Below are 57039 nucleotides of genomic sequence, written 5' to 3'. Positions count from 1 at the left end.
GGCCGACAAGAGCGGAAATATCGCCAAATACTCGGCCACGCCGGAGGGCATCGACGACCTCACCCCCTACCGCCTGATCGTGATGGAGGCCGACGAACTCGCCAGGGCCTGGATCGACCGTGGCGTGGACGGCAGCGGCGAGCCCATCCCGCCCACCGAGCAGGCCAGGGAGCACGCCGTGGCCACCGCCGACCGCGAGATCGGCACGCTGCTGGCCCGGCTGCCACCGAGCGCCTCGGTCCTCGTCGCGGGCATCTCCGACATCTCCACCGCCGCCCACCTGCACGTGGCCATCGCGCACGGCCCCGCGCCGGACGGCAAGCGGTACGCCGGGCGGCTCACCGCCTCCTCCACCCGCCAGCAGGGCCTGGTCACCATCACCGACCTGACCGCCACCGCGATGTACCTGGCCGGCCTGGAGCCCCCGGCCGGGGTGAGCGGCCGGCCCTGGCATGTCAACTCCCCCGGCGGCGCGACCGTGCGCGAACTCTCCGACGCCGACCTGGCCAGCCAGGTGCTGCGTACCGTCCGCACGCCCTTCTACATCGCCCTGGTCATCGTCCAGGTGCTCTTCTACCTGGCCGCCGCCATCGCCGTACGGCGGGGCAAGGGCGGCTCGCGGCTGCTGGCCGCCACGCAGGTCGTCGCCGTGGTCAGCGCGGCCGTCGCGGTGTCAAGCTTCCTGGCACAACTGGTGCCGTGGTGGAGCACCGGCAGCGCGATGGCCGGGCTGATCGCGACCATCCTCGGGTTCGCCTTCCTGATCACCGGCCTGGCCTTCGCCGGGCCCTGGCGGCACGCGGTGCTGGGGCCGCTGACGGTGGTCGCCGGGGTGACCTCGCTGGGCCTGATGCTCGACGTCGCCAACGGCTCCCAGCTCCAGATCAACGCGGTGACCGGCTACGAACCGGTCACCGGCGGGCGCTTCTACGGGTTCGGCAACATCGCGTTCGCGGTGTTCGCCACCGCCTCGATCATGCTGCTGGCCGGGCTCGCGCACCCCCTCGTCAGCCGGGGCAGACGCCGTCTGGCGCTCGTGGTGTGCGGGGGGTACGGCCTGCTGGCGGTGTTCGCCGACGGGTGGCCGTCGTGGGGGGCCGACTTCGGCGGGGTGCCCGCGTTCGTGATCGGCGTCGCGGTGTTCCTGACGCTGCTGTCCGGCCGCAAGCTGTCGGTGTCGCGCCTGGTGGTCGTCGGGGTGGCGGCGGCGGCGCTGCTCACGCTGTTCGCGTTCCTGGACTGGCGGCGGCCCGCCGACCGGCGCACCCACCTGGGGGCGTTCTTCCAGCAGGTGCTGGACGGCGAGGCGTGGCCGGTGCTCGGCCGCAAGCTGAGCGCGATGATCGGCACCCTGGGCAACGTGCCGCTGACGATCCTGTCGGTGGCCGCGCTGGCGTTCCTGTTCTTCGTCCTGGCCAGGCCGTCGAACTGGGGGGCCTCCGCGCTGGAACTCCTCTACCGGCGCGCGCCGAGCCTGCGCCCGGCGTTGTTCGGGATGCTGAGCTGCGCGCTCGCCGGGTTCCTGGTCAACGACTCCGGCGTGGCCATCCCGGCGATGGCGCTCACGTTCGCGGTGCCGCTGACACTGGCGGCGGCGGTACGGGCGCTGCAACTCGCCGGGCCCGCCACGCCCACACCGCCAGAGCCGCGGTCACGGCCAGCAGAATCCACGGCGCCGCCTGCTTCCTGACCACTTCGAGCAGCCATTCGGCCAGCTCGGGAGGCTGGTCCACCACCCGCGCGGGCAGGTACGCCAGCGACAGCGCCGCCAGCCGGGCCACCAGGAAACCGTCCAGCGCCCCGGCCGCCGGGATGATCGCGACCAGCGCGAACGCCAGCCCGTCGTACCACGGCAGCGCGTACGGCGCGGCGAACAGGTAGGCCACCACCACGGCCGCCGCCACCTGCGCGGCCGACACCTCCCCCGGCATGGCCCGCAGCAGCAGCGCGGCCAGGGCCGCGATCATCGCCAGCGAGGCGAGCTGGATCCAGATCGTGTAGCCGCCGGGGCCGAGCAGCCACTGCAACGCGCCCTGGAACAACTGCCACGGCGTGGCGTGCGACAGGGACCGGCTGGCCCGCGCGACCTGGTCCAGCGAGTACGGCCCGGCCAGCGTGTAGGTCCCGGCCACGGTCGCGGTCGCCACGGCGGCGACCACCGCCAGTTTCACGGGGGCGCGGCGCAGCGCCCAGGCGGGGCCGAGCGCGACCAGGCCCGCGTTGATCTTCACCGCCATCGCCAGGCCGATCAGCGCGCCGGTGCCCGCGCGGCGGCCGGCCGTACCGACCCCGGTGGCCAGCGCCGCGACGACGGCGAGCGCGGCGAAGGTGTCCACGTGCATCCCGGCGGCCAGGTGGTAGATGACCAGCGGGTTGGCCGCCCACAGCAGCGCGGCCCGCGCGTCGCCGCGGGTCAGCCGGTGGATCAGCAGCGCGGTCAGGATGAACGCGGCGGCGTTGGCGACCTCCAGCGCGAACACCGTCAGCCGCACGGACCCGCCGCCCGCCAGGCCCGCCAGCAGGTGGATCGCCGAGGCCACCGGACCGTAGACGCTCGGGGTGTTCTTCCACTCCTCGGGCCACCCGGCGACCTGCGGCAACTCGGCGGGGGTGGTCGTGTAGGGGTCGTGGCCGAGGGCGGCGATCCGGCCGTAGGCGGCGTAGTTGAGGTGGTCGGAGGAGCCCGAGGGGGGCAGCAGCGCGAGCACCCCGGCGGCGACGCACCCGGCCAGGGTGAGCCATCGGCCGAGCGCCGGCTGTGCCCACCGGCCCTGCCGTACCGCCCGCAGCGCCGCGCCCAGGCCGACGGCACCGAGCACGAGCGCCACCGCGGCCATCGCGATCACGAACGTCCCCGCGGGGCGCAGCCCCAGCGAGTACGGCGGCTGCCACGCGGGCCCGTCCAGCCCCGGGACCATCGCGGACGGCCCCAGCACCCCGATCACCACGATGAGCAGCACGCTCGCACCCATCAACGCCAGCGGCGACCTCACGAATGTCACTGGGGAATTCCAGCACAGATACCACCGCCGCCGCGAAGCCACTCAGTCCGAGGAGACCGGCAACGCCCCACGGACCAGGAATGTCCTGCACGAGATTCCAGGACAGACACCGCCAACACCGCGAAGCGCTCAGCACGAGGGCACTGGCAACGCCCCACGGGCCGGGAATGTCGCGGGGAGATTCCCGGACAGATACCGCCGATGCCGCGAAGCGCTCAGCCCCGAGGAGACCGGCAACGCCCAAGGACCAGGAATGTCACAGAGGAGACTCCAGCACCGAAACGGCCGATGCCGCGAAACCGCTCAGCACGACAAGGCCGGCAGTCCCCTGCGGGGCAGGAGCGTCGCGGGGACGGATATGGCGAAGTGCTCAGCGTGAAGGGAGGGGCAGTGCTCTGCGGGCCAGGAGGGCGCGGGTGACGTCGCGGAACTGGCGGGCGCGGTGGAGCTGGGCGTGCCAGTCGCCCCCGGTGGCCCGGTGGGCCATGTCCACCTCGACCTCGCGCACCCGGTAGCCGCGGCGCAGCAGGTCGATGGTGAGCCCGGTCTCGACGCCGAAGCCGTGCGCGAGCGGGCGGGCCGCCTCGAACGCGGCCCTGGTGAGGCAGCGCTGGCCGTTCAGCGGCTGGGCGGCGGTCCAGCCGGTGGCCTTCTTGATGCCGTCGCGGGACAGGCCGACCACCAGGCCATGACCGCCGAGCTTGACCCGAGTGGTGAAGACGGCGATGGTCATGTCGGCCTCACCGGCCCGCACCGGCTCGGTGAGCGGCGCGGCGGCACCGGCCGTCTCGCCCAGGTCGGCGTCCAAGAACAGCAGGTACCTGGCCTGCCCGGCCTCTTCGGGGTCGAGCAGGCGGACGGCCTCGGCGCCGGTCTCCATGGCGGCGGCCTTGCCGCGGTTGCGGCTGTGCCGGACCACGCGGGCCCCGGCCGCCCTGGCCACCCGGCCGGTGGTGTCGGCCGAGCCGTCGTCGACCACCACCACCAGGTCGACGCCCGGCAGTGCGCGGGCCGCCGTCACGGTGGCGCCGATCCGGTCGGCCTCGTCCTTGGCCGGAATGATCACCGCTGTGTCCATGGTGACCGATGCTAGCCGCGGGCGAGCGGTCAGGACTCGGAGATCGGCATCTCCCTCGGCACCGAATCGTGCACGGTGAAGACCGAGTCGAGCCCGGTGACCTGGAGGATCTTGCGTACCGCCGGGCGGGGTGCGGCGACCTCCAGCGCCCCGCCGTGCTCCTTGAGCCGTTTCAGCGCGGACAGCAGCACGTTCATGCCCGTCGAGTCGCAGAAGTCGACGCCGGACATGTCGATGACCACCCGCGAGGGCCCGCCTTCGAGCAGCTTGGTGAACTCCGCCTGGAGGCGGGGCGCGGTATACAGATCGATTTCACCGGCGACGGCCATCACGGCGTGACCGGCATGTGATCGAGTCGAGACCTTTAGCTCCACAGCGGGCACACTAGCGCCGCGAAGGCTCCGGGTCACGCTCTCCGGCAGATCCGGCCTGCCGGGGAGTCGTCCGGCCTTTGTCCCCGATTCACGCCCCACGGAAACTCTGGGTGCGCAAAGATTGACGCAGAGCGACATCGGCTTGGCCGGCAGCAGGAGTCTACGGGGCTTCGCGTCCTGTCGTGCCTTCGCAACTGAAGGGCAGGCGTCGGGCGGTGTTTCGGCCGTCAACAAAAGATGAAAACAGATCAACCGGAAGATCCACAATGTCTCCGGCTCAAGGAGTCGCTTCAGGCGACCCTTGAGCGCACCGAGAAGGCCACCTCGTGGCGCGAACGCGCCATGCCATCGTGCCCGCCACCCGGCCAGGAGGGGGCGGCGACGATCAGCACCCCGCTCTCCGCGCACGACCTGGTCTTCCTTGAGGTCGCCCGCGAGGAGGTGCGCTGTTTCGCCGGGCTCGTCATGCGTCTGCTCGACCTGCACCGGCCGCGCGACGCGGGCGGCATCACCAGCGACGCCGCCAACCCGATCATGCGCTGCCGCAGTTGCATGTGGCGCTGGCCGTGCCCGACCTTCCGCGCGGTCGCCGAAACCCTCGACGCCCCCTGGTGGAACCGCCGCGCCCGGCCCATCGATCAGGGCCCGCCGGAAGACCACGGCAAAGAGCACGCCAAAGAGCACGCCAAAGGCCACACCGAAGGCCATGCCGAAGACCACGCTGAAGGCTGCGGCGAACACCGCGGCCCCGGCGGTGTGCTCTCGGCCCGCAAGCCCGCCTGAGCGTTATCCACAGATAACTTGTGGATAACAAGACGGCGGAAATTAGGGGACTTTGTCCCATTACTGCTGGTTTATAAGCCCAACCGCCCCGTGACCGGGATGGCAACTCCGCGCAGCCCACAGGGTTATCCACAATGCCTCTGTGGATAACTTTCAAGGGGTCCAGAGCGGGATCTCGATGTCGAAGCGGCAGCCGGGTCCGTCGTTGGCGACGGTGATGACCCCGTCGTGAGCCTCCACGATGCCGCGGGCGATGGCCAGGCCGAGCCCGGCCCCGCCGCCGTCCGGGGTAGGGGTGCGGGCCGTCTCGCCGCGGAAGGCGATGTCGAAGACGCGGGGCAGGTCGCCCGGGGGGATGCCGCCGCAGGCGTCGGCGACCGACAGACGGGCGCGCTCGCCCCGCGCGGCGGCACTGACGCGCACCTCACCGCCCGGGGGCGTGTGCCTGATCGCGTTGGCGACCAGGTTGCGCAGCGCGCGGCCGAGGGCGTTCGGGTCGGCGCGTACGGCGATCGGCGGGCCGGGGTCGGCGCTCAGGCGTACACCCTGGACACGGGCCGGCGGCTCGGCCCCCGCGAGGGCGTCGGCGACCAGGTCGCGCAGGTCGATCCGGGAGGGGGCGAGGCGCAGCGCGCCGGCGTGGATGCGGGACAGCTCGAACAGGTCGTCCACCATCGCCGACAGCCGATCGACCTCCAGGCCGATCTGCCTGTGGTAGCGGCCGATCGTCTCAGGGTCGCCCGCCACGCCGTCCTCCAGGGCCTCGGCCATGGCCCGGATGCCGGCGAGCGGGGTGCGCAGGTCGTGGCTCACCCAGGCGACGAGTTCGCGGCGGGCCGACTCCAGGGAGCGCTCGCGTTCGCGGGCGGCGCGCAGCCGGGCGTACGCCTCGTCCAGGGCGCCGGCGATCGTGTCCAGCTCGGCGGGCAGTCCCTCGGGCGGGGCGAAGCCGCCGCCGTCGGCCGACACCTCGCGAACCGCGCCGACCAGCCGCCGGCTGGCCAGCACCACCCGTCTGGCCATCACCAGCGCCACCCCGACCCCCACGATCCCGCCCACCGCGACCACGGTCAGCACGACGTCGCGCGAGTCGCCCTGGAGCAGCATCCGCAGCGTGACCGCCAGCACGCCGCCGAGCGTGGCCACCACCGTGATCACCGCGACCACGGCGAACATCACGCCGATGGACCGGCCGCGCAGCAGCCGCAGCACGGCCACGCCCGCCCCGGCGAGCAGCAGCGCGAACCCGGCCGCCGCGGCGAGGGTCTGCCAGATCACCCGCCGTCCAGTGGTTCGTACCGGTAGCCGACGCCCCACACGGTGACGATGCGGCGCGGGGCGGCCGGGTCGGGCTCGATCTTCTCGCGCAGCCGCCGTACATGGACGGTGACGGTGGAGGAGTCGCCGAACGACCAGCCCCACACCTGGTCCAGCAGCGCCGCGCGGCCGAACGCCTGCCTGGGGTTGCGCATCAGGTAGACGAGCAGGTCGAACTCGCGGGCGGTGAGCGTGACCGGGCGGCCGGCCAGCCGTACCTCGTGGGCGCCCACATCGACCCGCAGGTCGCCGTCGGCCAGCACGCCGGTGCCGGCCGGGACGGTGGCCCCGCGCGCCCTGCGCAGCACCGAGCGCACCCGAAGGGCCAGCTCACGGGGGCTGAACGGCTTGGTCACGTAGTCGTCGGCGCCGGTCTCCAGGCCGACCACGCGGTCCATCTCGTCGCCGAGCGCGGTCAGCATGATCACCGGGATGGGCCGGCGCTCGCGCAGCTTCCTGCACACCGTCAGGCCGTCCATCTTGGGCAGCATCAGGTCGAGCACCAGCAGGTCGGGCGGGTCGGCGACGGCCCGGCGCAGCGCCTCCGCGCCGTCGCCCACGCAGTCCACCGTGTGGCCGTCGCGCTCCAGGTACTTCGCCACCACCTCGGCGACGGTGGGATCGTCCTCCACCACGAGGATGCGGGCCGCTGCGCCGTTCATGCCTCAACGGTACGGTGATCGCCACCTGATCGTTACCCGATGCGGCCGGTAACCGCGTCGCGGGGCGCCTGGCCGCGACGTACCGTGGAGCGCATGGGTCGAATCGTGCTGAGCATTCTTGGCGTGCTGCTCGCAATCTATGTGGTTTTCGGGCTGGTCGTCCCGATGGTCGCGGGTCTGCTGAAGCTGCTGCTGGTCGTCGGTGTGATCGCGGTCGTCGTGGTCGGGGTCGTCATGATCCTCGGCAAGTCCCGGTGATCTGAGCGTGTTCGACGGGTTGATCGCGTTGACGTCCGGCCTGCTGGCCGGGCTCACCGACTTCGTCGCCCCGATCGCGGGGCCCAATGCGGCGGCGCTGGCGATCGTGCTGTTCACGCTGGCCGTACGGCTGGCGCTGGTGCCGCTCACGCTGCGCGCGGCCCGTGGTGAGCGGATCAGGCAACGGCTGACCCCGCAGGTGAACAAACTGCGCACCCGGTTCAAGAGCCGCCCGGAGCGGATGGCGAAGGAGATCCGGGAGCTGTACGCCAAGGAGGGCGGTTCGCCCTTCTCCGGAGTGCTGCCGTCGCTGGCCCAGGCGCCGTTCTTCATGCTGCTGTTCCAGACCGCCTCCGCGCCCAGCACGCACACGTTGTTCGGGGCTCCGCTGGGGGCGCAGGTGGCGTCGGTGATCGGCGCGTACGGGCCGTTCGGCGTGCCGGTCCTGGTGTTCGCGGCGGTGATCGGGCTGATCGCCGGGGTGGCGTACATCTCCTCGCGGCGGGCGCGGCTGACGGCCGTGGCGGTGGAGGGGCAGCCGGAGATCATGCGCAAGATCGTGCCGCTGCTGCCGTACGGCACCGTGCTCGCGGCACTGGTGCTGCCGCTCGCGGTGGCGCTCTACCTGCTCGCCAGCACGGCCTGGACGGCCGCGGAGCGGGCGCTCTTCTACCCCAAGCCCGTCGCGGCCTGACGGCCTTTTCGCACGGGTGGGCTACTCTGGAGGGCGGGCACGTCGCTGCTTGCGCGGTCGCCGTTCATCGACTGCGGGCAGGCGACGACCGCCCACACCGTGGTCACCTCGCCTTCGTACCTGACCCCCCAGCGCTCGGCGAGGAACTCGACGATGCCCAGCCCGCGCCCGCCGAGGGAGGACAGCGCGGGAACCGCGGCCCGCGGCTCCGTGGTCGCGCCGCCGTCACTCACCGCGACCTCGACATGGCCGTCCACCCGGTGCCAGGCGACCTCCACCTGACCGGACGGCAGCGGGTGCGCGTGCCGCAGCGCGTTGCTCAGCAACTCGCTGACCACCAGCACGGCATCGTCGACGGCGGTGCCGTAGACCCCCCATTCACGCAGGTCGGAATAGATGCGCTGACGAGCGACGGCGACGCTGGACAGCGCATAGGGCAGCAGCACGGCGCTCGACGAACTCACCTCCCCCATTCCCTGATGTCCCCCCCGGGGAGCACACCCCAGTACGACCGAAATGCCCCGTTAGACCGCCCGAGAAACCGAACGGCGATTACAGCTTGTGCTCATTGGAGGATAGACCGGGCCATCGCTTACCCGCTCGTTACCCCTCCCGTATGTCTGTGCTGGTAGTGGCACACGGCAGGAACAAGCGCATCCGGGTGCCGCCGCCCGGGCGCGGATGGGCGCTCACATCGCCGTCCTGGGCGCGCGCCAGCTTGCGCACGATGTAGAGCCCGAGACCCACGCCACCGAACCTGCGCCGGTCGCCGGTGTCGATCTGGACGAACCGCTCGAAGATCCGCTCGCGGTCCGCGGCGGCGATGCCGACCCCCTCATCGTCCACCACCACGACCACGCCGTCCTGCCCGCCGGACGCCTCCCGCCACGCCTCGACCCGGATCAGCCCGCCGTCCGGGGAGTACTTGAAGGCGTTCTCCAGCAGTTGCGACAGCACGATGTCGGTGGCCGCCGGGTCGCCGAGCACCGGCGGCAGCCCACCGGGCACCTCCACCACCATCTTGTGCTTGGCCGACAGCTCCGGCAGCCCCAGCGTCGCCCGGCGCACCACCGCCGCCAGGTCGAACGGCTCGGCCCGCACGGCCAGCTCCTCGGCCCCGGCCCGCGCGCCGAGCAGCAGGTGGTCCATGAGCTGCGCCAGCGAACGCGACCGCTCGGCGATCGTGCGCACGGCCGCCCGCCGCTCGGTGTCGCTCATCTTGTCCCAGCGGGCGTCGAGCGTGCCGGCGAACCCGCGCACCACGGTGATCGGCGTGCGCAACTCGTGGCTGGTGGTGGCCAGGAAGAGATCCTTGGCCTCCTCCAGCTCCTTGGCGCTGGTGACGTCGCGGAAATCGACCACGGTCTCGCCGGTCTCGGGGATGGCCGCGCTGACCACGTCCAGCCACACGCCGCTCGGGAGCTGGAAGGTGTCCTTCTCACCGGGCGCGGGCAGCGGGAAGGGCGGCGGCCCGCCGAGCACGTCGTCGGCGTGGTGCCCGGTCAGCTCGCCCGCCGCCGGGTTCCACTGGATGACCACGCCGCCCCGGTCGAGCACCGCGATGCCGTCGGCGCTGGCGTCGAACACCGCCCGCTCGTGCGCGCGCTGGCGGAGTACGTCCTGGTAGGCCATCGCGTTGCCGACCGCGATCCCGGCGTGCCCGGCCAGCAGCTCCAGCAGTTCCAGCTCCACGTGCCCGGCCTTGCGCTTGGCGAACAGCGCGTACAGCGCCCCGTACGGCCGGCCGCCGACGGCCGCGATGCCGAGCGCGATCGAGTGCAGCCCCGGCAGCTCCGCCCAGATCAGGTCGCCGACCTCCTGGGTCTCCAGCAGCACGGTCTTGCCGGTGCGCAGCAGCTTGCCGACCAGGCTGGTACGCAGGTCGGCGGTGGCCCCGCGCAGCGAGGGCGGCAGCTTGTGCGCGCTGACCAGCCGCAGCCGCTCGCCCTCGATGAGCACGAACCCCCCGGCGTCGGCCCCGGTCAGCTCGGTCAGGCTGGCCGCGATGCGGTCGAGCACGGCGGGCAGCTCCAGCTCGGCGTTGATGTCGCCGACGACGTCGGTGAGCCGGCGGACCAGCCGTTCGCGCTGCTCACCGCGGTGCCGGGCGGTCTGGTCGTCGCGTACCGAGTGGTGTACGCACACATAGCCCACCATCGCCGCCGAGTCGTGGCGCAACGCGCTGATGTCCACCCGGACGTCGATCATCCGGCCGTCCTTGTGCAGCCGCTTGGTGCGCAGCGAGACGACGTCGCCGGTGCGGACGCGTTCGAGCACCGCGTTGTGCTCGGCGCTCAGCTCGGGCGGCACGATCGGCGCGCGCCTGCCCAGCAGTTCGTCCGCCGTCCAGCCGAACAGCCGCTCGGCGGCGCTGTTCCACTGCACCACGGTCTGGTCGCGGTCCAGGGCGACGATGGCATTGGGCGAGCTGGCCAGCACCGCCCGCGCGATGCCGTCATCACTCTCGACCTTCTCGTCACCCACAATCCCATAGTGCCCGTTTCCGTAGCCCGATCTTGGCCTTTTCGTCCGGTCCGCCGTGTGAGGTGCGGGTGTCGCCGCGTCCGTTGTGCCGATCCGTCCGATACGCTGCGCTCAGCGGTGTCTAGTGCGTCTTCTGTTCGGCGGCCGGCTCACGGCCGACGGCGGGCGCGAGAGGGTGAGGGCCAGTGTCCGGCGACCTCGACGCCCTGCTGCGCGTCACCTCGCCCGGCTACCGCGGCCACGGGCCGCCCGACATCGCGTTCGGCACGACCGAGAGCCCGGCCGGCACGCTGGTGATCGCGGTCACCGCGCGCGGGGTGGCGGTGTGCAGCTACGACGACGAGCACGCCGTGTACGAGCGGGTCAGCCGGGCGATCGGCACGTTCATCGGCCCCGACCCACGCCGGCTCGACCCGGTCCGGCGCGAGCTGGACGCCTACTTCTCCGGCCGGCTGCGCACCTTCACCGCGAAGGTGGACCTCCAGCTCGCCACGTCGTTCGCGCGCAGCGTGCTGTCCCTGGTGAGCGGCGTACCGTACGGCACGACCACGACCTACCGCGCGATGGCCGAGCGGATCGGCCGGCCGCGGGCGCTGCGCGCGGTGGGCAACGCGCTGACGGCCAATCCGGTCTGCGTGATCTCGCCCTGCCACCGGGTGGTGGACGACGACGGCCCCGGCGCGTACGCGGGCGGGACCGCCGCCAAGGAACTGCTGCTCAACCTGGAGGCCCGCCCCTAACCGGCCGGGCGCAGCCTGCGGTCCAGCGGGGCCACCACGAGCGTGACCACGGCCGCGACCAGGAACGCCGCGAGCGCGGCGCTCATCCACGGCTGCGGCGCGAAGCCGAGCGCGGCGCGCGCCGACCTCCACAGCGACCGCCACCACGGCACCTCGGGCAGCGCCGCCACCAGCCACCACGTCACGAACCCGAGCACCCACGGCAGGAGCATCAGCCACCGGGAGGGGGCCCGTTCGCGGGTGTCCCAGCGGGCCATCCCGCGCAGCACAAAGTAGTCCACCGTGAGGACCGCGAACATCGGCACGAACACCGCGCCGATCAGCGCCAGGAACGCGGTGTAGGCGGTGACGTCGGCGACCAGCGCCAATGCGCTGATCACCACGCCGACCGTCACGGAGATGATCCGGCGATCGACCCTCGGCATCAGGTTCTGGAGCGACATGGTGGTCGAGTAGGTGTTGGCGAACGACTGGTCGGTCTCGCGCAGCACCAGAATCCCGAAGAACAGCGCGCCCAGCGGGGCCGCCACGAACGCCCCCCACACCTTGGTGTCGTCATTGCCGACCAGCGCCAGCGCGATGACGCCGAGGCCCAGGCAGGCCACCTGGGCGATCGAGTAGCCGACGAACACCCCGCCGAACGCGGCCCGGGGCGAACGCGAGTGCCTGGTGAAGTCGGCGGCCATCGGCACCCATGACACCGACAGCGCGATCACGTAGTCCACGGCGGGCACGAACCCCGCCCACGACCCGCCGCCCAGCGACGGCCCCTGCCGGATCAGCGCCACCGTCAGCCAGATCATCGCCACCACCACCCCGGCGGTGACGAACCGGCGCAGCAGCCGGATCGAGCCGAGCGGCCAGATGGTCAGCGCGACCGTGATCACCCCGCCGAGCAGGACCCAGACGGGGTACGGCACCGCCGTACCGAAGATCGCCTGAGCGCCGTTCGCGATCACCCACAGCTCGAACGCCCCCCAGCCGATCATCTGGACGGTGTTGAGCAGCGACGGCACGTACGAAAGCCGCGCGCCGAACAGCCCGCGCAGCAACACCATGGAGGGCCGCCCGGTCTGCGCCCCGGGCACCGCCGCGAGCCCCACCATCGCGGTGCCGATCAGGCTCCCCACCACAGTGGCCAGGATCGCGGCGGCGAAGGTCAGCGTCACCCCGGAACCGGTCGGATCGAGCAGGGTCAGGGCCCCGGAGAAACCGAGCAGGCTGACGCCCAAATTGGCCCAGAACGCGCTCTGGTCGAGCATGCCGAGGGTCTTGGGCGGGGCCTGATCGAGGGTGAGGGGCGCCTCGTTGGAATCGGACGGAGGATTGATGTGCGGATCAATGACGTCAGACGCCATCACACGCTCCCTACGCCGGCATTACCCGGACAGGTTCATGCGGTCGGCAGCGGCGATTACTGCCCTCTCAGCCCGGTTCGGCCCCGAGCTCCCGCGAGGTCTGAATTGCGCCCTCATCATGCCGTACCGGTCGCGTCTTGACCACAAGGGGTGGTTCACTCCACGGAGCCGGGCTCCCGGCGCATCAGCAGGCGGCCGTGGCGGAACCGCTCCCCCTCGTGCGGCTCGCGCAGTATCCGGCCGATCTCGGCGAAGCCGGCGGCGCGGGCCAGCGCGGCCAGTTCGTCGATCGGCCACCGGTACGCCTGCGTCACCTTGTGGTCGAACGGCGTCACCGGGTCTCCTTCGGACTCGAAGAAGCCGAGCAGCAGATGGCCGCCCGGGGCCAGGACGCGGCCGAACTCCCCGAAGTACACGGGCAGCTCCCGCGGGGGCGTGTGGATGACGGAGTACCAGGACACGATCCCGCGCAGTCCGCCGTCGGCCAGGTCGAGCGCGTCCATCGAGCCGACCTCGAAGCGCAGGTCGGGAAACGCCTCGCGGGCAAGGTCGATCATCACCGGCGACAGGTCGAGACCGAAGATGTCCAGGCCCAGCTTCCGCAGGTACGCCGTCGTGTGCCCAGGGCCGCATCCCAGCTCGGCGACCGGACCGCCCCCGGCAGTCCGTACGACCTCGGCGAACACGCCCAGCGCCGCGCGGTCCAGCGGCTGGTCGTCGAGCGCGTTGCGGAAGAGGTCGGCGTAGAGGGCGGCGATGGAGTCGTAGGCGTCCGCCGTGACGGTGAGGTGGGAGGGGTCTTGGATCACGACGGGCCACCCTAACCGATTCGCCGCAAGGCTCCATGAAAGGCGTGAAGAGCCCGCTTTCAGGCGACGAAAGGGTCCTGGCCGCTCTCGCTGGACATCGCACGCCCGGCCGCCGCCCAGGACTGCATGCCGCCGCCCACGTTGACCGCCTGCCGGCCGATGTGGTTGAGCCAGGCCGTGGCCTGGGCCGAGCGCCCGCCGACCCGGCACACCACATAAACGGTGGCCTCCGCCGGAACCTCCTCGACCCGTCCTTGCAGCTCACCCAGCGGGATGTGGGTGGCCGTCGGCGCGTGCCCCGCGCGCCATTCGTCGTGTTCGCGGACGTCGAGCAGGTAGGCGTCGTCGGGCACCGCGTTCGCGTCGATCTCGGGAACGTTCATGACCTCAATTGTCCCAGGTCACTTCAGCAACCGGGACAACCTCCGGTCGGCCAGCGGCTTGCCGCCGGTCTGGCAGGTCGGGCAGTACTGGAGGCTGGAATCGGCGAACGAGACCTCACGGACGGTGTCCCCACAGACTTCGCACTTCTGCCCGGTCCGCCCATGCACCCGCAAGCCGGACTTCTTCTCCGTCTTCAGGTCCTTGGCGGCCAGCCCGCGCGAGCGGGCCACCGCGTCGCGCAAGGTCGTGATGATCGCCTCGTACAGGTCGGCGACCTGCGCGTCGGTGAGCGATGAGGCGATCTTGAACGGCGACATCCTGGCGACGTGCAGCACCTCGTCGGAGTAGGCGTTGCCGATCCCGGCGATCACCTTCTGGTCCCGCAGCAGGCCCTTGATCTGCATCCGGCTCCCGCCCACGATGCCCTTGAGCGTGTCGGCCGTGAACGAAGGAGAGAGCGGATCGGGCCCCAGCGCCGCGACGCCCGGCACGCTCGCCGGGTCTTCTGTGACGTAGACGGCGAGCCGTTTCTGGGTGCCCGCCTCGGTCAGCTCGAAGCCGGGGGCGCGGCCGTCGTCGTCGGGCGTCAGCCGTACCCGTACGGCCAGTGGCCCCTTGCCCGGCCGTACCGGCCTGGCCCCGGTGAGGTCGTCGCGCCAGCGCAGCCACCCGGCCCTGGCCAGGTGGAAGATGAGGTGCAGCCCGTCGCAGTCGAGGTCGAGGAACTTGCCGTACCGCCCCGCACCGGTCACGATCAGCCCGCCGAGGGCGGTGACCGGCGGATCGACCGTCTTCAACGCCTGGAAGGCCACCACGTCGACACCAGCGATCGCGCGGCCCACGGCGTGCTCGCGAAGGAATTCCGCGAGCGATTCCACTTCGGGCAGCTCCGGCATGCCACCACAGTACGTCAGGGACTTTGTGCCCCGGCGTCCCATTCCCCGGGAAACCTCCAGACGCCCTGTCGCCCGGGAAAAGTCGGCGTACGCTCGAAGGATGCCCGTCACCATCGCCGAAGAGCTCGTCCTGCTCGCCCACCGGGAATCGGACGGCAGGCCACTGATCGGCTCCACCGAACTCGACGCCGGGATCGCCGGCACGCTACTCGCCGAACTCGCCCTCGCCGACCGCATCGACCTGGGCGACAAGACCATCACCGCCCGCCGTCCGGCCCTTCCCGGCGACTCCGACGCGGACCTGGAGCTGGACCCGGAGCTGGACACCGTGCTCGCCCAGATCGCCGCGCACTCCCGGCCGCGCAAGCCCGAGTGGTGGGTGCGCAAACTGCACTCCGCCGAGCGGCGCAAGCGGCTGCTGCGCCGGCTGACCGTGCGCGGGGCACTGCGCGAGGAGCGGGTGAAGGTATTGGGGCTGTTCCCGGTCACCCGCTACCCCGAGCGCGACCCGGGGCCGGAGGCGGCGGTGCGTGATCGGGTGTGGAGCGTGCTGACCGGGGCCGACCCGGATGAGCGGACGGCGGTGCTGATCGGCGTGCTGCGCGCGTGCCGCCTGGACCGCAAGGTCTTCCCCGGCGCGGACCGCAAGCGGGTCAAGGAGATCGCCGAGGGCGACTGGGCGAGTACGGCCGTGGCCCGCACGATCGCCTCCATCAACGCCGCCGTGATCGCGGGGGCCGTCGCCGCGTCCACCGCCGCCACCGTGGCGGGCGCGAGCTGACGATCATCTGCCGCGACGATCACCTGCCGCACAGGGCGGCGTCGAAGGCGGCGAAGATGTGCCGGTCGTCCTTCGGGTTGCCGGTGACGTAGACGGTCGCGGCCCGGCCCGCGCGGTCGCGTCCGCTGAGCACCCGCACACCTGGCAGGCCGCCGTCGTGCATCAGCGCGGGGCCGCAGCTCAGCGGGTAGGTGTAGAGGCCGAGCCCGTACTCGCTGCCCGCCGGCTCGGTGGCAGGCACCCGGCCCGCGAGCATGGTGTTCAGCGTCGAGCGCGGGATGGCCTGCCAGAAGCGGTTCAGGTCGGCGGGCGTCGCGACCAGCCCGCCCCCGGCCCCGAAGGCGTGGCCGGGCAGTCGGGTCACGTCGGCCTCACCGGCGTCCGGATCGACCGGGTTCACGCCGTAGGTGTGGGCGTGTTCGCCGCGGATGTCCAGCTCGCCGGGCTTGGGCCAGTAGGTACCGCGCAGGCCGCGCAGTACGCCCTCACGGGTGACCTCGCGGAAGTCCTTACCGGTGATCTTCTCGATGATCATGCCGGCGACCAGGTAGTTCGTGTTGGAGTAGGACCACTTCCGGCCCGGCTCGCCGACGGGGTCGCGGGCCATGGCGAGCTTGAGGTGGTCCGCCGGGGTGGCGGGCCTGGTCCAGTCCACCAGGTCGAAGTACTCCGGCAGGCCGCTGGTGTGCCGCAGCAACTGGGCGACGGTGATCGCCCGGCCGTCCAGCGCGCCGGGCAGGTAGTGCTCGGCCCGCCGGTCCAGGTCGATCTTGCCTTCGGCGGCGAGCCGCATCACCTGCGCCCCGATCACCGCCTTGGTGACGCTGGCCGCGCGGAAGTGCGCGTCCGCGCCGACCATCGGCCGGCCGGTGCCGCGCTCGGCGGTGCCGGAGGTCCAACTGGTGCTGCGGCCGTTCCGCTCGCGTACCGAGACCACCGCGCCGGCCAGGCCGTCCTGCGTGGTCAGCCGGTCGATCTGGCGCTGGACGGCGTCCTTGCCACCCTGGTGGGCGACCGCGGCGGCGGCCGGGGCGGCGAGCGCCGCGGTGAGAACGGTCGCGGCTGCGGCAGCGGCGAGAATCCTGCGCATGTGGTGCGCCTCCTTCGGTGCGGACTGACGCAATGATTCTTCGGCCTCGCCCCCTGCGAGATCAGTCATGCGCTCCGGCTTGTTGGTGGTGGGGCATACCCCCTATGCGTCCTGCGGCTGGGCCGCATGGGAACGGCACGGCGAGCGACTTCGCAAGGACATCGACCGCATCTATCCGGGCCTTCTCGGCGTGATATGCGCAATTCTTTCCAGCGGCCCCTCGCATCCCGATCGCCTTTCCCCGATTATGGACGAATGACAGAGTCCCCCTCTGTACCACCGGGAACCGGCCCACTCGCCCCGCAGTACTCCGGAATCGATCCGACGCTGATGAGCGGATTCATCAGTGAATTGGAACGGGCGGGGCAGGTGATCGCCGAGCAGGCCGAGAACATCCGCAGGGAACTGGCCGCCGTGGACCTGTCCGCCGCCGGGCTCGCCCCGATCCGGGAGATCGGCGGCTGGACCGAACAGGAACTGCCCAAGCTGCGGCAGCGACTGGCGACCATCAAGGCGCCGATGCCCACGCTGCCGGGAATGTCCGACCCGGGGCACCTGATGCCCTATCAGGAAGCGTCGCTACTCGCCCCGGCCGAGGCACAGCGTCAGGGCACAGCACTCGGCAAGCGGTTCGCCGCCATCGACCTCGACGAATTCAACCTCACCGGCCCGTACGCATCGGACAAGATGGCCGCCGTGTTCAAGGAATTGGGCGCGCACCGGCAGGACGCTGTCTACAGCGCCGCCTTCTTCGCCGCGATCGGCCCGTCCGCCCCTCGGAAGATAGATGCTGCGGTGCGCCGACTGGCCCATGAGGCACAGGCGGACGCACAACTCGCGTTCAGAACCGCCTTCGGCGTCGCGGTCAACGGTGGAGCGAGCGTGCCCGGATTCGCGGCGGTGATGAAGTCGATGGGAAAATCGGTCAAGTCCCGAAGCCCCGAGGACGATGAGGATTTGAAGGTCATCAGCACCCTGCTGAGCGAGGGAGACTTCCCGGACGTTTGGCTGGCCGAACTCGTGGAGCCGGCGCTGCTGCCCGACAGCCGGGTCTCCGGCCCCGCCCTTGCAAGACTGCTCACCGCGCTCGCGAACAATCCTGCCGCTGCCCGCCTAGCCATCGGCTCGGCAAGCCGCTTCGGCCCCCACCCGCCGATGCCCACCCTCAGCGTTCCTTTCGGGCCGCTTCCCAAGACCCCTGAACAGTGGGACTACCGACCGGAGTTGGCCGCGTTCCTGAAAGCTCTCAACGAGCGAGTGTCGAAGTCACCTGAGATCTCGGACGTTTTCGGCAGGCTCCTGGCCGTCACTTCCGGTGCCTACAACGAGCCGGACGGTCAACATAGCAGGGAAGCGGCGCTGTTCGCGTACACCGTGATGACATCGGCGGACGAATGGGAGCTGAACGACGCGACCCGCATTCACCTGTCGAAGATCGCGGGCGCGTACGCCTCGGAGATCACCATGGGCGCGGACCTGGGTGATGCCGACATGACCAAGGACAGTGCCATGCGGACCACTCCGGGTGCGTTCGACCCGATCCTGATCCCGGGTTTGCGCGGCGCATTCCGGCTGAGCCCGGAGGACACCTTCCGCTTCATGACCACCTTCGCCGGATCCCCGCAGACCCGCCAGCCTTTCGAGGACGGCATGGACGCGCTTATGCATCGCCTGCTTCCGCGTGCCGCTGACCTGGTCAAAAACAACCAAAGGACGCTCCCGATAGACCGTATGTTCAGGGCTATGGGCAACGTGCGAGGCTTTGAGCTGGCCGCTGCCATACGAGTCCTGAAAGCCAAGCAGGAAGCCTTCGAGAACGCCGAGGCGGCCGAGGGCTTCATCTCCGGTACCATCCTCGGAGCCGCTAGTCTGATCCCGCCCTTCTCCCTCATTCCGAGGACCTGGACCGCGCTCTCCACCGGGGTCTCCGCGTACTACACCTATAAAGACGACCCCAAGAAGCCGATGGAAGAGCTTGAGGAACTGGACGGAAAAGAGACAGTTGCCCGCCAGTACTTAGCGGCGCAGCTTCTCATTTCGCAGGGAATCACCCCGAAGGTCCCGCCATCGAAGGCCATAACCGGGCCGGACGGGGCCCTGCGACCGTTCGCAGAGATCATCAAGCATGGCGAGCCCGGCCTGAAGGCGCTTGATCAATGGTTCCTCGACAACGGCATGGGCACGCCCTACCCCTACACCTTCGGACAGTTGACCCGCGATCTGGCGAGAGACTTCGAGGGGGAGAAGCAGATGGCCTGGAAGAGAAGCCGAAGTTACACGCGCAAGCTCACGACGGACTGAGGCAGGATGTTTGCCCGCGCACCGAATATCTGCCATCGTCCGATGAGTTCAGATGGAGTGAGGTCTTCGTGCCGTCACTGGCCATGCTGAAATCGGGGCCTTCCGGGTCGGTGATGTCGTAGTTGGCGAACTCGTTCACGGCAGCGACCATTTGGATGTTGAGCGTCCGGGCGTCCCTTTGCCTGGTGTTGTCCAAGGCGCTCGCGGCGAAGGTCCGCTTGACCTTGCCTTCTCCACACGGAATGTCCTTGCCGCCGGGATCGGTGATGCGGACGTCCTGGCCGCTCACCTCGTCGAGCAGCCTCAGGATGTGCGCCTTAAGGGTCGCGCCCGCCTCCGCCGCCGTAGGTTGGCGCTTTGCGCCCACGGCGCTGCAGGACGTGGCCAGAGCGGCCACGGCGAGCACTGCGCCTAACCGTACAGGAAGACTTCGGTTGGAACGGGGCATTCGATACCCTCCTAGGAGTCAGCCGTCTGAACGCACGATCTCATATCGCCCGGCAGGGCGGGAGTGGTGGCCCAGGTGCAGGCCATCTGCGCGAAGCTCAAGACCGACTGAGGCAGTCCGTTTGGCCGCTAACCGCGTATCCGTGCTCCGACGACTTCAGATAGAGCGAAGTTCGATAGCTTTCACTGGCGAGGTTGTATTCCAGTCCGCCGGGATCGGTCATATCGTAGTCGGCAAACCCGCTCAAGGTGCCCAGCATCATCGCGTTGAGCGTGTGAGGACTCCTCTCTCCGCTGTTGTCTGCGGCGGTCGCGGCGAAAGTCCGCATGACATTGCCATCCCCGCATGGGATGTCCCTACCGCCGGGGTCCGTTATCCGGGCGGGCTCGCTGCTCACCTTGTCAAGCAGCTTCAAGATGTGTTCCCTAAGGGTCGTGCCGGCCTCGGCCGCTGTCGGTGGGCGCTTCGGGGGAGCAGGCGTGGCTATGGCACCCACGGTCACCACACCGGCCAGGACGATGAGCACGAGCACCGCGCCTAATCGCACGTAGGCGCTTCGGTTGGAGCGGCGCATTCGATCCCTCCTGAGAGTCGGTCGCGAGGCAGGCCGTTTCGCCGCTCACCGAGTATTCCCCATGCTTCGATGATTTTAGATGGAGGGACGTCTTCGTGCCCTCACTGACTACGCGGAAATCTGGTCCGCCTGGATCGGCCAGGTGATAGTCGGCGAGCCCGCTCAAGGTGCCGAGCATCATCTCGTTGAGTGAGCGAGGTGTGGTCTGCTCGGCGTTGTCCAGGGCAGTCGCCGCGAAGGTGCGCTTGGCCTGGCCTTCTCCGCATGGAATGTCCCTGCCGCCGGGATCGGCGATATGAGGGGGCCGGGCGCTCACCTCATCCAGCAGTCTCAGGATGTGCGACCTAAGGGTTGCTCCGGCCTCGGCCGCGGTGAGTTCACTCTCCGTGCCGCAGGAAGCGGCCAAAGAGACCAGCACGAGTACCGAGCTTAAGCGTATCTGGATGCTTCGGTTGGAACGGGGCATTCGATACCCTTCTAAGAGTCAGCCGCCAGCCCTGTCGTGAGCGAGAGAAAGGGAAGCGTTTGACCCTTGAAGCAAAGGATATGGCCCACCGCAAGGCCGAACTGCTACAGGCGCTGACCAAGGTACGAGCACATGCGGCGCGACTGGAAGCCGCGCTTGATCCGGCGCATGCCACGGTCATTGGGAAGGCCGTGTGGGTGGGGCCGGCGGCGCGGGAGTTCGTTGGGGAGTTGGCCGGTCGGAGGAGTCGGTTGCGGGTGCTCACTCAGCGGATCGTGGAGGAGTTGGAGGCTCAGGTGCAGGCCATCCCGTGAGATCCGTGGAACGGGGCTCAGTGTTCGGAGGGCATGAAGCCGCCACGGGCCCCTTCTTCGGCCAGTAGGGCCGCCCAGTCGCGGGCGTCACCGAGCGTGTTGACGACCACCACGACGGCTCCGCCGACGCGGTCCACCGTGCTCAGCCATGCCTGGCGTTCTTCGGCCTCGCCCGGGTTGGAAATGCCTTCCACCAGGTAACCGGAATCGCCCGGGCCGTTCACGATGGTCATCGTGAGGCTGGGCCGGATTGCCCAGCCAGGACACGGGGTCGGCTTTCCCGCGTCGAGGCGGAGTATCGGCAGGTGTTCGGCCTGATCCGGGGCAGCGATGAGCAAGGTCGGCAGCGCGCCGCCGAAACAACGAGCGTTCTCACGTGCGATGCGAGAGGGCATTTCGCGAGTATCCCACCGTCCTGGTACTCGCATTGTGAATAGTGGAAAACCCGCTGGTCAGGCCGCCCCCATCCGCACCAGGATGCCGAGTTGCGCGGTCAATGCGTCCGCCAGCTCAATGGGACCCCACCGCGCGAGCTGATGGCACAGTCCAGCCGCTTTCTGCGCGTCGGTCGGCGCAGCGTGTCTGGTCGCCCACCATACGCCACCACGCACCGATATCCGCCAGCCGGGAAACGTCACTTCCAGTGCGCCCAGATGCGCCCGCTCCCGAATGGTGAGTTCGTCCACCGGTCTCCTTTCACGCCCCGTCGCGGGTACGGCGGGCGGGACACTCTGTGGGGAAGACGTGTCCCTCGCCCGCCGTACGCTCAGGAATCGCGCGGCCGGACGGAGGCCGGCCACCGAGGCCGCCCGGCCGCGCGCGTCGCGGGCCGCTACCTCGGCCCGCGCCCGGACGGCATGGCGGCCCTGCCCCGCCACGCCGCCACGCCGGTTTCTTATAAGGGCGCGTCCCACGCGTCGCAGGCGTTCCACATGTCTCCGGTGAGCGTGATCGCTCCCCCGCCGGTACGCCGGGCCGTCACCACGGTCTCGCCGTACACGTAGACACCGAACGCCGACAATCGCGCTTCCCGCACCCGGCCCCGCCCATCCGGGAATCCCTCCAGGGCGTGGACCATTTGTTTCTCGGCTCGTCCCGCGTCGTCCGTGACGCCGCCCGCGCCACCGGTCCCCGCGTCCACTTCCCAAACGACGAACACGTCACGCGGCCTGCCATCGCTCACGGCCCCGGCTCCTTCCGTGAAGAAGACTGCAAAAGGTCACGCAAGGTGAAGATGTCCGCCGCCCGGACGACGCTTTCGGTGTTCCGGTGGCGGGCCACCCAGTCACCGTGGCGGTCGTCAAGTACTTCGCGCTCGATGTCCCAGTCGATGAACGTGGCTTGTACTTCTTCCGCGACACTCGGCCAAGGCCCACCTTCCTCGCCCTGGCGTGGTTCTGTGGACACATCCCCACACCCCTTCCTGACGCGAGAAATGTAATCGGGCGATCACTGAGTGCAACAGCAACGAGGCGCGGCCATCCGGCCGCGCCTCGTTGAACGGGACTACGTAGCGTAGTTGTCTGGTCTCTGCTACTCCTTGACGCCGAGGAAGTCGGCGATCTCGCGCTGTGCGGCAGTGGGGATGCGAGTACGGGCCTTCAGGATGCCCTCCGCCGCATCCTTAGCCCGTTGCTGGTACCGCAACCACTGCGGGCTTTGGGCCTTCAACTCCTGCAAGACCTCGGTGGCCCGGTCAGTATCCCCCATTTCCAGGTGCATGTACGATTTTTCGACCTGCCCTCGGTTCCAGACGGGGGCGGGCGGACGGCCGTCGTCAGGGGTGATCCTCTCCATCTCCTCCAAGCCCTGCGCAGGCTCGCCGGCCATCGTCGCAACCTCGGCGGCTATCAATGCCACGCTAACCGGACCGAAAGCCTTATATCCCGGCAATCCCTGCTGTTCCCTACCGAACCTCGTCGCGGCCGTGCGGGCGATCGATACGTAGTCCTCCGCTTCCCTTGTGCGGTTGTTCCGGACGGCGGCGGTGGCCGCGCTCAACAGCATCCAGCCCCAGGCGGCCAGCTCTCCCTTGCTGGCGACCGACACGCGAGGCTCCATCTCATGAGCCGCAGCCGCCGCCAGCCGCTCCACCTCGTCGAACCTGCCCTGCCGCAGCATGGCCCAGTCCTGCATGGAAATCGCCGCCGCAGCCAGGGGTATGTTCCCAATGGCTCGGGCGTCACGCAGGGACTGCTGGATGGCGGGCAGGGCGAGATCCATGGCGCGGATCTGGATCAGGTAGCGGCCCGCCAGGCTGAGCGCGTCGGCACGCAGGCGGATCGCCTCCCGGCCCTCGGCGCTGGTTTCATCGAAACGGCTGACGTGATACTGCGCGGATTTGATCAGTTCAGGAAGGACCTGGGCGAGATGGTCGTAGTTGTCGCCGTGATAGGCCAGCGCACTGGCATCCACGGCCTCGCGGAGACGGGGCAGCGAGACATCTTCCGCGTCGGCCGCCTCATAGAGAACATTGCCATCCATGCCGACCGGCGGAATGATCGCCCCGCGTATATCGGCCAGCAGCGCGACATTCTCGGTCTCAGCCACCGGTTCAGGCGAACCGGGCGCGACGAACCATACGGTTCGCACGCCGAGCGCCTTGGCGATTCGGTGATATGTCTCCATACGGGCGCTACCGCCCTGCTCGATCTTCTTTATGCATTGAACGCTCAGGCCCGCCGCCTCGGCCAGCCCTTCCTGCGTGAACCCGCGCCGAAACCGCAGCTCCCGCAGCCGCGCACCTGGCTCGCGCGTCCTGTCATCCGGCATCGCTTTGCCGCCTCTCCCGGGGAGACCTATTCCATCCCAGGTTAGGCACGCGCCACTCATTCAGACCAGCGATCTAATCGAAACCGAATTCCCAAGGCGCTCAATACACCAAAAACTCCCCGCATTTCCCACCTGTCCGGGAGGTGGGCCATTTCAGTCCTGTACGCCGAGGAAGTCGGCGATCTCGCGCTGGGCGGCGGTGGGGATGCGAGTACGGGCCTTCAGGATGCCCTCCGCCGTGTCCATCGCTCGCTGCTGGTACCGCAACCACTGCGGACTCCGGGCCTTCAACTCCTGCAAGATCTCCGTGGCCCGGTCCGTGTTTCCCGTTTCGAGGCAGGCCCACGACCGCTCGATCTGGCTGCGATTCCAGGTGGAGGAGTGGGGACGTCCGGCGACGGGCGAGATGCCGTCCATGATGCTCAGCCCGCGTTCGGGCTCGCCGGCCACCATGGCGACCTCGGCGCGCATCAGGGCGACGGTCACCGGCCCGAACGCCCGGTGCCCCGGGAAGCCCTTCTCCTCCCTGCCCAGCCGCGCCCCGGCCATCTCCGCGATCGACAGATACTCCTCGGCTTCCTTGGCCCGGGTGTTGCGCACCGCCGCACTCGCGGCGCGCAGCAGCAGCCATCCCCACGCGGCGAGTTCTTCCTTGGTGGCGACCGATACGCGTGGCTCCAGCTCTCCGGCCGTGGCGGCGCAGAACCGTTCCACCTCCGCCAGCCGGCCCTGCCGCAGCATCGCCCACGCCTGCGAGCACAGCGCGGACGCGGCGAGCGGCGTGTTCCCGATCGCGGAGGCGTCGCGCAGGGATTGCTGAAGAGCGGTCAGGGCCAGGTCGTGGGCGCGTACCTGGAGCAGGTAGCGGCCCGCGAGACCGAGTACGTCGGCGCGCAGCCGTAGCGCCTCGCGTCCGTCGGCGTTGGAGCCGTCGAAGCGGGCGACGTGATACTGAGCCGACTTGATCAGCTCGGGGAAGACCTGGGCGAGGTGGTCGTACCGATCCCCGTGATAGGCGGCGGCCGTGGCATCGACCGCGTCCCGCAGGCGGGCCAGCGAGGGCTCGTCCTCGTCGGCCGTGTCGTACAGGGCGGTGCCGTCCAGCCCGACCGGTGGAATGATCGCGCCGCGTATGTCGGCCAGGAGAGCGACATTCTCACTTTCGGCAATAGGTTCCGGCGAACCGGGTACGACAAACCATACCGTCGTCACGCCGAGCGCCTTGGCGATTTGGTGATATGTCTCCATACGGGCGCTACCGCCCTGCTCGATCTTCTTTATACATTGCACGCTCAGCCCGGCCGCCTCGGCCAGCCCTTCCTGGGTGAACCCTCGCCGAGAACGCAACTGCCGCAGTCGCGCGCCCGGCTCACGAGCCGCGCCATCTCGCATCGCCCTGCCGCCTCTCCGGGGAGACCCAAATCCCTTCCCAGAATAATTCCCAGCCCGGCGGGCGTTCACTAATCCGTACAAGAAGACGGTGGCCCACTCAGGTGGCCACCGCCTTCTTCGATCACACCCGTCCGGCTGCGGAGGGTGTCAGGTCCTTGATCTCTAAGCCTCGTCCACCTCTCGGACCTCGGTCTTCACCACGTAGTCGCGGTGATCGAGCCCGATCCGCTCGCGCTCCGGCGATACCCAGTACCGCTCATTGATCTCGGCGAAATTCTCTGCTCCCGCATACGACAAGATCCAGAAGAACTGGTTTCGATCCCGATCCATCCAGGCACCTTGTATCTCGAAACCGAACTGCTGTCGCAGCGGCACGACAAGTCTTCGCCATTTGTCAGCCCACTCGTCCAGCAGCCCCGCACGCACAGTGTATACGCGGAGCTGCGTCGTCCTGGTCATCCACAATCACCCTTCTCTCGACCGGGGTGGGTCGCGACGTTCGCGGTATTGCGGAAGTGCATAGGCAATGATCCGGACAGGGAGCAGCACACGGGTAAGATCTCTGCTTCCCGCCGTAGGCAAGCCTAAACGAACGGTCCGCCGCAATTCCAAGGGGGGTGATTGAGAAATTCAAGTACTCCCGTGGTGCGCCGCCGGGGTCAGGGGTGCGTGTGCCGGTCGAGGCCGAGTGTGGCGATGAGGTCTTCGTGGAGCTCGAACCAGACGCGATGGCAGGAGTCGATGTCGGTGTGGTCCACCCAGGCGTTCTCCCCGGCTCGGGCGCGCGCGAGGGCGTCCGCGAAGCGGGTGTCGTATCCACGAAACCGGGCCAGGACGCTTCCGAGCCGGGTGGACAGGGGCGTGAGGGCGCGTGAGATGCCGGTCAGTTCGTCGAGGATCTTGGCGTCCCAGGCGGGGTCGGAGTGGTCGTTGGGGGCGAGCCTGTCGCCGGCGGCGGGCCGGAGCTGCCAGTCGGTGCAGGCCCGCAGGAGGCGGGCGTTGAGCGGTAGGAACTCCCGGTAGACGTCACGGACCGTTGTGGCTCCATCGCTGCCGACTCCGCCGGTGCCGGTGCCGGTGAGGCCGGTCCCATCGGTTCCGATGCCGGTTCCGGTGCCGCCGGAGTCGCTTCCGTGGGTGCCGGGGCCGGTGCTGGCGAGGCCGGTTCCGTCGGTTCCGGTACCAGCGCCGCCGGAGTCGCTTCCGTGGGTGCCGGGGCCGGTGCTGGCGAGGCCGGTTCCGTCGGTTCCGGTACCAGCGCCGCCGGAGTCGCTTCCGTCGGTTCCGGTTTCGATGCCGCCGGAGTCGGTTCTGTGGGTGCCGGTGCCGCCGAGGCCAGTTCCATCGGTTCCGATGCCGGTGCCGGTTTCGGTGCCGCCGCAGTCGGTTCCGGTGGTACCGGCGGCGGCGAGTTCGGCGGCGAGCAGGCGTTCGTTCTCGGCGCGGCCCCGTTCGGTGAGCGACCAGCCGCCCGACCCGGCGAAGGCGGAGTACGAGACCCAGCCGTAGGCTTCGGCGTCCCGCAGCAGTTCCTCCGCCTCGGCCGCGTCGAGCCCGTACCGGGCGGCGACCGCCGGGGCCTCCGCGAACCCGAGGATGCGCACCCCGTGCAGGACCAGCAGGAGGGTCTGCGAGTCCCGGGTCACGATGTGGCGTCCTGCCGCGCGGTCAGCCGGTTGTAGTGCTGCTGGCACGCCTGCGGCGAGTTGAACCCCATCGCCTGCGCGATCTGTGCCCAGGTCAGGCCCGCGCCGCGCGCCGTGAACAGCAGGGCGGACTCCAGCCCTTCTACCTCGGCGCGGGCGGCGGGCATGAGGGTGAGTGCGGCCAGGACGTCCTCGGGGCTCAGCCCGGCGTTACGCCAGACGGCGAACTGCACGAGGTCGAGCGCCGAAGGCGGGGCCGGTGCGGGTCGCCACGGGCGGGGGCTGAGCTGGTCCGCGCCCAGGGCCAGGAGCCGCTTGCTCGCGTCGTGCTCACGACCGGCCTGGGCCCGATCCTCGTGCCCGGCGTGAGAAATGTCCGGCTTGCTTGCCATGCGCCTATAATCCAGAATCAAGGAAATGTTGTCAATATTTTGTTGATGAGAGGAGGGTGAGGTGTTCGTATCACTGATCTCGGCCGTCGCCGGGGAGTGCGGGGGCAAGGCCGGCGCGCTCGGCGCGTTGCTGCGGGCGGGGGTGCCGGTTCCGGACGGCTTCGTGGTGCCGTTCGCCGCCTACCGCGCCGTCGTACGGGAGCTGAATGATCCCGATGCGGCTCGGCGGGCCATCGAGAGCCGACCCCTCGACCCTGCCGTGGTCAAGGAACTGGCACGGGCGCTGGATGGGCTTGGCGATCCGCCTGTCGCCGTACGGTCGTCCGCGTCGGACGAGGACACCGGCCAGGTCTCGGCGGCCGGTCAGCACGAGAGCATCCTCGCCGTACGCGGGGCCGCCGACGTCGCCGACGCCGTGCGCGCCTGCTGGGCCTCGCTGCTCGCGCCTCGCGCCCTCGCCTACCGGGACGCCTCCGGCCACGGCCGGCCGTCCGGCGAGTTCGCGATGGCCGTGATCGTGCAACGCCAGGTGGACGCCGACGTGTCCGGCGTCATGTTCACCCCCGCCGGTCCGGACGACGGGACCATGATCGAGGCGTCCTGGGGCCTCGGGCCCAGCGTCGTCGGCGGCACGGTGACCCCTGACGCCTACCGGGTCGCCGGAGACGGGTCGGTCGAGCAGACGATCGCGCCCAAACGAACCCGGCTCGACCGGCACGGCGGGCGGCTCGTCACTCGTGACGTGCCCGTCCCCGACCGGGACCGGCCGGCGCTGGACACCGCGACCGCCGTACGGCTCGCCGAACTGGGCAGGGAGATCGCCACTGTACGCGGCGGGCCGCAGGACATCGAGTGGGCGATCGCCGACGGGCGCGTCTGGATCCTGCAAGCCCGCCCGATCACCGCCGTACTCCCGCCCCGCGCGCCCGGCGAGGCCCAGGCCGCACCGACAGGGTCACCCGGCAGCCACGGCACCGGAACCGCGCCGATCACCCACGACCCCGGCGAAACTCACGCCGCGCTGACAGGGACGCCGGGCAGCTACGGAACCGGCACTGAGGTCATCGCCCGCAGCCCCGGCGAGGCTCAGGCCACACTGACAGAAACGCCAAGCAGCCACGGAACCGCCACCGGAACCGCGCCGATCATCCGCAGCCCCGGCGAGACTCAGGCCACACTGACAGAAACGCCGGGCAGTCGCGGAACCGGCAGCGCGCCGATCATCCGCAGCCCCGGCGAGGGTCAGGCCACACTGACAGAAACGCCGGGCAGTCGCGGAACCGGCAGCGCGCCGATCATCCGCAGCCCCGGCGAGGCTCAGGCCGCGCTGACAGGGACGCCGGGCAGTCGCGGAACCGTTGCCGGTACCGCGCGGATCGTGCGTGGTCCCGGTGACTTCGGCCGTGTACGGCCGGGGGACATTCTCGTCTGCCCCTTCACCGATCCCGCCTGGACGCCGCTGCTGCGCGTCGCCGCAGGTGTCGTCACCGAGGTCGGCGGCGTGCTCTCGCATGCCGCGATCGTCGCCCGCGAGCTGGGCATTCCCGCCGTCCTGGGTGTCGAAGGGGCCACGAGCAGGCTCCACGACGGCGTCGCCGTCACCCTCGATGGCACCAGCGGCACCATCACCGTCATCCGGGAGGAGCAGGGCGGCGGGGCCGCACCGCCGCACCGCCCGAACCGCTCATGACCACGCGACACCTCTACCTGGCCCGCCACGGCGCCGCCGACGCCTTCGGAAACCTCACCGACCTCGGTCACCGGCAGGCGGCCCTGCTGGGCGAACGCCTCGCCGGCATGCCGATCGACGCCGTCTGGCACTCCCCGCTGCCGCGCGCCGTGGCGAGCGCGCACGAACTCGCCCGGCACCTCCCGCAGGTGTTCGTGGACGAGGCCCCCGAACTCATCGATCACGTACCGTACGTGCCCCGCGCGGAAGAGACGCCCTCGTCGTGGACCGGCTTCTTCGACGGATACGAGGAGGCCGAGGCCGCCTCGGGGCACCGGCTCGCCGAGGCCCTGGTCGCCCGGTTCGCCAGAGCCCCCGGCGAGGGCCGGCGCGACACTCACGAGGTCCTGGTCACGCACGCGTATCCGATCGCGTGGCTGGTACGGCACGCGCTGGACGCGCCGCCGTCGCGGTGGCTCGACCTGAACAGCGCCAACGCCGCGCTGACGGTCATCCACTACCGGGCCGGCCTGCCGCCCACGCTGGTGATGTTCAACGACATGAGCCATCTCCCCGCCGACCTGCGCTGGACCGGATTCCCGCCGGCCAGGTGGCCATGACGCGCCGGGCGCTGCGCACGGCGACACTGGAACCGGCCGACCGCCTGGGCCGGGAACGCGACCCCCTGCGCGACATCGCCGACGCCGCCGACGCCGCCGACGCCGCCGACATCGCCGAAGCCGACAAAGCCGCGATAGCTCACTCGCCCCGGTGTAGTACGACATATCCGTCCCGCTCGAAGAGCGCCTGATAACCGGCCGCCCGCAGTTCCGCCACCCGCGCGCGCTGGCGTTCCGCCGAAGGCCAGGGGAAGACCTGCCGGGCGGTGTCGGCGACCACCCAGGGCGCGTTCTGTTTGCCGTCCTCCCAGAGCAGGACGGTCGTGCGCGCGGTGAGGCGCGGCCCGATGTGGTTGGCGGCCTCCACCATGACGCCGTCCGGTACCAGCGCGACCGCCTCGGCGGCGGCAGCGACATCAGGCCCGGCGCGGTAGAAGCCCGGGTCGGCCAGCCGGCCCAGGGGATGTTGCGGGGCGAGGGTGAGCGCGACGGCGCAGACGCAGGCGGCCCACGCCGGACCGATACCGGCCCGGCCGTACCTGTGCGCAAGCCGGGCCGCGCCGTCCACGCCCGCGCAGAACACGATGGCGATGGTGAAGGCGTTGTAGTGGAAGTCGGTGCCCCACCAGTTCGGATTGTCGGAGAGCATGCGTTCGAGCAGGTGCGGCACGGCCACCACGATGATCGGCGAGCACAGGCACACCGGCAGCGCCGTCCACAGCAGCAGCACGACCGTGCTGAGCTTGCCGGCAGGCGTCACCAGGTACTGAAGGGCCCCAAGCGGGTCGGCGACCATCCCCGCCAGCGCTTCGGGGACGTCCGGGCCGAAGTGCTGGTAGGCCCAGTGCGCGCCGGGGTCGCCGCCCACGGCGGGGATCAGCGCCGCGCGGGCCAGGACCGTCCAGGCCAGCCCGGCCACCAGGTACGCCGCACCGCGCCCCCGCTCCCCGCGTACCGCGGCCAGCGCCCCGAACGCCGCGACCGTCAGCCCCATGTCCTCCTTGACCAGCAGCAACCCGAACGCGGCCGAAGCGGCCACGGCGTGCCGGCCCGCCTCGTACCGCTCGATCAGCAGCGCGCTCAGCAGCGGGACGGCGGCGGCCTCGTGGAAGTCGAACGCCACGACGTGCGCGACGGGCCAGGACAGCAGGTACCCGGCCGCGGTGAGGTGGGCGGGCAGCACGCCGAGCCGGCGTCGGGCGAACGCCCAGATCGGCATCGCGGCCAGGGCGAGCAGCGCGGCCTGGGCGACGAGCAGGGTCTCGGGGGCGTCGTGGATCCAGTACAGCGGGGCGAGCAGCGCGAGGATCGGCGAGAAGTGGTCGCCGAGCTGGTTCCAGGCGGCGTCCTTGCCGATGCTGAACCCCTTGACCGGGCTGGTCGGCGTCTGGAACGCCGCGTAGCCGCGCACGGCCTGGTCGAAGATCGTCAGGTCGATGCTGGTGGTCTGGAACAGGCGGTGCTTGGTCAGGCTGAGCAGCGCGTACGCACAGAACGCGGCCACCGCCAGCGCGATCAGGACCCTCCGCTCGACCGGCGGCCTGATGACCCGCGCGAGCGCCGCCACCCGGCTCCCGATCACGCGTGCCACCCTAGGGACGCGCCCCCGGCTCCCGGGGGAACGCGGCGTGAAGGTTTCGGGCACAGGCGGCGACGCCGGGCGTTCCCGGGGCGTACAGGGGGTGGTCATGCTGGGCCGCTAGGCTCCGCGCGTGATCACCCCCCAGCGATCGTCCGCACGGGCGGCACTGACGATCATCTACCTCTGGCTGGCGACCCGGGTCCTGCTGCTGCTCATGGTGCTCGACGTCGTGACGATCTTCGAGAGCGTCAACGTGGACGTCGGCGGCGTCTACCAGAACTGGTACGGCGTCATGCGGACCACCGGATCGCTCCCGGTCGATGACCCCACCTGGCAGTACCCGCCGGGCGCGGCACTGCTCATGATCGCGCCCTCGCTGCTGCCGTTCGGCTACCTCAGCGGCTTCATGGCGATCCTGGTCGTCTGCGACGCCCTCGTGACGTACACCCTGGCCAGACTGCCGGAACGGGCGGGCCTGTGGGTGTGGCTGGCGGGCGTGCCGCTGCTCGGGCCGGTCGTGTACGCCCGGTACGACCTCGTGGTGGCGGCGCTGGCCGTACTGGGGCTGGTACGGCTGCGCAGGTCGTCCACCGGAGGCGGGCTGCTGCTCGGGGTCGCCACCGGGCTGAAGCTCTGGCCCGCGCTGGCGCTGATCGGCGTGCCGCGCGGGCGGGTGGCCAGGAACGCGGTGCTGGGGGCGGCGGCGGGCGCGGCGGTGACGACGCTGGGCGTGCTGGCCTTCCTCGGGCGCGGCGCGGACTTCCTGAGCGCGCAGCGCGACCGGGGTGTCGAGGTCGAGTCGGTATGGGCGCTGGCGTTCCATTTCGCCCGCTGGGCGGGCTGGCCCGGCGAGGTGGCCCCCAACTACGGGTCCATGGAGATGATCGGCCCGTTCACCGCGGAGGCCGGGCGGCTGTCCCTGGTCGTGACCGCCGGGTGCCTGCTGTGGCTGGTGTACTGGCGGCGCAGGGCCCGTACCTGGACCGACGCCACCCCCGCCGACGCCGCCCTGGCCGCCGTGCTGTTGTTCGTCGTCACCAGCCGGGTGATCAGCCCGCAGTACCTGGTGTGGCTGGTCGGGCTGGCGGCGGTGTGCGCGGCGGCCCGCGGCACCTCGCAGCGCCCGGTGGTGACGCTGGTCCTGGCCGCGACCGCGGTGACCATGCTGGAGTTCCCGAACCTCTTCGTGGCCGTCCAGGAGAGCACCGTCGTGGGGGTGGCGGTGCTCACCCTGCGCAACGGGCTGCTGGTGGCGGCGGCGGTGGTGTCGTGCGTGCGGCTGTGGCGCGCGACGACCGTAAGCTCACGCGCCCCTCTTGCGGCGGATCAGTCGTAGCAGGGGCGGCGGCAGGAAGAGGCCGGTGATGACGACCATCGCGACGACGTACAGCGCCCACGGCGTCGCCGCCGACCGGGCCGTGGCGTCCACCGCCTTGGCGGAGTCGGCGGCGAGCCGCGGGTCGATCAGGCTGTTCGCGGTCGCGGCGCCCGACTGGGCGAGGGTCTGCGACTGCTGCTGCTGAAGGGCGAGCGCGGGATCGCCGGTGGTCGTGGTCACGGTGCCGTCGGGCGACGTGGGCGAGGTGACGCCGTCCTGGACCGGGGCGGCCGGACCGGTGGGGCCCTGGCCCTGCCCCTGCGCGACCGGGCCCCCGGTCTGCTGGGGGTTGTTCGTCCCGGGTCCCTGGGTGGGCTGCTTGGTGTTCTTGGCTGGGTTGTTGCCGTTCGGGGTGTTCTTGTTCTGCGGCTGGTTCTGGCCCGGGTTTTGCGGCTTGTCCTTGTCGCCGTTCGGGTTCTGGTTCGGGTTCTGATTCTGGTTCTGGTCGCCGTTGTTCTGGCCGCCGCCGTCGTTGCCGCCGACGCCGCCACCGCCGTCCACGCCGCCGCCGGTGCCCTTCTGGCCCGCGTCACCGCACTTGGTGCCGTCGGGCAGGGCCAGGCCCTGGTAGAACTTGCCCCATACGTCGGGGTCGGTGGGGATCGGGGGGTGTCCCGGCACGTCGTTCAGCGCGTTGAATCCCTGCCCGATGAGGTTGCTCGGGAGCGGCGAGTACCCCAGGTCGGAGGCGAGCTTCTGGCCGTCGGTGATCGAGTAGAGCACGAACTTGGCCATCGTCTCGCCCTTGGCCGGGTCCGAGCCGCCGGCCGGCACGATCACATAGTTGTAGCTGGAGATCGGGTAGGCGCTCGGGTGGCCGTGGTTGTAGACCTCCAGCAGGTTGTACGTGCCGTCGGGGTTGCGCTTGGCCTCGGTCAGCGCGATGGCCTGGTTGCACGCGGTGGGCAGCACGTAGTTGCCCGACTTGTTCTGGACCCTGGCCACCGGGAGGCCGCGCTGGAGCGCGTACGCGAACTCGGCGTACCCGATCGTGCCGTTCTTGGAGCCGACGAAGTCGGCCAGCCCGGCGGAGTCGGCGCGCAGCTCCGCGCCGCGCTCGGAGGGCCAGTCGCTGGTCGGCAGGCACGGCTCGCCGCCATAGCACGCCTGGCCGCTGTTGTAGATGTACTCGTGCCACAGTTGGGGGGCCTGCGTCCGCAGGTACTCGGTGAAGACCGCCGTGGTGCCCGAGCCGCCCTTCCTGGCCACGACGATGATCGGCGTGGCCGGCAGGCGGAACTCCAGGTGCGGGTTCTCCGCCTTGATCATGGGGTCGTTCCAGAGGATGTTCCCGTTCGACTTCCAGTGCTGGTGGTAGATCTTCATGATCAGCGGCCCGGTGAGCTGGAGGTCGGTGATCGGGCGGCCGGCGTTGTCCTTCAGGTTGTAGAGCATCGCCGTGCCGCCCGCCACCAGCGGCATGTACGTGAACGGCTGGGTGGGCGTCGGCTCGTTGGCAAGGCCGTTCGGGAACCGGTAGGAGACGTCACTGGAGGCGAAGTCCACCAGTTTCTGCTCGAACTGCGTACGGCCGGCCGTGGAGCCGTTGGCGTTGTAGCTCACCGCCAGGCCCAGCTTGGCCCCGGCGTCCACGATCCACTGGTCGATCGCCGGGGAGGCGAACGTCGAGCCCGCCCCGCTGACCGGGGGCAGTGCGGACCCTCGCGCGGGCGCGGCGGCGCACAGCAGGGCCAGGAAGACGGCGGCGGTGACCCGGGACAGGCGTCCGGCGATCATGGTGCTCCTCGCGGTGCTAGCCGAAGCGGCCATTGACGTAGTCGGCGGTACGCGGGTCCTCCGGGTGCTGGAAGACCTGCTCGGTGGGGCCCTGTTCGACGACCCGGCCCGGGGAGTCCTCCTCGGCGAGGAAGAACGCGCAGCGCTGGGAGACCCGCTGCGCCTGCTGCATGTTGTGGGTGACGATCACGATGGTCACCTGTTCCTTGAGTTCGCCGATGGTCTCCTCGACCCGCCGGGTCGAGGTGGGGTCCAGCGCCGAGCACGGTTCGTCCATGAGCAGCACGTCCGGGCGTACCGCCAGGGACCGCGCGATGCACAGCCGCTGCTGCTGGCCGCCGGACAGGCCCCCGGCGGGGGCGGTCAGCCGGCCGCGCACCTCGTCCCACAGGCTCGCCCGGCGCAGGCACTCCTCGACCAGCGCCTCCCGGTCGGCGGGCCTGCGCCCGGTGAGCTTCAGGCCCGCGGTCACGTTGTCGGCGATGCTCATGGCCGGGAACGGGTTCGGCTTCTGGAAGACCATGCCGATCCGGCGGCGTACCTCGGTGAGCGCCAGCGCGGTGCCGTAGACATCCTCGCCGTCCAGCAGTACCGAACCCGCCAGTGTCGCGGCGGGCACCAGTTCGTGCATGCGGTTGAGGATGCGCAGGAACGTCGACTTGCCGCAGCCCGACGGGCCGATGAGCGCGGTGACCTCGCCGGAGTTCATCACGATGTCCACCTGCTCCAGCACCTTGCGCTGCCCGAACCAGGCGCTCACGCCCACGGCGTCGAGCGTGCCGCCGGCCGGGCCGGGCGCGTCGGTGGTGTCCGTCACCTGTGTGTCGGCGGTCATCGGCGGGTTCCCTTTCCACTTCGCCGCCCGCCCTGGCCGCCCGCCCTCGCGAGCAGGAAGAGCAGCAGCACCAGGATCAGCAGGACCAGCGATCCGGCCCAGGCGCGGTCCACCGAGGTGTCCTGCGGGGCGCGGATCTGGTGGTAGACGAAGAGCGGCAGGTCGTCCTGGATGCCGCCGAACGGATTCGGGTTGAGGATCTTGGTGCCGACCGCGGTCAGCATCATCGGCGCGGTCTCGCCGATGATGCGGGCCGTGCCCAGGATCACGGCGGTGATCAGGCCGGTCCTGGCGGTGGGCAGTACGACCAGGGCGACGGCCCGCCACTCCGGGCCGCCGAGCGCCAGCGCCGCCTCGCGCAGGCTGCCCGGGACGATCCGCAGCACCTGCTCGGCCGCGATGGTCACGGTGGGCAGCATCAGGATGGCCAGCGCCAGGCTGCCCGCGAACCCGGAGAAGCCCCAGCGCAGCCGGACGATCAGCAGGGCGTAGACGAACAGCCCGGCCACCACGGACGGCAGGGCCGTCATGGCGGAGGCGACCAGGCGGGCGGGGGCCGCGATCGGTCCCTTGACCTCGTTGAGGTAGACGGCGGTGAGGATGCCGAGCGGCACCGAGATCAGCGCCGCGATGCCGACCTGTTCGATCGTGCCGAGGATGGAGTGCATGCCGCCGCCCTCGGTGGCGGGCTGCAACGGTCCGGTGAGCTGCATGGTCTCCAGCAGGAACCCCGGGCGCAGGCTGCTCAGCCCGCGGTAGACCACGTACCCGATGACCAGGAGGAGCGGGGCGAGGGCCAGGCCCGCCCCGGTGCTGATGAGCACCGCCATGATGCGGTCGCGGGCCACCACGGGGCCGCTGGAGTCGCGGGCCACGCCCCAGTACGCGCCGAGGAACAGCGCGTACCAGCAGATGGCGAAGCCGGCGGGCTGCACGGTGAACGGCATGAGCCGGCCGAAGATCAGCCAGGTCAGCACGTAGGAGGAGGACGCGGCGGCGGCCAGTTCGATGCTGTCGGACAGCCGCCAGGCCCCCGGACGGCGGCGCGGCGCGGCCACCCGGGAACGTGGCCGTGCGCCGGCCGGAGCGGTGACGGTCATCGGGCGGCCCGTTCCGCGCGGTCCACGACGCGGGCGGCGAGGAGGTTGATCACGAACGTCACCAGGAACAGCGCCGCGCCCGCCGCCATCAGCGCGCTCAGGCCCAGTTCCCGCGACTCCTTGAAGTAGATGGCGATGCCGCTGGCGATGGTGACGCCGCCGTTCTCGAAGAGGCGCGGCTTGATCTCGAAGGCGAAGCTGAAGATCAGGGTGGCCGCCATCGTCTCGCCCAGCGCCCGGCCCAGCCCCAGCATCGACGCGCCGATCATGCCGCCCCGGCCGAACGGCAGGACCACCGTCCGCACCATGCCCCAGCGGGTCGCGCCGAGCGCCAGCGCGCCCTCGCACTCGTGCCGGGGCGCCTGGGCGAGCACCGCGCGCATGATCGAGGTGGTGATCGGGATCGCCATCAGCGAGATCACCAGGCCCACGTTGAAGAACGAAGAGCCGATCTCCCGGGCCTCGAACACGAAGAAGACCCCGCCCAAATGATCGACCGCCCATTTTTCCATCGGATCGAGGAACGGAATGAGGACGTGCAGTCCCCAGCCCGCGAAAATGATGCTGGGAATCGCGGCCATCACCTCGACCGCGGTGGTCAGCCCGCCTTTCAGGGCGCGCGGCGCGTATTCGTTGATGAAGACGGCCGTGGCGATGGAGATGGGCACGGTGAACACCATCGCGATCAGCCCGGTCACCGCGGTGCCGTACATCATGGCGGCGATGCCGAAGCGCCCGGACGGCTCGTCCGGGTTCCAGGCGGTGGTGGTGAAGAACGACCAGCCCGCCCGCTGGATCGCCGGTATGGCGGTGAGCACCAGGAACACCGTGATCAGCACGATCGTGACCAGCACGGTGGCGGCGGCCGAGGTGGTGACGGCGCGGTAGACGCGGTCGCCCCGGCTCAGCCTGGCCGTGATGGTGCGCGGTGTCTCCGTTGTCACGGGGAGTGCCCGGTCCTTCCTGATCGGTCCTCGCGGCGGGTTTCGGTCCATGAGTCGGGGCAAGTTTCCGCCCCGGCGTGGTACGGCCCAGCCGCCACGGGGTTAACGGGGCCATAAGAATTCGATACGGAATTCAAGAGACGTGTCCGTTCCACCGCACTTTTGTGAACTCGGTGGGAAATCTGGCGGACGGGCGGGACCGGGGATTGTCCGGGCAGCTCGCGGCCCGTTTGTCTGGTCCTGGATTGTCGGTTCGACCCAATGGAGTTGAGCGGTGGCCAGGCGTACCCGTGCCCTGCTGTTGACCTTCGCACTCACCAGCCCGGCGCTACTGGCCGCGGCGCCCGGCCCGGCCAGGTTCGCCCCGGCCCCGACAGTGGAGATCTGGCTGGACGCGGAGACCCGCGCCGACGGCGTGCCGTCCGTCGAGCTCGACCCCGACCAGCAGGTGGAGATCAGGTGGAAGGGCTTCACCCCCGGCACCCGCGTGGTGATCTCCCAGTGCCGGACCCCCGACCTGGTCGGGCTGTTCGGGCTGCCGAGCTGGGGGGCCGGCATGTTCCACTGCGCCCACCAGATCCGCCGGTACGCCCAGACCGGCGCGGACGGCGAGGGAAAGCTGTCCACGGTCATCACGACCGGCATGTTCCAGCAGACGATCATCTCCCGGGGCCGCGGCAACGAGCCGTTCGGCTGCAACGGGGAGTACAAGGGCGAGGAGTGGGAGAGCGCGTGCATCGTCACGGTGAGCGAGTGCGAGTGGGACCAGCCGCTCACCCTCACCCAGGACGGCACGGACTGGAAGCTGGTGCCCAGCCCGCGTACCGACCTCGCCGACCCCGCGCTCGCCGCGGCCAGTGAGAACCTGCGGTTCAGCAACCCGGACGGCGTGCCGGTCATGACGGACTGGCCGCCGCCGCCCCCGATGCGGGTGGAGGTCAAGGTGCCCGACCCGCTGCCGATCCCCGAGCGGCCGGAGGGCGCGCCGATCAGCGGGGCCGGTTCGGTGAACCTCTCCGAGGTCATCACCGACTGGCTGATCTCGATCCGCCGGAAGACGCCCGCCCGCGACGTCTCCTACCTGCGGGGGACGTCCGTGTTCGGGGCCGGCAAGCTGAAGCAGGGGTTCGCCAGCGGCTTCGCCGAGGGCGCGGACTTCGCGGTCGTGGGCACCGGGCTCACGCCCGAGGAGACCGGCGGCGCGGTGGCCTACGCCCCGATCGCGCTGACCGGGCTGAGCATCGCCAACGGGGTGGAGTACGGCGGGCTCGGGCTGGCCACCACCCGCATGTCGGCCGCCTCCGTGACCGAACTCCTCGGCCTCGGCACGTCCTTATGGTCGGACTCGACGCTCAAGGGCCCGACCGTGGACGACAACCGGGGGTGCGGGCTGCCGACGCTGGACGCGCGGATCGTGCCACGCGCCGGGCAGTCCGCCCAGAACAAGCTGATCTCGTCGTGGCTGGCGGCGTCCCTGCCGCCGGGGCGGTTCGCCGAGGTGTTCTCCTCCGAGCCCGGTGACCTGTGGCTACGGCCGAAGGCGAACGGGGAGATGTACTCGGCGGAGAACGGCGCGACCGCCGCGGAGTACATCGCCACCCTCGGCGGCAAGGGCATCAAGCTGGTCCAGGCGGACGGGAAGACCTACCAGGAGAGCAACGCCGAGAAGCAGAACATCGGCGCGCTCGGGTTCACCGACATCACCCAGGTGACGGCGGCGCGGGAGAAGGGGTACGTGATCAACTCCGCGCCGGTGAAGAACGCGGCGGGACGGTACGTGCTGCCGACGAAGGAGGCCCTGCTCGCCGGCTTCGAGACGATGACGAAGAACGCCGACGGCACGTACACCCCGGTCTTCGACCGGACCGGCGAGGCGGACGCGTACCCGCTGCCGATGATCCACTACATCGCGGTCCCGGCGGCCGACGCGTCCGGGCGCAACCCGCTCCCGCTGGAGAAGCGCAAGACCCTGGCGGCCTTCATCGAGCATGTGATCAGCGACGCGGGGCAGGCGAAGGCGGCCGAACTCGGCGCGCCGGCACTGCCGCGGCGGCTTCGGGAGCAGTCGGAGGAGGTGGTGCGGATGCTGCTGGAACCCGGCCCGGAGACCCCTGGGCCGACCACGCCCCCACCGTCCCCGCCTGGGCCCGATGGCCCGGATGACCCGGGCCCCACGCCGCCCGGTGAGGACAACAACAACAGCGGCGGCGGTGGCGGTGGCGGTGGCGGTGGCGAGGAGCAGCAGGAGCACGCCGGCCCCGAGCCCGTCGCGACGGTCAAGAAGACCGCGCCCGGCCCGTCGGCCCCGCCCGCCAAGCCCCGGGCCACGCGCCCGGTCACGCCCTCCCGGACCAAGCCGGTTTCGGCTCCGCCCGCTGACGAGAACATCGCCCTGCCGGTCGCCGCCCCTCCCACGTCGGCCCCGCCCACGTCCGCGCCGCCCGTCTCTGAGCCGCCCCCTCCGCCCGCCTCCGAGCCGCCGACCATCTCGCTGACCCAGTCGTCCGCCCCGGCCGCCCAGGTCTCCCGTGCGGGCGGGGAGGGCACGGTACGCGGTGGCGTGATCCCGGCGGGCGCCTGGATGCTGCCCGCCGGTCTGATCGCGGCGATCGGCGCCGTGGCCGTCCTGCTCGGCGGCGGCTGGCGCGGCTACGAAATCAGCAAGCGCCTCCGCCGCCGCGGCGGCGGCGACGGCACGGGTGCTCCGCAGGCATGATGGTCCCTGGCACTCCGCAGGACCCCGTCCTTCTGGTCGCCCAGGTCGAGCAGGCCGTCGAGCAGGTCGAGGCCGCCGTGGCGCTGGTCGTCGCGGACGCGCCGGGGGCCGACCCGCAGGGCACGCTGGTGCATGCCGGGGCCCTGGCGATCCTGCTCACCCAGGCCGGCGCGGTGGTCCAGGGCCATCCGGGGCTGCGGGCGCGGGTCGAGTCGGCGCATTCGCGGTACGGGGCGGCGATGATCCGTCTGGGCGTGACGGTGCAGGCGCAACTGGCCCGCCTCGGGCCGGGTGCGGCGGGCGCGCCGCCGCCGTACGGGCATCCGGGCATGCCGTACGTCCCGCAGGGCCCGGTGACGATCACCTTCCCGGGCAACGGCCATCCCGGCGCGGGCTACGCCCCGCCGTACGCCGCCCATCCGGGCCCGGTACCGCCGTACGCGGCTCCGCCCGGCTCGGCCCCGGGGACCGCCCCGCCGTACGCCGCCCATCCTGGCCCGGTACCCACCGCCCCGCCGTACGCCGCATATCCCGGTGCGGTGCCGGGGGCCGCCCCACCGTACGCCGCTCCGCCGCCCGGCCCGGTTCCGCCGTACGCGGGTGCGCCCGGCCCCGCGAAGCGGCGGCGGGTGGTGATACCGCCGGGGGCGCGCAGGCTCGGGCGGCACATGGTCACCGCCGTCACGATCGCCGGGGCGCTGTTGCTCGCGTTCTCGTCCTACGCCTCGTGGTTCGGGCACCTGACGTACGAGCGCAACCAGCGGATCATGCTCGACCGGCTCAACGAGGACTTCAAGGTCTCCGCCGCCATCGCCGCCGCGCCCATGGCCGGGGACAAGGACCTGTCCTCGGTACCGAGCCCCGGCACCCCCGTGGCGCTGCTGGAGATCCCGCGGATCGGGGTACGCGAGGTCGTGGTGCAGGGCACCGGAACCAGTGAGCTGCGCGAGGCGGCCGGCCACTACCGCCCCTCCCCCATGCCGGGCCAGGTCGGCAACGCGGTACTGGCCGGGCACCGCAACCTGTACGGCCGCCCGTTCGCCAGGATCGGCGAGCTGCGGCCCGGGGACAAGATCACGGTCAGCACCCAGGAGGGCCGGTTCCCGCACACGGTCGAGGCCGTGCAGCGGGCCAGGACGGGCGAGGAGGACTTCCTCTCCCAGGCCACCTTCGTCAACCGCCTGACACTGCTGACCACCGGCGACGCCGACCGGCCCGGTGGCAGGCTGGCGGTGGTGTCCCGGCTGGACGGCCCGCCGAGTTCGCTCAAGATCCTCGACCGGGACCCCATCAAGGTGGACGAACTGGGCCTGGGCCGCGACCCCGGCGGCTGGCTGCCCGCGATCGGGTGGGGCCTGGCCACGGTGGGCGCGCTGTTCGGCACGATCGTCCTCTACCGGCGCTGGCGGACGGTCTCGACGTACCTGGTGACGAGTCCGGTACTGCTGGCGGCGGCGCTGCTCTGGTTCGAGTCGCTCGCGCGGCTGATCCCCTCCACCTACTGAGCGCCGGGAGGGCCCGGCCGGATGGCCGGGCCCTCTGTTTTCGGCGTCGCGGTGCTCAGGGGGTCAGTTGACGTCGGTGAAGGTGCACTTGTTGGCCAGCGGGCTCGCGTTCACCTTGACGAATCCGGCGTCCGCGATGATCGTGTCGATGTGGGCGCCCCAGTTGCGGTTCGCGCTCGCGTGGGCGATGCCCAGGCCCGCGCTGCCGACCGGCTTGGTGTGCTGGGTGTTGGGCTTGCAGATCCAGCCGTTCTCGCCGATGTAGTCCTTGGCGTGGGCCGGGACGCTGGTGCGGTGGTAGACGTTGTAGAGGGAGCGGCTGTACTGGTAGCTGCCGTCCTGGATGGTGCTCGCCTGCGGGACGACGCCGTTGACCGAGAGCAGGTCGGTGGCGGCGGGGTCGCAGGCCGCGGCGCCGGTCTGGTACTTACCGAACGACAGCCACCAGATCGAGCGCTGCCGGTCGGCCACGGCGAGGTTGTTGATCGGGGTGCAGTCGTTCTCGAAGAGCACCTGGCCGCCGGTCGCCGCGACGCAGGTGTTGGGGTTGCCGCCGAGGAAGGACTGCCAGGTCGCGTACGTGCCCGAGCTGGTCTGCACGCCGTGGACGATGATCTGGCCCGAGCCGCCGCCGAAGTCGCTCCAGTTCTCGGCGCAACCGTCACCGGCGGTGTCCAGGAAGATCTCGCGGAGCTGGTCGTGGGTGAGGCTGGTCACCGAGCCGGACGGGCCGCCGTTCCACCGGGGGATGGCGATGGCGTCCTTGGCGAAGGCGACGTAGCGGAGCGGGTCCGCGGCGTTCTGACACTGACTGGGGACACTGCCGGGGCCGGAGGAGGACCGGGCGTAGTCCACCGGGTACACGCCGGTCGAACCCTTCTCACAAAGCTGGCGCAGCCCGGCGGACGAGCCCTGCGGGTAGAGGCTGACCGCGGTCTCGTGGTCGTAGTTCTCGTACTGGTTGGCCGCCGGCTGCGGGTGCGGGTCGCACTCGATCTGCGGTACGGCCGGGGGGACGCGGAGCGTGCAGCCCGGCGAGGCGTTGAACGCCTCGTCCAGGTTGGCGATCGCCTCGTAGGTGGTGTCGGAGCCGCTGCCCCGGATGATCTCGTCCATCTTGCCGTTCGCGCTGGGCGGGGCGGCCATCGCCGGGGCGGCGACCGCGAGGCTCAGGACGACACCGGCCACGAGGGTCACGACCCTGCGTAAGCGCGGCATGCCGTTGCGCACTTCTCCGACATTGCTCATTTCAGCGGACATGAATCCTCAATCCCATTCAGAAGGGGGGTTTGTGGGACGTTGCGACGCACGCCGATAATCACGCCCCAGCGCCGTCGGCAAGAACAACCAAGCTGTGTCCGGAAGGGGAACTGTTAGCCCACACCGGCGAAAATCCCGGGTTTTCCGAGCGGCCGGAGAATTGTCCTTTCGTTTACGCGCCGGGCATGCGCCGTGCCTTTTCTCATTGATCACGGGCCGGATAGTGGCGTGCCATGAGCAGGCCCCTCCGAATCGCCTTGGCGGCGGTCGCGCTGTGGTACGCCGCGGTCGCCTGTACCGGGTCCACGGGTGGCACGGCCACCCCCGCGCCCGCCGGTGTACCGCCCGTGACGGTGGCCGCGGGCAGAAGCATCGCGATCACCGAGCAAGGCCCGGTGCCGCGCCACCTGATCGCCGGGCCGGGGGACGACATCTCCTGGCGCAACGACACGCCGAGCGACCAGCGAGTGACGATGGTGGACGGCACGGAGTCGGGGTTGATCAAGCCCGGGGAGTCGTTCACCCGGCGTTTCCCCACCTCGGGGACGTTCGCGTACGAGATCGGCCCGGATGGCGCGCAGGGGCTGGTGGAGATCAACCTCCCCGAACCCACCTGGAGCTGACCAGGGCGCACAGCGGGCGCGGCCCTTGCGGACCGCGCCCTCTCAGGTGCGCTGCGGCGTCAGCCGCCTTCCTTGATCGCCTCGCTGTAGACCTCGCGCAGCGCGGTCAGGTGGCCTTCCGCCGAGAAGCGCCGGCGGGCGACCTCGCGGCAGGCCAGGCCCATGGCCAGCGCCTCACGCGGGTTCTGTAACAGCGCGAGCATGGCCGATGACAGCAGCAGCGGATCGTCCGGCGGGATGAGTTTCCCGGTCGCGCCGTCCACGATCAGCTCGGACACGCCGCCGAGCGCGGTACCGATCACCGGCACCCCGCAGGCGAACGCCCGCAAGATCGCCAGCGGCTGGTTCTCCGGGCAGCGGGACGGCACGACCAGCGCGGTCGCCGACCTGATCAGCTCGGACACCTCCGGCTCGGGCAACCGGCCGGCGAGCCGCACCCGCCCCGGCGCGACCTCGTCGGCCATCCGCTCCAGCGCCGACCGCGCCGGGCCGTCCCCCACGATCACCAGTTCGCCGATCCCGCGCAGCATGCCCATCGCGGTGATCGCGACGTCGAAGCCCTTCTCCGGGCCGAGTCTGCCCACGCAGACCAGCGGCCCGCCGGCCTCGGTCTTCGGCGGCGGGCCGGCCCCGTCGGCGAAGTGATCGAGGACGCGGACCCGGCCGGGCCGGGCCCCCGCCCGGGTCAGCCGTTCGGCCAGGAACCGGCTCGGGCAGATGAACCGCCGCACCGGCTCGTAGGCCCGTAACCTGCGGTGCAGCCAGGTCTCCAGGGACACGGCCAGGCCCGCGTCCGGGGTGCCGTTCCGGCGCCCCGGCTCTTGCAGGCAGGCGGGCCGGTAGTCGTGCACGGTCATGACCGTCGGCACCCGCGCGGCCTTGAGCGCCGACAGGACCGACGGCGAGAGCTGGTGATGGATCGCGTGGACATGGGCCACGTCCGGCCGGAAGTCCTCGATGACCTTGCCGATCCCGCGCCGGGCGCTGCTGGACCAGAGCATCCGCCCGGTGCCGCGTAACCTGCCGACCGGCCCGCGCGGCAGCGGATCGGTCGGGATGTACTTCGGGAAGTGCTCCTCGTAGGGAACGGCGATGTTGTCCGGGTGGCGCGCCGCGAAGAAGGCCACCCGCTCGCCTCTTCCCCGTTGCAGGTCCGCGAGGGCGAGTAGATAGGACTCGGCGTCCCATTGATGGTAGAGAAACCTGTTGACGTGCAAGATTCTCATATGCGGACTCTGTTTCCGGGTGCGGGGCCCACGCCGCGACGCGGGCGGCCAGGGGAGCGGGTGGTGAATCAGATAAAGCCACTCTCGACACCGCGATGGAGATCGTTCGCGGACCTGCCCTTTATAGCCTGATCAAGGTCCGGCCGTAGGGAGCGGCGCATCAACGACTGGGAGGACTTGGGTGAATGCCGGGTAAACAGCGGAAAATCCGCTGATCGGGCCGACGGCCCTGCCGAGTGCCGGGAAGAATCGGCTCGGACAATGCCCGGGGCGGCGAATTCCGGGCCTGCGCGACCCGAATTCCCGCCCTGCCGTACCGGCCGGGAACGCCAGGGCGTCAGCGGCTCATGGCCGCCCGTCCACCGTCACGTCCTCCAGGTTCAGCAGGGTGTCCACCAGTGGGAAGATCACGAACCACAGCAGCGCCAGCACGCAGCCGGCCAGGACGGCCGCCAGCGTCAGTTTCACCGGCAGGCGGCCGGGCAACCGGCGCCAGATCCACGCGTACATCAGGCGCGCTCGCCTCCCAGGGCGGCCGGTCTGCCCGCGGACTTCGCGCGCGTCTCGGCCAGTTCGGCGTGGACGATCAGCCGCTGCCGGTTCTGGAACTTGGGGGTGCAGGTGGTCAGCGTCAGCATGGCCTTGGTGGGCGGCTCGCGCGGGCGGTCCGGGTTCGGCGCGACGACCTCGACCGACGTGGGCAGGACCACCCGCCGGCCGACGACGCGGTAGACGTACCAGCCGGTCTTGGTCTCGGCCACGATCGGATCGCCGGCGCGCAGGCGGTCCAGGTCCCAGAACACCGAGGCGATCCGATGACCGGCGACACCGACGTTGCCGATCTCGCCCGGCCGCGCGGTACGGGGGTAGTGACCAGGGCCTTTGCGCAGATCGGCCTGGGTCACCCCTTCGGTGACCGCCCAGCGGCGATCGAGCCGGGGAATGTGCAGCCGGGCCATCGGGCGGCCGGGGGCCGGTACGGCGTCACCGGCCGCCCAGCTCCGGTCGAGGACGGTGTCCAGTTCGCCCTGCTCCCGGTCGATCCGCCAGGCTTTGCCGTACGTCGCGTACCCGGCGAACAGCACCAGCAGCACGCCGCAGGTCAGCATGATCTCACCGGCGGCCCGCGCGATCCGCAGGTGGCGCGGCGTCCAGACCTGCCGGTCCTCCTGGACGGCGGTCGCGTGCTCGGCGGTGCCCGTCACAGGTCGTCTCGCAGGTAGCCGGATCGGCGCGAGGCCCGCAGGGTGATCCCGCCGCCGACGATCAGGCCGATGCCCACCGTCAGCAGCGGCAGCACGTAACCGTCACCGGTCTTGGCCAGGGTGTCCTCGGCTTCGGCGTCCACCGGCGTGACCGATTCCACGACCGTCCTGGTGGGGCGGGCGGACTTCTTCGGCGTGGCGGTGGCGCTCGGGCGGGTGCTGGGCGAGCGGGTGGGGTTCGGTACCGAACCGGACGGACGGGGGGAATTCGACGAACTCGGCGTTGGGGACGGGGTGCCGCAGGCGCCGGGCGACGGGCTGGTCCCGGAGGTGGGCGTGGCGCTGCCGCTCGGGCAGGGCACGACGGCCTGGCCCCTGATCACGGTCAGGACGTCGCCGACCGCGTCCGCCTCGTAGGTGAGGCTGAAGGTGACCGGGGCGAGTGCGGCGTCCGCGCCGAGTACGCCGGTCAGCGCGCCGGCCGCCTGCCGGGTGATGGCGGTGGGGGTGCCGGTCCAGGTGACGGTCCGTTTGCGTTCGGCGGCGGTGCGCTCCAGGTCGAGCAGGGCCAGGTCGGTGGTGCCCAGGTGGGTGGACGTCAGGGCGGGGGCGGGCGGGGACGGCACCGGCGCGGGGGTCGGTACCTGCTCCTGTTCCCCGGAAGGCGGGGCCGGTGTGGGTGTGGGGGTGGGCGTGGGCGTGGGGGTGAGCGTCGGCGTCGGCGTCGGCGTCGGCGTCGGCGAGTCCACCGGGGTGAGCGCCGGGGTGGGGGTCACGGGCGGTGACGGCGTTAGCGTCGCGGCCGGAGAGGCGGTGGGGGTCGGGGTCACCGCGGAAGGGGTGGGACCGGCCGATGGCGGAGGGTCGGCCGGGCCCACCGACCTCAGGTCGGCGCGCAGGGCCGACCGCGCGCCGTGCACCACGACCTCCGGGTCGGAGATGACCAAGGTCCGCGTGCCGCGGACGATCGTCACGCTGCCGCCGTACTTCGCGGTGGCCGTGCCGGTGGCGGCGTCGTAGTCGCCGCCCACCGCGGGAAAGACGAACCGGCCGCCGCCGTCGCGGACCACTCCCCCCGACAGAAGGACGCGTGTTCGCTCACCGGCGAGGTCGTCGCTGAGCCGCCAGCGCAGCGAACCGCCGGTCACCCCGCGCGGCCCCGGGCCGGACGTCGCGGCGACCGCGGCCACGGCGGCCAGGCCGCCGAGGAACAACTGCACGAGCGAGATCGCCAGCAGCCACCGGACATGCCTTCGTCCACGGTGCCGGTGAACGGTGGACGCGCCATTCATATGTATTCCTCTAGCCAGGAGAGTGCTTCAGGGACTCGACGGCGGGTCCGCCGTCGCGTAGACGATCAGGTTGTCGCTGTGGCTTCCTGTCGAACGGTTGTACGGACCGGCACAGGTGATCAGCCGCAGCGCCGGAACCGGCACATTCCCGTACACCCGCGCGGTCGGGAAGCGCGACTTGGGCACCTGCTCGGCATGGCCCACGGTGAACGTCACCGAGCCGCCCGCCGCCCGTTCGATGAGGATCTTGTCCCCGGGCCGGAGCCGGTGCAGCCGCGCGAAGACCGAAGGGCCTGAGCGGGTGCGGACGTGCCCGAGGATCACGGCGGGCCCGGTCTCCCCCGGCGCGGGGCCGTACCGGTACCACCCCGTCAGATTGCGTGGGGACAGCGGGGGCACCTCGATGACGCCCGACTCCTGCAACCCGAGCACCCCGACGGGGGCGTTCACCCCGATGGCGGGGATGTGGATCCGGGTCGGCGCCACCTTCCCCACGGCGGCGGCCGGGCACGCCCAACCGGCGACCGCCACCACGACACCGGCGAGTGACAACACGAACCGCCGGGGCATCGCGCTTCGCGCGTGGTTCATGGGCATGCGCACGCCTCCAGGGGAATCCAGCAGCGCTGGGGGAGAGAAATGCTTCCGACCCCCGGTTAAGACAAGGCGGTGAACACGCTGCCGCCCGGTGTTGCGGCCACGAACCGTGCCACCGGAGACGAACACCAGGGATCCGGCCGTCCTCCCGGAGGCGTCACGCCGGTGAACACCATCCCCAAATCAGACTCCACCCCCGAAACCGGACACCCCACTCCGCTCGCTCCGGATGCCAGAACACCGACCACCGCCCCCTCCCCAACAAGCCGCCACACCGGGCCGATCAACGGATAGGCGTCAACCCCGACGTAACAACCGCCAGAGGTGTCCCCGCCTGCGGCAGAGCGGCACGTGTCACCCCCACCTGCGGCAGGACCGCACAACCGCCCCCCACCGCCTTCGCTCCGCACAACCGCGCCCCAACCGCCTTCGCTCCGCACAACCGCGCCCCAACCGCCTTCGCTCCGCTCAGCCGTGTCCTCCCATATCGGGCTCCGCCCGACGTACGGCAAGCCGGCCCTCACCGCCCCGCCGCACCCAGTGACGGCCCCGCCCCGGCATTTCCCATGCGTTGTGACCGCTCACCGCACCCAGCACCAGCTAAAACGGCCCCCTTCCAACTCACCGCCACCCAGCAGACCGCCATCACCCTCACCTAGGGCGAGACCGAGCTACCCCGCACCCAATCGACTTCGCTCCGCTCAGCCGTGTCCTCCCATATCGGGCTCCGCCCGACGTACAGCAAGCCGACCCTCACCGCCCCGCCGCACCCAGTGACAGCCCCGCCCCGGCATTTCCCATGCGTTGTGACCGCTCACCGCACCCAGCACCAGCTAAATGGCCCCTTCCAGCAGACCGCCGTCACCCCCGCCTACGGCAGGACCGCGTTACCGCGCACCCAATCGACTTCGCTTCGCTCAGCCGTGTCCTCCCATGTCGGGCTCCGCCCGACGTACAGCAAGCCGACTCTCACCGCCCCGCCGCACCCAGTGACGGCCCCATCCCGGTGTTTCCCGTGCGCCGTCCCCGCTCACCGCGCGGCAGCACCGGCTGAAACGGCCCCCTTTCAGATCCGCCCGCCGTCTTATGCCTCCCGACCTTGCCCACCGGCGAACGGCGGATCGAACGATGCGTGTGGTGGCCGGCGATGCTCCCTGCCGGGGAATCCCACCGGAAGGGGGGCGCGTTGCCGAGGCCGGCCGCCGCGAGGCCACTGGATCGGGCCTCCATCTCAGTCGGCCGCCGCCGGAACGGGAACGCCTCGGAGACGGGGGCCGGCAAGCCGACGGCCGTTCCTCCTCGGTGGGGCGCGGGGTCATCAGGGCCGACCCATCATGACCCTGCTGCCGCCCCGGGGGCGTCACACCCTGGTACCCAGGTGTTCGTCTCGCTGCTTCCAGGTCTTTACGGGCCGACATACGTATGATTTCATATGTCGGACAAACAGGGATCCGACCTATAGGCGGTCCGCTCCGCACACCGTTGGCGGCATCGAAGCAGCGACCCTGCGCCCGACGGGCACCACAGGCGTGGAGCGAACATCACCACTCAACTAATCGGGGAGCTCTAGGGCCCTCTCGCGCCCTCAGATCTAGCCTGGAGGACTCTCCATATGGGGACGAAACTGATTGTTGCCACAGCCGTGGCATTGTTGGCTGTTTCGACCGCCTGCTCCAGCGCATCCGGAAGACCTGGCGACCAAAATCCCGGCTCCACCGGCACAGCGGCGGGCCAGCCCGCCCAGAATGTGGCCTGTCCCCCCACCGACAAGGGCGCGATCGACAAGAACGCGACCTTCACCTGGATGTACAGCGTCGCGAACACGAGCTTCGACCCGGACAAGGTGACGACCAGCAATAGCTGGATGTACCTCTTCCCGATCTACGACACGCTGACCCGCCTGACCGCCAACGGTGAGCCCGAGGCGATGCTGGCCAAGAAATGGGAGGTCGGCGACGGCGGAAAGACCCTCACCCTGGAGCTCATCGAAGACTGGAAGTACCACGACGGCACGCCGTTCGACGCCAAGTCGGTCAAGGCCAACCTGGACCGGCACCGCGCCAAGGGCTCCTTCAACGAGCAGGCGCTGTCCGACGTCAAGAAAGTCGACGTCAGCGGCGACAGCACCGTCAAGATCACGACCGGCCACGGCGCCGCGCCGCTCATCAGCATTCTGGCCAGCTCGGCGGGCATGATGATGAGCCCGGCCGTGTTCGATGACCCCAAACAGGCCAACATGCCGACCGGTGGGTCCGGCGCGTTCAAGGTGACCGGGTACGACCCCGCCACCAAGGTGGAGTACACCGCGGTCAAGGACTACTGGGACCCGGACGCGCTGAACGTCGCCAAGATGGTCTTCCTCATTTCCAGCAGCGACAACGCGCGGCTGAACGCCGTCATGACCGGCCAGGCGGACGCCACTTTCCTGCGCTCGGCCATGTACCAGCCGGCCAAGGACGGCGGGCTGGTCGTCTGCCAGAAGCCCAGCCTGGCGAGCTTCACCATCGCCCTGAACACCGCCCACGCGCCCTTCGACAAGAAGGAGGCGCGGGAGGCGCTGAACTACGCGATCGACCGTAAGTCGATCAACCAGCTCATGCAGGGCTTCTGCCAGCCGGGCATTCAGATGTTCCCGACGTCCTACTACGCCTCCGACCCCGACCTGACCGCCGACAAATACCCCTACGACCCGGCGAAGGCGCGCGAACTCCTGAAGGCGGCCGGCATCCCCAGCGGTTTCGAGTTCACCCTCGAAACCGACAACCTGGAGTCCTACACGAGCGTGGCCGAACTGATCCAGGCCAATCTCCAGCAGGCCGGGATCAAAATGAAGATCCAGCCGGTCGAGCTGCCGAAGCTCATGGAGAACTTCTCGGTCAACAAGACCGCCGACGCCGTGATGGTTCAGCAGAAGGCCGACGCCGATCCCAGCATCCAGATCGCCGCGTTCTATCTGAAGAACGGCTTCAGCAACCCAGGTAACTACACGAACGCCAAGGTCATCGAGCTCGATGCCGAGGCGAAGGCCGCGCAGAGCAAGGAAGAGCGCGCGGCCGTGTACAAGAAGCTGTTCCAGGAGGCGCACGCCGACGCCGCACCCCCCGTCACCCTGTGCCATCTCAACACGCCGCTGGCGATGAACGGCAAGGTGCAGGGCGTCGAGGTGTACGTCGACGGTTCGCGCCAGTTCCGCGGAGTCGCAATCAAGAAGTAACGGCCTTCCGGGCGGCCGGCCGGCTCACCGGCCGGCCGCCCGGAAAGGAACGGAGAACTCACGTGCTTCGTCTTCTCGGCGCCCGGCTGCTGACCATGGTCCCGTTGCTGCTCGTCGTCAGCTTCCTGATCTACGGGCTGATCGCGCTGGTCCCCGGCGGCCCGGAGACCGCGCTGGCGGGCAGCAACCCGACGCCGGAAAAACTGGCCATGGTGCGCGAGCAACTCGGCCTCAACGAACCGTTCCTGGTGCAGTACTGGAACTGGTTCTCCGCCGCGGTCCAGGGTGACCTCGGCAATTCATTCGTCAATGGGCAGAGCGTCTGGTCCGCGATCGGGAGCGGGTTCCCGGTGACGCTTTCGCTCGTCATACTGACGCTGCTGATCGCGGCGGTCCTCGGGCTGGGGCTCGGCCTTGCCGCCGCGCTGCGCCCGGGAAGCTGGATCGACCGCACCGCGACGGTCATCGCCAGCCTCTTCATGTCCCTCCCGTACTTCTGGGTCGGGATGATGCTCGTCCTGGTCTTCGCCATCGACCTGCAGATCCTGCCCGCGATCGGCTACGTGCCGTTCTCGCAGAGTCCCACCGACTGGTTCCTGCACCTGATCACACCGGCGTTCGCCCTGGCCATCGTGCCGGTCGCGGTCGTCGCGCGGCAGACCCGCGCCGCGGTGACGGGCGTGATGACCGAGGACTACGTGCGCACCGCCGAGGCCAAGGGGCTGCGGCCCGTGCGCCTGGTCGGCAAGCACGTGCTGAAGAACGCGGCGGTGCCGGTCGTCACGGCCTTCGGGGTCGAGGCGAACCGGCTCATCGGCGCCACAGTGGTGATGGAACAGCTCTTCGCGCTACCGGGAGTGGGGAAACTGACGTATTTCTCGGTGTTCTCCCGCGACTTTCCGATGGTGCAGGGAATTCTGCTGATCACCGCCATTCTGATCATGTTCGTCAACCTGGCCGTCGATCTGTCCTATGGCTACTTCAACCCGAAGATCAAAGCGACATGACACAGAATCAGGGACTGCATTCCACCGAACCCCCGATAATGACGGCGGGTACGATGCCAAGGCCGAAGAAGCCGGAAGAACCCGCCGTGCGCCGCAGGCGCGCGGGCCGGTTCGGGCAACTCGCCCGCAGGTTCGCCGGCAACAAGCCGGCCGTGGCCGGCGGGGTGCTGCTGTTCGTCATCCTCGTCGTCACCATGGGCGCCCCGCTGTTCGCCCCCTACACACCTGAACAGATCAACATCGCCGACCGGCTGTCCGGCCCCACGCCGGCGCACTGGCTCGGCACGGACGCCCTCGGCCGGGACACCCTCAGCCGCCTGCTGTTCGGCGGGCAGATCTCGCTCGCGGCCTCCGCCCTGTCCGTGGCCATCGCCACGCTGATCGGCCTGCCGCTGGGCATCCTGGCCGGGTACGTCGGGCGCGGCCCCGACTGGCTGCTGAACCGGGCCTCCGACATCCTGATGACGTTCCCGGCGCTGGTGCTGACGATCGCCATCATCGCGGTGGTCGGCCCCGGGCTCACCACGGCGATGATCTCGCTCGGCATCGTGTACTCCGCGCGGCTCTTCCGGGTCATCAGAAGCGCGACCCTGGTGGTCCGGCAGGAGGTCTACATCGAGGCGTCGATCAGCATCGGCACTCCGGGCCGCACGATCCTGTTGCGGCGGATCCTGCCGAACGTGCTGCCGCCGCTGCTGATCCAGATATCGTTCCTGCTGGCGTCCGCGCTGCTGGCCGAGGTGACGATCAGCCTGCTCGGGCTCGGCGCACTGCCGCCCACCGCGAGCTGGGGCAGCATGCTGGGCCAGGCGTTCGCCGAGATCCGCGGCACGCCCTCGCTCGCCGTCTTCCCGGGCATCGCGATCGCGCTGGCGACCCTCTCCTTCAACCTGGTCGGCGACGGCCTGCGCGACTCGTTCGGCCGCGCGACGAGAAAGGCGGAAGGGTGACCGGTACCGAACCGTCCGGCAGCCTGCTCAGCATCGAGGACCTGCGGATCGACTTCGCCACCGACCGCGGCTGGGTGAACGTCCTCAACGGCGTGTCGTTCGACATCGGCAAGAACGAGATCGTGGTGCTGGTCGGCGAGTCCGGCTCCGGCAAGACCGTCACGAGCCTGTCCGTTCTGGGGCTGGTCCCCCGGGCGCACAGCCGCAAGACCAGCGGGCACATCTGGTACGACGGCAAGGACCTGACCGAGCTGCCCATCGGCGAGCTGCGCAACATCCGCGGCAACGAGATCTCGATGATCTTCCAGGAGCCGATGACCAGCCTCAACCCGGCGTTCACCGTCGGCGACCAGATCGCCGAGGCGTACCGGCGGCACCGCGGCGGCAAGAAGAAGGCCGCGCTGGCCCGGGCCGCGGAGATGCTCGACCTGGTCGGCATCCCCAACGCGGCGGCCAGGCTGCGCGACTACCCGCACGAGTTCTCCGGCGGCATGCGGCAGCGGGCGATGATCGCCATGGCGCTGATCTGCGAACCCCGGCTGCTCATCGCCGACGAGCCGACCACCGCCCTGGACGTCACGGTGCAGGCCCAGATCGTCGAGCTGCTCATCCGCCTGCGCGACGAGACAGGGTGCGGGATCTTGTTCATCACCCACGACCTCGGCGTGGTGGCCGAACTCGCCGACAAGGTCGTGGTGATGTACGCGGGCGAGGTCGTCGAGACCTCCGTCGCCCGCGACCTCTACATCCAGCCGAAGCACCCCTACACCGAAGGGCTGCTGGCCGCGATGCCGCAGCAGGGCGTCCGCGGCCAGGAGCTGCCCACGATCCCGGGCCGCACTCCCGAGCCGTGGAGCATGCCGAGCGGCTGCCGGTTCGGCCCGCGCTGCTCGCACGCGGTCGAGGAGTGCGGCAAGGCCGTGATCCCGCTGAGCGTGGTGGACAACGGCCGCGCGTGCCGCTGCTGCCGCAGCGGTGACCTCGCGCTGGGAGGTGTCCGGTGAGCGAGCGACTGGTCGAGGTACGCGACGTCAGCGTCGTGTTCCACAAGAAGGCGATGTTCAAGAAGACGCGCACCGTCGAGGCGGTCAAGAGCGTCAGTTTCGGCATCGACACGGGCGAGACGCTGGGCCTGGTCGGGGAGTCCGGTTCGGGCAAGTCCACCACCGGCCGGGCGGTGCTCAAGCTCGTACCGGTGGCCTCCGGCGACATCACCGTGGCCGGGCAGAATCTCACCGACCTGAACGGCCGGGCGCTGCGCAAAGCCCGCAGGCGAATGCAGATGGTCTTCCAGGACCCCTATTCGTCGCTCGATCCCTCGGCGACGGTGGCGGCGAGCATTTCCGAGCCGCTCATGGTCCACGACCATGTCTCGGCCCGCGCGGCCCGCACCCGGGCGCTGGAACTCATCGAACTCGTCGGCCTTCGGGCGAGTCACGCCGACCGATATCCGTACGAGTTCTCCGGCGGGCAGCGGCAGCGGATCGCCATCGCGCGGGCCATCGCGCTGAATCCCGATTTCATCGTGTGCGACGAGGCCGTTTCCGCGCTCGACGTGTCCACCCAGAACCAGGTCATCAACCTGTTGGAACGGCTGCGCACGGAGTTCGATCTGGCCTATCTGTTCATCGCGCACGACCTGGCGATCGTCCGTCATATCTCGCATCGGGTCGCGGTGATGTATCTCGGCAGAATCGTCGAGAGCGGCCCGGCCGAACGCGTTTACAACGAGCCGGCCCATCCGTATACCCAGGCGCTGCTGTCGGCCATCCCCAATCCCAGCCCGCACCGGCGGAGCGAGCGCAGAATCGTGCTCGCCGGTGAAGTCCCGGACCCGGCGCGGCCCCCGTCGGGATGTCCCTTCCGGACCCGCTGCGCATTCGCCATGGACATTTGCGCGGAGCGAATGCCCGAGCACACGGCGATCGACGGCGGCGGCGAGGTCGCGTGTCATCTGCAAGCAAGTGGCCCGGAACTCTCCGGGGCACCCCTGGGCGACCTGACCGCTGCGGCGGTACGTCGCGCATGAAGTCGTCTTGGCTGGTAGGACCACATTAATGTGGCATTTCTTACAGCCCGTGGAGATCAACTTCTCCTTGACGGCGACTTATCGGCAGACGTACTATTACATACGTCAGACAAACTCTAGGGAGCCTTGGTGGACCGCAAGCTCGACCTGGCCATCGAACGCCCGACCGAGTCCGTCCCGGAAATGGTCGTGCGGCGGATAAGCAAGGCGATCGCCGATGGCCTGCTGCCCCCCGGGCGGCAGCTCACCGAGCGCGAGCTCACCGAGCTCACCGGCGTCAGCCGCACATCGGTGCGCGAGGCGATGCGGCACCTTCAGACCCTCGGTCTGGTGGAGGCCTCGCCGAGCCGCGGAGTACGGGTCGCCGTGCTCGGCAGCGCCGAGGTGCGGGAGATCTACGAGGTGCGCGACGCGCTGGAGCCGGCCGCCGCCGAGCTTTTCGTGCTCAGGGCGACCGACGACGAAGTGGCCGCCCTGGTGGAGAAAGTGCAGCCGCGGGCGACCGGAGACGAGCGGCTGCGGGCGATATTCGAATTCGACGAACTGCTCGTGGCCGGCGCACGTAACACCCTGCTCGCCTCCATGCTCTCCCCCCTGCACACCCGCATTCACGCGCTGCGCAGCCTTTCTGTGACCATTCCCGGTCGCCGGGAGGCGTCCATCAAGGAATACCGCGATCTCGCCGACGCGATCGTGGACCGCTCGCCCGAGCGGGCGGCCGAAGCATCGCATCGGCACGTCAGGGCGGCCGCCAAGGCCGCGCTGGAAGCCGTGAAGATCCTCGAAAAACAACGGCAGTGACCCTTTGCCGACCATGAGCCCGCGTCCGGCCGGCGTCGCACCATGACGCCGGACCCGGTCACGGGCCGATCGATCGCGCCCCGCGCCACCACCTGGCGCGGGCAGGCGCGGTGACCTCCCCTGGCCGTGCGGAGATACGCGCCTCCCAACCGGCCGCCGGAGCCACTCCGGAGATGCGGCGCGGCCCGCCCCCGCCCATCACGAACAGCGAAGGCTGAATACTGATGATCGCGAAAGACGTCGCAATCGTAGGTGTCGGCTCGTCCAACTTCCACGAACTCTACGCGGAGAAGGACGCCTCCAGAGATCCGTACGGACTGGCCGCGGACGCGCTGCGCGAGGCGCTGGACGACTGCGGCCTTGGCAAGAACGACATCGACGGCCTGCTGTGCACGAACCTCAAGTACGGCCGCATGGGCGATGTGATCGGCCTGCGCAATCCCAAATTCGTGCACGACCTGGAAGGCACCGGCCGCATGAGCGGCGTCTCCCTCCAGGAGGCCTGCGCGATCGTGCAGGCCGGCCTCGCCGACGTGGTGGCCGTCGTTTACGCCACCGTCGGCCGGTCCGTCGGAATGAAGTACGGCGGCGAGGACGGGGGGCCGACCACCGCCTACGACACGATGTACGGAATGACCTCGACCGGCGCCTACGTCTCGCTGATGTACCAGCGCTACCGGAAGATGTACGGGGTCCCGGAAGACGCCCTCGCGCCGCTCGCGATCAACAACCGCTACAACGGGGCGCGCAATCCCCGCGCGGTCTTCCAGCGCGAGATCGACCACGCCGAGTACATCGGCTCGCGGTTCATCGCCGAGCCGCTGCGCAAGCTGGACTACTGCATCATCAACGACGGCGCGGTGGCGTTCATCGTCACCTCGATCGACCGGGCGAGGTCGATGCGCAAGAAGCCGGTCCGAATCGCCGGAACCGCGGGCATGGCCGAACTGAACAACCACTACACGAGCCCGGACTTCTATTTCGCGGCCTGCCGTGACGTGGCCGACCGGCTTTACAAGGAGACCGGTCTCGGCCCGGACCAGATCGACTGCATGCAGGTGTACGACAACTTCCTGCCGACGATCCTGTTCACCCTGGAGGGATTCGACCACGCCCCGAAGGGGAGCGCGTGGGAATGGGTGGCGGACGGCACGATCGGGCCCGACGGATCGCGTCCGCTGAACACCTCCGGCGGCCACACCAGCGAGAGCTACATGCAGGGTTTCGCGCTGCACGTCGAGGCCGTTCGGCAACTGCGCGGCGAGGCCGGCGACCGGCAGGTCCGCGGCTGCCGGACGGTGCAGTACATGTGCGCCTCGCCGATCGTCACTTCGCACATCTTCACGATCGACTAGCGGGGAGCGGACGATGAACGTCGAAGCCTACGCCAGGCTGTTGCCCGATATCACTGCTGCGAACAAGCCGTTCTGGGACGGCTGCGCCGCCGGAGAACTGCGCCTCCAAACCTGCACGGAATGCGACACCCACCGTTTTCCGGATGGGCCGACCTGCCCGAACTGCCTTTCCCGGTCTCATACCTGGCAGACCGTCAGCGGCACCGGAACGCTCTGGTCCTGGTTCACCATGCACCAGAAGTACTTCCCGGCCTTCGCCGACGAGATCCCCTATCTGGTGGCCTACATCAAACTCAGCGAGGGGCCGTTCATGATCAGCTCACTCGTCGATCCTCCCGCCGAACCCGAACTCGAACTCGACCAGCCGGTACGCGCGGTG

General features: G+C 70.2%; 55 protein-coding genes and 1 riboswitch (1 of these 56 cut by a window edge). Of the genes, 22 read left to right on the top strand and 33 right to left on the bottom strand.

Annotated elements, in window-relative coordinates; all coding sequences use genetic code 11:
• Positions 1-1562: 1562 nt before the first annotated feature.
• The 3 genes from ACH34R_RS38905 to ACH34R_RS38895 all read right to left on the bottom strand — a co-directional run bounded on the left by ACH34R_RS38905 (position 1563) and on the right by ACH34R_RS38895 (position 4454).
• Positions 1563-3002 (bottom strand): hypothetical protein, encoded by a 1440-nt coding sequence (locus ACH34R_RS38905; RefSeq protein ID WP_397566604.1) that lies wholly within the window; start codon positions 3000-3002, stop codon positions 1563-1565.
• Positions 3003-3372: 370 nt separating this feature from the next.
• The gene (locus tag ACH34R_RS38900; RefSeq protein ID WP_397566603.1) at positions 3373-4080 is read right to left on the bottom strand and encodes a glycosyltransferase family 2 protein; all 708 of its coding nucleotides are present in this window, start codon (positions 4078-4080) and stop codon (positions 3373-3375) included.
• A 29-nt stretch (positions 4081-4109) separates the two neighbouring features.
• Positions 4110-4454: an STAS domain-containing protein gene (locus ACH34R_RS38895; RefSeq protein WP_199564885.1), complete on the bottom strand. Its 345-nt coding sequence runs from the start codon at positions 4452-4454 to the stop codon at positions 4110-4112.
• 237 nt (positions 4455-4691) lie between these two features.
• Between ACH34R_RS38895 and ACH34R_RS38890 the strand changes: the two genes are divergently transcribed.
• Positions 4692-5237, top strand: coding sequence for a hypothetical protein (locus ACH34R_RS38890; protein WP_397566602.1), 546 nt, complete (start codon positions 4692-4694; stop codon positions 5235-5237).
• A 153-nt stretch (positions 5238-5390) separates the two neighbouring features.
• On the opposite strand, the gene ACH34R_RS38885 is transcribed toward ACH34R_RS38890, so the two are convergent.
• The gene (locus tag ACH34R_RS38885; protein ID WP_397566601.1) at positions 5391-6515 is read right to left on the bottom strand and encodes a sensor histidine kinase; all 1125 of its coding nucleotides are present in this window, start codon (positions 6513-6515) and stop codon (positions 5391-5393) included.
• Positions 6512-7216, bottom strand: a complete 705-nt coding sequence (locus ACH34R_RS38880; protein ID WP_397566600.1) for a response regulator transcription factor — start codon at positions 7214-7216, stop codon at positions 6512-6514. The genes ACH34R_RS38885 and ACH34R_RS38880 overlap by 4 nt, the downstream gene beginning before the upstream one ends.
• A gap of 93 nt (positions 7217-7309) precedes the next feature.
• On the opposite strand from ACH34R_RS38880, the gene ACH34R_RS38875 reads away from it, so the two are divergent.
• Positions 7310-7474, top strand: coding sequence for a hypothetical protein (locus tag ACH34R_RS38875; RefSeq protein ID WP_158578413.1), 165 nt, complete (start codon positions 7310-7312; stop codon positions 7472-7474).
• Between the two features lie 7 nt (positions 7475-7481).
• Positions 7482-8168: a YidC/Oxa1 family membrane protein insertase gene (locus tag ACH34R_RS38870; protein ID WP_397566599.1), complete on the top strand. Its 687-nt coding sequence runs from the start codon at positions 7482-7484 to the stop codon at positions 8166-8168.
• Here ACH34R_RS38870 and ACH34R_RS38865 read toward each other — a convergent pair.
• Both ACH34R_RS38865 and ACH34R_RS38860 read right to left on the bottom strand, forming a co-directional pair.
• Positions 8144-8641 (bottom strand): ATP-binding protein, encoded by a 498-nt coding sequence (locus ACH34R_RS38865; RefSeq protein ID WP_397566598.1) that lies wholly within the window; start codon positions 8639-8641, stop codon positions 8144-8146. The two genes, ACH34R_RS38870 and ACH34R_RS38865, sit on opposite strands and share 25 nt — an antisense overlap.
• A 130-nt stretch (positions 8642-8771) precedes the next feature.
• Positions 8772-10652: a PAS domain S-box protein gene (locus ACH34R_RS38860; protein ID WP_397566597.1), complete on the bottom strand. Its 1881-nt coding sequence runs from the start codon at positions 10650-10652 to the stop codon at positions 8772-8774.
• Between the two features lie 185 nt (positions 10653-10837).
• Here ACH34R_RS38860 and ACH34R_RS38855 point away from each other — a divergent pair, with 185 nt between their 5' ends.
• Positions 10838-11392, top strand: coding sequence for a methylated-DNA--[protein]-cysteine S-methyltransferase (locus tag ACH34R_RS38855; RefSeq protein ID WP_397566596.1), 555 nt, complete (start codon positions 10838-10840; stop codon positions 11390-11392).
• Here ACH34R_RS38855 and ACH34R_RS38850 read toward each other — a convergent pair.
• From ACH34R_RS38850 to ACH34R_RS38835, 4 genes are all read right to left on the bottom strand, one after another.
• Positions 11389-12750 (bottom strand): purine-cytosine permease family protein, encoded by a 1362-nt coding sequence (locus ACH34R_RS38850; RefSeq protein ID WP_397566595.1) that lies wholly within the window; start codon positions 12748-12750, stop codon positions 11389-11391. The two genes, ACH34R_RS38855 and ACH34R_RS38850, sit on opposite strands and share 4 nt — an antisense overlap.
• Positions 12741-12855: riboswitch (TPP riboswitch) on the bottom strand. It overlaps the preceding gene by 10 nt.
• A gap of 50 nt (positions 12856-12905) precedes the next feature.
• On the bottom strand, positions 12906-13556 hold the full coding sequence (locus ACH34R_RS38845) for a class I SAM-dependent methyltransferase (RefSeq protein ID WP_397566653.1): 651 nt from the start codon (positions 13554-13556) through the stop codon (positions 12906-12908).
• Between the two features lie 62 nt (positions 13557-13618).
• A complete protein-coding gene (locus tag ACH34R_RS38840) occupies positions 13619-13942 on the bottom strand; it encodes a rhodanese-like domain-containing protein (RefSeq protein ID WP_397566594.1) in 324 nt (107 codons plus the stop codon).
• Positions 13943-13960: 18 nt separating this feature from the next.
• Positions 13961-14839: an Fpg/Nei family DNA glycosylase gene (locus ACH34R_RS38835; protein ID WP_397566593.1), complete on the bottom strand. Its 879-nt coding sequence runs from the start codon at positions 14837-14839 to the stop codon at positions 13961-13963.
• A gap of 100 nt (positions 14840-14939) precedes the next feature.
• Here ACH34R_RS38835 and ACH34R_RS38830 point away from each other — a divergent pair, with 100 nt between their 5' ends.
• Positions 14940-15620 (top strand): GPP34 family phosphoprotein, encoded by a 681-nt coding sequence (locus tag ACH34R_RS38830; protein WP_397566592.1) that lies wholly within the window; start codon positions 14940-14942, stop codon positions 15618-15620.
• Positions 15621-15639: 19 nt separating this feature from the next.
• Here the strand turns inward: ACH34R_RS38830 and ACH34R_RS38825 are convergent, their stop codons facing one another.
• Entirely contained in the window at positions 15640-16710 is a 1071-nt protein-coding gene (locus tag ACH34R_RS38825; RefSeq protein WP_397566591.1) for a serine hydrolase domain-containing protein, read from the bottom strand.
• Between the two features lie 330 nt (positions 16711-17040).
• Between ACH34R_RS38825 and ACH34R_RS38820 the strand changes: the two genes are divergently transcribed.
• Positions 17041-19011 carry a hypothetical protein gene (locus ACH34R_RS38820; RefSeq protein WP_397566590.1) on the top strand — a complete coding sequence of 657 codons (1971 nt, stop codon included), beginning with the start codon at positions 17041-17043 and terminating at the stop codon, positions 19009-19011.
• Here ACH34R_RS38820 and ACH34R_RS38815 read toward each other — a convergent pair.
• Both ACH34R_RS38815 and ACH34R_RS38810 read right to left on the bottom strand, forming a co-directional pair.
• Positions 18998-19417, bottom strand: coding sequence for a hypothetical protein (locus ACH34R_RS38815; protein ID WP_397566589.1), 420 nt, complete (start codon positions 19415-19417; stop codon positions 18998-19000). The genes ACH34R_RS38820 and ACH34R_RS38815 overlap by 14 nt on opposite strands.
• A gap of 139 nt (positions 19418-19556) precedes the next feature.
• Positions 19557-20033, bottom strand: a complete 477-nt coding sequence (locus ACH34R_RS38810) for a hypothetical protein (protein WP_397566588.1) — start codon at positions 20031-20033, stop codon at positions 19557-19559.
• 546 nt (positions 20034-20579) lie between these two features.
• Between ACH34R_RS38810 and ACH34R_RS38805 the strand changes: the two genes are divergently transcribed.
• On the top strand, positions 20580-20813 hold the full coding sequence (locus tag ACH34R_RS38805) for a hypothetical protein (protein WP_397566587.1): 234 nt from the start codon (positions 20580-20582) through the stop codon (positions 20811-20813).
• Between the two features lie 17 nt (positions 20814-20830).
• Here ACH34R_RS38805 and ACH34R_RS38800 read toward each other — a convergent pair whose 3' ends face one another.
• The 8 genes from ACH34R_RS38800 to ACH34R_RS38765 form a co-directional block, all read right to left on the bottom strand.
• Positions 20831-21208, bottom strand: a complete 378-nt coding sequence (locus ACH34R_RS38800; protein ID WP_397566586.1) for a hypothetical protein — start codon at positions 21206-21208, stop codon at positions 20831-20833.
• A 57-nt stretch (positions 21209-21265) separates the two neighbouring features.
• Positions 21266-21499 carry a hypothetical protein gene (locus ACH34R_RS38795; protein WP_397566585.1) on the bottom strand — a complete coding sequence of 78 codons (234 nt, stop codon included), beginning with the start codon at positions 21497-21499 and terminating at the stop codon, positions 21266-21268.
• Positions 21500-21708: 209 nt separating this feature from the next.
• Positions 21709-21996 carry a hypothetical protein gene (locus tag ACH34R_RS38790; protein ID WP_397566584.1) on the bottom strand — a complete coding sequence of 96 codons (288 nt, stop codon included), beginning with the start codon at positions 21994-21996 and terminating at the stop codon, positions 21709-21711.
• A gap of 350 nt (positions 21997-22346) precedes the next feature.
• On the bottom strand, positions 22347-23585 hold the full coding sequence (locus ACH34R_RS38785) for a helix-turn-helix domain-containing protein (RefSeq protein ID WP_397566583.1): 1239 nt from the start codon (positions 23583-23585) through the stop codon (positions 22347-22349).
• A 153-nt stretch (positions 23586-23738) separates the two neighbouring features.
• Positions 23739-24977 (bottom strand): helix-turn-helix domain-containing protein, encoded by a 1239-nt coding sequence (locus tag ACH34R_RS38780; RefSeq protein WP_397566582.1) that lies wholly within the window; start codon positions 24975-24977, stop codon positions 23739-23741.
• Between the two features lie 162 nt (positions 24978-25139).
• Positions 25140-25436 carry an NIPSNAP family protein gene (locus ACH34R_RS38775; RefSeq protein WP_397566581.1) on the bottom strand — a complete coding sequence of 99 codons (297 nt, stop codon included), beginning with the start codon at positions 25434-25436 and terminating at the stop codon, positions 25140-25142.
• A gap of 200 nt (positions 25437-25636) precedes the next feature.
• Positions 25637-26623 (bottom strand): hypothetical protein, encoded by a 987-nt coding sequence (locus ACH34R_RS38770; protein ID WP_397566580.1) that lies wholly within the window; start codon positions 26621-26623, stop codon positions 25637-25639.
• Complete coding sequence (locus ACH34R_RS38765; protein WP_397566579.1) at positions 26620-27015, bottom strand: DNA-binding protein; 396 nt, start codon at positions 27013-27015, stop codon at positions 26620-26622. Before ACH34R_RS38765 ends, ACH34R_RS38770 begins: the two co-directional genes overlap by 4 nt.
• A gap of 61 nt (positions 27016-27076) precedes the next feature.
• Between ACH34R_RS38765 and ACH34R_RS38760 the strand changes: the two genes are divergently transcribed.
• The 3 genes from ACH34R_RS38760 to ACH34R_RS38750 are packed head-to-tail and all read left to right on the top strand — an operon-like array spanning position 27077 to position 29495.
• Entirely contained in the window at positions 27077-28705 is a 1629-nt protein-coding gene (locus ACH34R_RS38760) for a PEP/pyruvate-binding domain-containing protein (protein WP_397566578.1), read from the top strand.
• A complete protein-coding gene (locus ACH34R_RS38755) occupies positions 28702-29304 on the top strand; it encodes a histidine phosphatase family protein (RefSeq protein ID WP_397566577.1) in 603 nt (200 codons plus the stop codon). The genes ACH34R_RS38760 and ACH34R_RS38755 overlap by 4 nt, the downstream gene beginning before the upstream one ends.
• Positions 29301-29495 carry a hypothetical protein gene (locus tag ACH34R_RS38750; protein WP_397566576.1) on the top strand — a complete coding sequence of 65 codons (195 nt, stop codon included), beginning with the start codon at positions 29301-29303 and terminating at the stop codon, positions 29493-29495. The genes ACH34R_RS38755 and ACH34R_RS38750 overlap by 4 nt, the downstream gene beginning before the upstream one ends.
• On the opposite strand, the gene ACH34R_RS38745 is transcribed toward ACH34R_RS38750, so the two are convergent.
• Positions 29444-30886 (bottom strand): DUF2079 domain-containing protein, encoded by a 1443-nt coding sequence (locus ACH34R_RS38745; protein ID WP_397566575.1) that lies wholly within the window; start codon positions 30884-30886, stop codon positions 29444-29446. The two genes, ACH34R_RS38750 and ACH34R_RS38745, sit on opposite strands and share 52 nt — an antisense overlap.
• Before the next feature lie 130 nt (positions 30887-31016).
• Here ACH34R_RS38745 and ACH34R_RS38740 point away from each other — a divergent pair, with 130 nt between their 5' ends.
• Positions 31017-32222, top strand: a complete 1206-nt coding sequence (locus ACH34R_RS38740) for a glycosyltransferase 87 family protein (RefSeq protein WP_397566574.1) — start codon at positions 31017-31019, stop codon at positions 32220-32222.
• Here the strand turns inward: ACH34R_RS38740 and ACH34R_RS38735 are convergent.
• The 4 genes from ACH34R_RS38735 to pstC are packed head-to-tail and all read right to left on the bottom strand — an operon-like array spanning position 32190 to position 36880.
• Positions 32190-34001, bottom strand: coding sequence for a substrate-binding domain-containing protein (locus ACH34R_RS38735; RefSeq protein ID WP_397566573.1), 1812 nt, complete (start codon positions 33999-34001; stop codon positions 32190-32192). The genes ACH34R_RS38740 and ACH34R_RS38735 overlap by 33 nt on opposite strands.
• A gap of 16 nt (positions 34002-34017) precedes the next feature.
• Entirely contained in the window at positions 34018-34836 is an 819-nt protein-coding gene (locus tag ACH34R_RS38730) for a phosphate ABC transporter ATP-binding protein (RefSeq protein ID WP_111168108.1), read from the bottom strand.
• Positions 34833-35936 carry a phosphate ABC transporter permease PstA gene (pstA, locus tag ACH34R_RS38725; RefSeq protein WP_397566572.1) on the bottom strand — a complete coding sequence of 368 codons (1104 nt, stop codon included), beginning with the start codon at positions 35934-35936 and terminating at the stop codon, positions 34833-34835. The genes ACH34R_RS38730 and pstA overlap by 4 nt, the downstream gene beginning before the upstream one ends.
• Entirely contained in the window at positions 35933-36880 is a 948-nt protein-coding gene (pstC, locus tag ACH34R_RS38720) for a phosphate ABC transporter permease subunit PstC (protein ID WP_397566571.1), read from the bottom strand. Before pstC ends, pstA begins: the two co-directional genes overlap by 4 nt.
• A 274-nt stretch (positions 36881-37154) precedes the next feature.
• Between pstC and ACH34R_RS38715 the strand changes: the two genes are divergently transcribed.
• Complete coding sequence (locus tag ACH34R_RS38715) at positions 37155-39596, top strand: substrate-binding domain-containing protein (protein ID WP_397566570.1); 2442 nt, start codon at positions 37155-37157, stop codon at positions 39594-39596.
• Positions 39593-41101, top strand: coding sequence for a sortase (locus tag ACH34R_RS38710; RefSeq protein WP_397566569.1), 1509 nt, complete (start codon positions 39593-39595; stop codon positions 41099-41101). The genes ACH34R_RS38715 and ACH34R_RS38710 overlap by 4 nt, the downstream gene beginning before the upstream one ends.
• 63 nt (positions 41102-41164) lie before the next feature.
• Here the strand turns inward: ACH34R_RS38710 and ACH34R_RS38705 are convergent, their stop codons facing one another.
• The gene (locus tag ACH34R_RS38705) at positions 41165-42349 is read right to left on the bottom strand and encodes a substrate-binding domain-containing protein (protein WP_397566568.1); all 1185 of its coding nucleotides are present in this window, start codon (positions 42347-42349) and stop codon (positions 41165-41167) included.
• 245 nt (positions 42350-42594) lie between these two features.
• Between ACH34R_RS38705 and ACH34R_RS38700 the strand changes: the two genes are divergently transcribed.
• Positions 42595-42984 (top strand): hypothetical protein, encoded by a 390-nt coding sequence (locus ACH34R_RS38700; RefSeq protein ID WP_397566567.1) that lies wholly within the window; start codon positions 42595-42597, stop codon positions 42982-42984.
• A gap of 59 nt (positions 42985-43043) precedes the next feature.
• Here ACH34R_RS38700 and ACH34R_RS38695 read toward each other — a convergent pair whose 3' ends face one another.
• The 5 genes from ACH34R_RS38695 to ACH34R_RS38675 all read right to left on the bottom strand — a co-directional run bounded on the left by ACH34R_RS38695 (position 43044) and on the right by ACH34R_RS38675 (position 47304).
• Entirely contained in the window at positions 43044-44210 is a 1167-nt protein-coding gene (locus ACH34R_RS38695) for a glycosyltransferase family 4 protein (protein WP_397566566.1), read from the bottom strand.
• 345 nt (positions 44211-44555) lie between these two features.
• Entirely contained in the window at positions 44556-44720 is a 165-nt protein-coding gene (locus ACH34R_RS38690; protein WP_199537416.1) for a hypothetical protein, read from the bottom strand.
• A complete protein-coding gene (locus ACH34R_RS38685) occupies positions 44720-45415 on the bottom strand; it encodes a class E sortase (protein WP_397566565.1) in 696 nt (231 codons plus the stop codon). Before ACH34R_RS38685 ends, ACH34R_RS38690 begins: the two co-directional genes overlap by 1 nt.
• Entirely contained in the window at positions 45412-46707 is a 1296-nt protein-coding gene (locus ACH34R_RS38680) for an HtaA domain-containing protein (protein WP_397566564.1), read from the bottom strand. Before ACH34R_RS38680 ends, ACH34R_RS38685 begins: the two co-directional genes overlap by 4 nt.
• A 27-nt stretch (positions 46708-46734) precedes the next feature.
• A complete protein-coding gene (locus ACH34R_RS38675; protein WP_397566563.1) occupies positions 46735-47304 on the bottom strand; it encodes a class F sortase in 570 nt (189 codons plus the stop codon).
• 1612 nt (positions 47305-48916) lie between these two features.
• Here ACH34R_RS38675 and ACH34R_RS38670 point away from each other — a divergent pair.
• The 8 genes from ACH34R_RS38670 to ACH34R_RS38635 all read left to right on the top strand — a co-directional run.
• Positions 48917-50518, top strand: coding sequence for an ABC transporter substrate-binding protein (locus ACH34R_RS38670; RefSeq protein WP_397566562.1), 1602 nt, complete (start codon positions 48917-48919; stop codon positions 50516-50518).
• Positions 50519-50580: 62 nt separating this feature from the next.
• On the top strand, positions 50581-51525 hold the full coding sequence (locus ACH34R_RS38665; RefSeq protein WP_397566561.1) for an ABC transporter permease: 945 nt from the start codon (positions 50581-50583) through the stop codon (positions 51523-51525).
• Positions 51526-51578: 53 nt separating this feature from the next.
• A complete protein-coding gene (locus ACH34R_RS38660) occupies positions 51579-52475 on the top strand; it encodes an ABC transporter permease (RefSeq protein WP_397566560.1) in 897 nt (298 codons plus the stop codon).
• Positions 52472-53479, top strand: a complete 1008-nt coding sequence (locus ACH34R_RS38655; RefSeq protein ID WP_397566559.1) for an ABC transporter ATP-binding protein — start codon at positions 52472-52474, stop codon at positions 53477-53479. The genes ACH34R_RS38660 and ACH34R_RS38655 overlap by 4 nt, the downstream gene beginning before the upstream one ends.
• A 53-nt stretch (positions 53480-53532) precedes the next feature.
• Positions 53533-54504, top strand: coding sequence for an ABC transporter ATP-binding protein (locus tag ACH34R_RS38650; RefSeq protein WP_397566652.1), 972 nt, complete (start codon positions 53533-53535; stop codon positions 54502-54504).
• Between the two features lie 129 nt (positions 54505-54633).
• Positions 54634-55305: a GntR family transcriptional regulator gene (locus tag ACH34R_RS38645; RefSeq protein WP_397566558.1), complete on the top strand. Its 672-nt coding sequence runs from the start codon at positions 54634-54636 to the stop codon at positions 55303-55305.
• A gap of 224 nt (positions 55306-55529) precedes the next feature.
• Complete coding sequence (locus tag ACH34R_RS38640) at positions 55530-56660, top strand: thiolase family protein (RefSeq protein ID WP_397566557.1); 1131 nt, start codon at positions 55530-55532, stop codon at positions 56658-56660.
• Positions 56661-56673: 13 nt separating this feature from the next.
• Positions 56674-57039, top strand: partial view of a Zn-ribbon domain-containing OB-fold protein gene (locus ACH34R_RS38635; RefSeq protein ID WP_397566556.1) — the 5' portion only. The gene runs 102 nt beyond the window's last position; the window shows 366 of its 468 coding nt (coding positions 1-366); it begins with the start codon at positions 56674-56676; its stop codon lies beyond the right edge, outside the window.

The sequence above is a fragment of the Spongiactinospora sp. 9N601 genome, from assembly GCF_044326295.1.
Lineage (GTDB): Bacteria > Actinomycetota > Actinomycetes > Streptosporangiales > Streptosporangiaceae > Spongiactinospora > Spongiactinospora gelatinilytica.
The sequence above is the reverse complement of the archived record's forward strand: the minus strand, read 5'-3'. Positions and strand labels throughout refer to the sequence as shown.

Coding starts and splice junctions, on each gene's coding strand:
- ACH34R_RS38850 (WP_397566595.1), bottom strand. CDS start 12,750: ATGGCGTCTGACGTCATTGATCCGCACATCAATCCTCCGTCCGATTCC.
- ACH34R_RS38825 (WP_397566591.1), bottom strand. CDS start 16,710: ATGCGCAGGATTCTCGCCGCTGCCGCAGCCGCGACCGTTCTCACCGCG.
- ACH34R_RS38680 (WP_397566564.1), bottom strand. CDS start 46,707: ATGAATGGCGCGTCCACCGTTCACCGGCACCGTGGACGAAGGCATGTC.
- ACH34R_RS38830 (WP_397566592.1), top strand. CDS start 14,940: ATGCCCGTCACCATCGCCGAAGAGCTCGTCCTGCTCGCCCACCGGGAA.
- ACH34R_RS38695 (WP_397566566.1), bottom strand. CDS start 44,210: ATGAGAATCTTGCACGTCAACAGGTTTCTCTACCATCAATGGGACGCC.
- ACH34R_RS38880 (WP_397566600.1), bottom strand. CDS start 7,216: ATGAACGGCGCAGCGGCCCGCATCCTCGTGGTGGAGGACGATCCCACC.
- ACH34R_RS38875 (WP_158578413.1), top strand. CDS start 7,310: ATGGGTCGAATCGTGCTGAGCATTCTTGGCGTGCTGCTCGCAATCTAT.
- ACH34R_RS38640 (WP_397566557.1), top strand. CDS start 55,530: ATGATCGCGAAAGACGTCGCAATCGTAGGTGTCGGCTCGTCCAACTTC.
- ACH34R_RS38805 (WP_397566587.1), top strand. CDS start 20,580: ATGGCCCACCGCAAGGCCGAACTGCTACAGGCGCTGACCAAGGTACGA.
- ACH34R_RS38705 (WP_397566568.1), bottom strand. CDS start 42,349: ATGAGCAATGTCGGAGAAGTGCGCAACGGCATGCCGCGCTTACGCAGG.
- ACH34R_RS38820 (WP_397566590.1), top strand. CDS start 17,041: ATGAGCGGATTCATCAGTGAATTGGAACGGGCGGGGCAGGTGATCGCC.
- ACH34R_RS38765 (WP_397566579.1), bottom strand. CDS start 27,015: ATGGCAAGCAAGCCGGACATTTCTCACGCCGGGCACGAGGATCGGGCC.
- ACH34R_RS38650 (WP_397566652.1), top strand. CDS start 53,533: ATGTTCAAGAAGACGCGCACCGTCGAGGCGGTCAAGAGCGTCAGTTTC.
- ACH34R_RS38840 (WP_397566594.1), bottom strand. CDS start 13,942: ATGAACGTTCCCGAGATCGACGCGAACGCGGTGCCCGACGACGCCTAC.
- ACH34R_RS38750 (WP_397566576.1), top strand. CDS start 29,301: ATGACGCGCCGGGCGCTGCGCACGGCGACACTGGAACCGGCCGACCGC.
- ACH34R_RS38675 (WP_397566563.1), bottom strand. CDS start 47,304: ATGCCCATGAACCACGCGCGAAGCGCGATGCCCCGGCGGTTCGTGTTG.
- ACH34R_RS38755 (WP_397566577.1), top strand. CDS start 28,702: ATGACCACGCGACACCTCTACCTGGCCCGCCACGGCGCCGCCGACGCC.
- ACH34R_RS38710 (WP_397566569.1), top strand. CDS start 39,593: ATGATGGTCCCTGGCACTCCGCAGGACCCCGTCCTTCTGGTCGCCCAG.
- ACH34R_RS38775 (WP_397566581.1), bottom strand. CDS start 25,436: ATGACCAGGACGACGCAGCTCCGCGTATACACTGTGCGTGCGGGGCTG.
- ACH34R_RS38900 (WP_397566603.1), bottom strand. CDS start 4,080: ATGGACACAGCGGTGATCATTCCGGCCAAGGACGAGGCCGACCGGATC.
- ACH34R_RS38835 (WP_397566593.1), bottom strand. CDS start 14,839: ATGCCGGAGCTGCCCGAAGTGGAATCGCTCGCGGAATTCCTTCGCGAG.
- ACH34R_RS38660 (WP_397566560.1), top strand. CDS start 51,579: ATGCCAAGGCCGAAGAAGCCGGAAGAACCCGCCGTGCGCCGCAGGCGC.
- ACH34R_RS38735 (WP_397566573.1), bottom strand. CDS start 34,001: ATGATCGCCGGACGCCTGTCCCGGGTCACCGCCGCCGTCTTCCTGGCC.
- ACH34R_RS38700 (WP_397566567.1), top strand. CDS start 42,595: ATGAGCAGGCCCCTCCGAATCGCCTTGGCGGCGGTCGCGCTGTGGTAC.
- ACH34R_RS38670 (WP_397566562.1), top strand. CDS start 48,917: ATGGGGACGAAACTGATTGTTGCCACAGCCGTGGCATTGTTGGCTGTT.
- ACH34R_RS38730 (WP_111168108.1), bottom strand. CDS start 34,836: ATGACCGCCGACACACAGGTGACGGACACCACCGACGCGCCCGGCCCG.
- ACH34R_RS38800 (WP_397566586.1), bottom strand. CDS start 21,208: ATGCCCTCTCGCATCGCACGTGAGAACGCTCGTTGTTTCGGCGGCGCG.
- ACH34R_RS38890 (WP_397566602.1), top strand. CDS start 4,692: ATGAAAACAGATCAACCGGAAGATCCACAATGTCTCCGGCTCAAGGAG.
- ACH34R_RS38865 (WP_397566598.1), bottom strand. CDS start 8,641: ATGGGGGAGGTGAGTTCGTCGAGCGCCGTGCTGCTGCCCTATGCGCTG.
- ACH34R_RS38780 (WP_397566582.1), bottom strand. CDS start 24,977: ATGCGAGATGGCGCGGCTCGTGAGCCGGGCGCGCGACTGCGGCAGTTG.
- pstA (WP_397566572.1), bottom strand. CDS start 35,936: ATGACCGTCACCGCTCCGGCCGGCGCACGGCCACGTTCCCGGGTGGCC.
- ACH34R_RS38810 (WP_397566588.1), bottom strand. CDS start 20,033: ATGCGCCGCTCCAACCGAAGCGCCTACGTGCGATTAGGCGCGGTGCTC.
- ACH34R_RS38690 (WP_199537416.1), bottom strand. CDS start 44,720: ATGTACGCGTGGATCTGGCGCCGGTTGCCCGGCCGCCTGCCGGTGAAA.
- ACH34R_RS38785 (WP_397566583.1), bottom strand. CDS start 23,585: ATGCCGGATGACAGGACGCGCGAGCCAGGTGCGCGGCTGCGGGAGCTG.